General features: G+C 40.9%; 50 protein-coding genes (2 of these 50 running past the window's edge). 26 read left to right on the forward strand and 24 right to left on the reverse strand.

Annotated elements, in window-relative coordinates:
• The 6 genes from BM378_RS10395 to BM378_RS10420 form a co-directional block, all read left to right on the forward strand.
• Positions 1–698, forward strand: partial view of a type 1 glutamine amidotransferase family protein gene (locus BM378_RS10395; protein ID WP_074989140.1) — the final stretch only. 973 nt of this gene lie to the left of the window's left edge; the window shows 698 of its 1,671 coding nt (coding positions 974–1,671); its start codon lies beyond the left edge, outside the window; the stop codon is at positions 696–698.
• A 264-nt stretch (positions 699–962) separates the two neighbouring features.
• Positions 963–2,054, forward strand: coding sequence for a 6-phosphofructokinase (locus BM378_RS10400; protein WP_083422908.1), 1,092 nt, complete (start codon positions 963–965; stop codon positions 2,052–2,054).
• A 187-nt stretch (positions 2,055–2,241) separates the two neighbouring features.
• Positions 2,242–3,405 carry an efflux RND transporter periplasmic adaptor subunit gene (locus BM378_RS10405; RefSeq protein WP_036972769.1) on the forward strand — a complete coding sequence of 388 codons (1,164 nt, stop codon included), beginning with the start codon at positions 2,242–2,244 and terminating at the stop codon, positions 3,403–3,405.
• Positions 3,406–3,417: 12 nt separating this feature from the next.
• Positions 3,418–6,549, forward strand: coding sequence for an efflux RND transporter permease subunit (locus BM378_RS10410; protein WP_074989141.1), 3,132 nt, complete (start codon positions 3,418–3,420; stop codon positions 6,547–6,549).
• On the forward strand, positions 6,549–7,952 hold the full coding sequence (locus tag BM378_RS10415) for an efflux transporter outer membrane subunit (RefSeq protein WP_065979144.1): 1,404 nt from the start codon (positions 6,549–6,551) through the stop codon (positions 7,950–7,952). Before BM378_RS10410 ends, BM378_RS10415 begins: the two co-directional genes overlap by 1 nt.
• Before the next feature lie 129 nt (positions 7,953–8,081).
• On the forward strand, positions 8,082–8,699 hold the full coding sequence (locus BM378_RS10420) for a TetR/AcrR family transcriptional regulator (protein WP_036972763.1): 618 nt from the start codon (positions 8,082–8,084) through the stop codon (positions 8,697–8,699).
• 25 nt (positions 8,700–8,724) lie between these two features.
• On the opposite strand, the gene BM378_RS10425 is transcribed toward BM378_RS10420, so the two are convergent.
• The 6 genes from BM378_RS10425 to BM378_RS10450 all read right to left on the reverse strand — a co-directional run bounded on the left by BM378_RS10425 (position 8,725) and on the right by BM378_RS10450 (position 14,341).
• Positions 8,725–9,822: a HupE/UreJ family protein gene (locus tag BM378_RS10425; protein WP_074989142.1), complete on the reverse strand. Its 1,098-nt coding sequence runs from the start codon at positions 9,820–9,822 to the stop codon at positions 8,725–8,727.
• Positions 9,823–9,835: 13 nt separating this feature from the next.
• Positions 9,836–10,834: a tetratricopeptide repeat protein gene (locus BM378_RS10430; RefSeq protein ID WP_074989143.1), complete on the reverse strand. Its 999-nt coding sequence runs from the start codon at positions 10,832–10,834 to the stop codon at positions 9,836–9,838.
• A 43-nt stretch (positions 10,835–10,877) separates the two neighbouring features.
• Entirely contained in the window at positions 10,878–11,396 is a 519-nt protein-coding gene (locus BM378_RS10435; protein ID WP_065979148.1) for a cadherin-like domain-containing protein, read from the reverse strand.
• Positions 11,397–11,407: 11 nt separating this feature from the next.
• The gene (locus BM378_RS10440) at positions 11,408–13,000 is read right to left on the reverse strand and encodes a DUF4331 domain-containing protein (RefSeq protein WP_065979149.1); all 1,593 of its coding nucleotides are present in this window, start codon (positions 12,998–13,000) and stop codon (positions 11,408–11,410) included.
• Positions 13,001–13,124: 124 nt separating this feature from the next.
• Positions 13,125–13,814 (reverse strand): anti-sigma factor, encoded by a 690-nt coding sequence (locus BM378_RS10445; RefSeq protein ID WP_074989144.1) that lies wholly within the window; start codon positions 13,812–13,814, stop codon positions 13,125–13,127.
• Positions 13,811–14,341 (reverse strand): sigma-70 family RNA polymerase sigma factor, encoded by a 531-nt coding sequence (locus tag BM378_RS10450; protein WP_036972749.1) that lies wholly within the window; start codon positions 14,339–14,341, stop codon positions 13,811–13,813. The genes BM378_RS10445 and BM378_RS10450 overlap by 4 nt, the downstream gene beginning before the upstream one ends.
• A 324-nt stretch (positions 14,342–14,665) precedes the next feature.
• On the opposite strand from BM378_RS10450, the gene BM378_RS10455 reads away from it, so the two are divergent.
• Positions 14,666–16,285 (forward strand): diacylglycerol kinase family protein, encoded by a 1,620-nt coding sequence (locus BM378_RS10455; protein WP_036972747.1) that lies wholly within the window; start codon positions 14,666–14,668, stop codon positions 16,283–16,285.
• On the opposite strand, the gene BM378_RS10460 is transcribed toward BM378_RS10455, so the two are convergent.
• Entirely contained in the window at positions 16,286–16,552 is a 267-nt protein-coding gene (locus BM378_RS10460; RefSeq protein WP_036972744.1) for a VF530 family protein, read from the reverse strand. It lies immediately after the preceding gene.
• 56 nt (positions 16,553–16,608) lie between these two features.
• Entirely contained in the window at positions 16,609–16,905 is a 297-nt protein-coding gene (locus BM378_RS10465) for a DUF1496 domain-containing protein (protein WP_051501899.1), read from the reverse strand.
• Positions 16,906–17,000: 95 nt separating this feature from the next.
• Here BM378_RS10465 and BM378_RS10470 point away from each other — a divergent pair, with 95 nt between their 5' ends.
• Positions 17,001–17,231 (forward strand): TIGR02647 family protein, encoded by a 231-nt coding sequence (locus BM378_RS10470; protein WP_036972742.1) that lies wholly within the window; start codon positions 17,001–17,003, stop codon positions 17,229–17,231.
• A gap of 152 nt (positions 17,232–17,383) precedes the next feature.
• Entirely contained in the window at positions 17,384–20,065 is a 2,682-nt protein-coding gene (locus BM378_RS10475) for a PKD domain-containing protein (protein WP_036972740.1), read from the forward strand.
• 40 nt (positions 20,066–20,105) lie between these two features.
• Here the strand turns inward: BM378_RS10475 and maiA are convergent, their stop codons facing one another.
• Both maiA and hmgA read right to left on the reverse strand, forming a co-directional pair.
• Positions 20,106–20,735 carry a maleylacetoacetate isomerase gene (gene maiA, locus BM378_RS10480; protein ID WP_036972738.1) on the reverse strand — a complete coding sequence of 210 codons (630 nt, stop codon included), beginning with the start codon at positions 20,733–20,735 and terminating at the stop codon, positions 20,106–20,108.
• On the reverse strand, positions 20,735–22,042 hold the full coding sequence (gene hmgA, locus BM378_RS10485; RefSeq protein ID WP_074989145.1) for a homogentisate 1,2-dioxygenase: 1,308 nt from the start codon (positions 22,040–22,042) through the stop codon (positions 20,735–20,737). Before hmgA ends, maiA begins: the two co-directional genes overlap by 1 nt.
• A 103-nt stretch (positions 22,043–22,145) precedes the next feature.
• Here hmgA and BM378_RS10490 point away from each other — a divergent pair, with 103 nt between their 5' ends.
• From BM378_RS10490 to BM378_RS10510, 5 genes are all read left to right on the forward strand, one after another.
• Positions 22,146–22,601, forward strand: a complete 456-nt coding sequence (locus BM378_RS10490) for a MarR family winged helix-turn-helix transcriptional regulator (protein ID WP_074989146.1) — start codon at positions 22,146–22,148, stop codon at positions 22,599–22,601.
• A 96-nt stretch (positions 22,602–22,697) separates the two neighbouring features.
• Positions 22,698–23,510: a hypothetical protein gene (locus BM378_RS10495; protein WP_036972731.1), complete on the forward strand. Its 813-nt coding sequence runs from the start codon at positions 22,698–22,700 to the stop codon at positions 23,508–23,510.
• Positions 23,510–24,550 (forward strand): extracellular solute-binding protein, encoded by a 1,041-nt coding sequence (locus BM378_RS10500; protein WP_074989147.1) that lies wholly within the window; start codon positions 23,510–23,512, stop codon positions 24,548–24,550. Before BM378_RS10495 ends, BM378_RS10500 begins: the two co-directional genes overlap by 1 nt.
• Positions 24,550–26,049 (forward strand): ABC transporter permease, encoded by a 1,500-nt coding sequence (locus tag BM378_RS10505; RefSeq protein WP_074989148.1) that lies wholly within the window; start codon positions 24,550–24,552, stop codon positions 26,047–26,049. Before BM378_RS10500 ends, BM378_RS10505 begins: the two co-directional genes overlap by 1 nt.
• Before the next feature lie 11 nt (positions 26,050–26,060).
• On the forward strand, positions 26,061–27,071 hold the full coding sequence (locus tag BM378_RS10510; RefSeq protein WP_036972724.1) for an ABC transporter ATP-binding protein: 1,011 nt from the start codon (positions 26,061–26,063) through the stop codon (positions 27,069–27,071).
• A 391-nt stretch (positions 27,072–27,462) separates the two neighbouring features.
• Here BM378_RS10510 and BM378_RS10515 read toward each other — a convergent pair whose 3' ends face one another.
• Positions 27,463–30,624, reverse strand: a complete 3,162-nt coding sequence (locus tag BM378_RS10515; RefSeq protein ID WP_074989149.1) for a TonB-dependent receptor — start codon at positions 30,622–30,624, stop codon at positions 27,463–27,465.
• A gap of 34 nt (positions 30,625–30,658) precedes the next feature.
• Positions 30,659–31,522 (reverse strand): S1/P1 nuclease, encoded by an 864-nt coding sequence (locus BM378_RS10520; protein WP_065979157.1) that lies wholly within the window; start codon positions 31,520–31,522, stop codon positions 30,659–30,661.
• Between the two features lie 217 nt (positions 31,523–31,739).
• Here BM378_RS10520 and BM378_RS10525 point away from each other — a divergent pair, with 217 nt between their 5' ends.
• Both BM378_RS10525 and BM378_RS10530 read left to right on the forward strand, forming a co-directional pair.
• Positions 31,740–32,645 (forward strand): type 2 periplasmic-binding domain-containing protein, encoded by a 906-nt coding sequence (locus tag BM378_RS10525; protein WP_036972989.1) that lies wholly within the window; start codon positions 31,740–31,742, stop codon positions 32,643–32,645.
• Positions 32,632–33,579, forward strand: coding sequence for a hypothetical protein (locus tag BM378_RS10530; RefSeq protein ID WP_074989150.1), 948 nt, complete (start codon positions 32,632–32,634; stop codon positions 33,577–33,579). Before BM378_RS10525 ends, BM378_RS10530 begins: the two co-directional genes overlap by 14 nt.
• Positions 33,580–33,656: 77 nt before the next feature.
• Here the strand turns inward: BM378_RS10530 and ushA are convergent, their stop codons facing one another.
• Together ushA and BM378_RS10540 are read right to left on the reverse strand one after the other, a co-directional pair.
• Positions 33,657–35,264: a bifunctional UDP-sugar hydrolase/5'-nucleotidase UshA gene (gene ushA / locus BM378_RS10535; protein WP_074989151.1), complete on the reverse strand. Its 1,608-nt coding sequence runs from the start codon at positions 35,262–35,264 to the stop codon at positions 33,657–33,659.
• A gap of 75 nt (positions 35,265–35,339) precedes the next feature.
• Entirely contained in the window at positions 35,340–35,537 is a 198-nt protein-coding gene (locus BM378_RS10540) for a hypothetical protein (protein ID WP_036972706.1), read from the reverse strand.
• 248 nt (positions 35,538–35,785) lie between these two features.
• Between BM378_RS10540 and BM378_RS10545 the strand changes: the two genes are divergently transcribed.
• Entirely contained in the window at positions 35,786–36,526 is a 741-nt protein-coding gene (locus tag BM378_RS10545; protein ID WP_036972704.1) for a peptidylprolyl isomerase, read from the forward strand.
• 47 nt (positions 36,527–36,573) lie between these two features.
• Here the strand turns inward: BM378_RS10545 and BM378_RS10550 are convergent, their stop codons facing one another.
• Positions 36,574–36,987, reverse strand: coding sequence for an MAPEG family protein (locus BM378_RS10550; protein ID WP_074989152.1), 414 nt, complete (start codon positions 36,985–36,987; stop codon positions 36,574–36,576).
• Between the two features lie 168 nt (positions 36,988–37,155).
• On the opposite strand from BM378_RS10550, the gene BM378_RS10555 reads away from it, so the two are divergent.
• Positions 37,156–40,035 (forward strand): insulinase family protein, encoded by a 2,880-nt coding sequence (locus tag BM378_RS10555; protein ID WP_074989153.1) that lies wholly within the window; start codon positions 37,156–37,158, stop codon positions 40,033–40,035.
• A gap of 53 nt (positions 40,036–40,088) precedes the next feature.
• Here BM378_RS10555 and BM378_RS10560 read toward each other — a convergent pair whose 3' ends face one another.
• On the reverse strand, positions 40,089–41,471 hold the full coding sequence (locus BM378_RS10560) for a Na+/H+ antiporter NhaC family protein (RefSeq protein ID WP_074989175.1): 1,383 nt from the start codon (positions 41,469–41,471) through the stop codon (positions 40,089–40,091).
• Positions 41,472–41,762: 291 nt separating this feature from the next.
• Between BM378_RS10560 and BM378_RS10565 the strand changes: the two genes are divergently transcribed.
• Together BM378_RS10565 and BM378_RS10570 are read left to right on the forward strand one after the other, a co-directional pair.
• Entirely contained in the window at positions 41,763–42,167 is a 405-nt protein-coding gene (locus tag BM378_RS10565; RefSeq protein ID WP_036972696.1) for an NUDIX hydrolase, read from the forward strand.
• A 10-nt stretch (positions 42,168–42,177) separates the two neighbouring features.
• Positions 42,178–42,669 (forward strand): GNAT family N-acetyltransferase, encoded by a 492-nt coding sequence (locus tag BM378_RS10570; protein ID WP_036972694.1) that lies wholly within the window; start codon positions 42,178–42,180, stop codon positions 42,667–42,669.
• Here BM378_RS10570 and BM378_RS10575 read toward each other — a convergent pair.
• The 3 genes from BM378_RS10575 to BM378_RS10585 are packed head-to-tail and all read right to left on the reverse strand — an operon-like array spanning position 42,652 to position 46,159.
• The gene (locus tag BM378_RS10575) at positions 42,652–43,269 is read right to left on the reverse strand and encodes a PqiC family protein (RefSeq protein ID WP_074989154.1); all 618 of its coding nucleotides are present in this window, start codon (positions 43,267–43,269) and stop codon (positions 42,652–42,654) included. The genes BM378_RS10570 and BM378_RS10575 overlap by 18 nt on opposite strands.
• Positions 43,269–44,924 carry an intermembrane transport protein PqiB gene (gene pqiB / locus BM378_RS10580; RefSeq protein WP_036972689.1) on the reverse strand — a complete coding sequence of 552 codons (1,656 nt, stop codon included), beginning with the start codon at positions 44,922–44,924 and terminating at the stop codon, positions 43,269–43,271. The genes BM378_RS10575 and pqiB overlap by 1 nt, the downstream gene beginning before the upstream one ends.
• Positions 44,921–46,159 carry a PqiA/YebS family transporter subunit gene (locus BM378_RS10585; RefSeq protein ID WP_074989155.1) on the reverse strand — a complete coding sequence of 413 codons (1,239 nt, stop codon included), beginning with the start codon at positions 46,157–46,159 and terminating at the stop codon, positions 44,921–44,923. The genes pqiB and BM378_RS10585 overlap by 4 nt, the downstream gene beginning before the upstream one ends.
• 139 nt (positions 46,160–46,298) lie before the next feature.
• Here BM378_RS10585 and BM378_RS10590 point away from each other — a divergent pair, with 139 nt between their 5' ends.
• Entirely contained in the window at positions 46,299–47,075 is a 777-nt protein-coding gene (locus BM378_RS10590) for a substrate-binding periplasmic protein (RefSeq protein WP_227006867.1), read from the forward strand.
• On the opposite strand, the gene BM378_RS10595 is transcribed toward BM378_RS10590, so the two are convergent.
• A complete protein-coding gene (locus tag BM378_RS10595) occupies positions 47,064–47,864 on the reverse strand; it encodes a thioesterase family protein (RefSeq protein WP_074989156.1) in 801 nt (266 codons plus the stop codon). The two genes, BM378_RS10590 and BM378_RS10595, sit on opposite strands and share 12 nt — an antisense overlap.
• Positions 47,865–48,103: 239 nt before the next feature.
• Here BM378_RS10595 and dnaK point away from each other — a divergent pair, with 239 nt between their 5' ends.
• Together dnaK and dnaJ are read left to right on the forward strand one after the other, a co-directional pair.
• Positions 48,104–50,023 (forward strand): molecular chaperone DnaK, encoded by a 1,920-nt coding sequence (gene dnaK, locus BM378_RS10600; RefSeq protein ID WP_065979170.1) that lies wholly within the window; start codon positions 48,104–48,106, stop codon positions 50,021–50,023.
• A 192-nt stretch (positions 50,024–50,215) separates the two neighbouring features.
• Positions 50,216–51,352, forward strand: a complete 1,137-nt coding sequence (dnaJ, locus tag BM378_RS10605) for a molecular chaperone DnaJ (RefSeq protein ID WP_036972987.1) — start codon at positions 50,216–50,218, stop codon at positions 51,350–51,352.
• Positions 51,353–51,411: 59 nt separating this feature from the next.
• Here dnaJ and BM378_RS10610 read toward each other — a convergent pair whose 3' ends face one another.
• Both BM378_RS10610 and BM378_RS10615 read right to left on the reverse strand, forming a co-directional pair.
• Complete coding sequence (locus BM378_RS10610; protein ID WP_074989157.1) at positions 51,412–52,542, reverse strand: HlyD family secretion protein; 1,131 nt, start codon at positions 52,540–52,542, stop codon at positions 51,412–51,414.
• A gap of 3 nt (positions 52,543–52,545) precedes the next feature.
• On the reverse strand, positions 52,546–52,890 hold the full coding sequence (locus BM378_RS10615; RefSeq protein WP_036972677.1) for a DUF3302 domain-containing protein: 345 nt from the start codon (positions 52,888–52,890) through the stop codon (positions 52,546–52,548).
• A gap of 480 nt (positions 52,891–53,370) precedes the next feature.
• On the opposite strand from BM378_RS10615, the gene ybaK reads away from it, so the two are divergent.
• From ybaK to BM378_RS10630, 3 genes are all read left to right on the forward strand, one after another.
• A complete protein-coding gene (gene ybaK, locus BM378_RS10620; protein ID WP_065979172.1) occupies positions 53,371–53,832 on the forward strand; it encodes a Cys-tRNA(Pro) deacylase in 462 nt (153 codons plus the stop codon).
• Between the two features lie 118 nt (positions 53,833–53,950).
• On the forward strand, positions 53,951–54,433 hold the full coding sequence (locus tag BM378_RS10625; RefSeq protein ID WP_065979173.1) for a DUF3015 domain-containing protein: 483 nt from the start codon (positions 53,951–53,953) through the stop codon (positions 54,431–54,433).
• A 45-nt stretch (positions 54,434–54,478) separates the two neighbouring features.
• Positions 54,479–56,302, forward strand: coding sequence for an Lnb N-terminal periplasmic domain-containing protein (locus BM378_RS10630; RefSeq protein WP_074989158.1), 1,824 nt, complete (start codon positions 54,479–54,481; stop codon positions 56,300–56,302).
• Here BM378_RS10630 and BM378_RS10635 read toward each other — a convergent pair.
• Positions 56,299–57,555: a Y-family DNA polymerase gene (locus BM378_RS10635; protein WP_036972668.1), complete on the reverse strand. Its 1,257-nt coding sequence runs from the start codon at positions 57,553–57,555 to the stop codon at positions 56,299–56,301. The genes BM378_RS10630 and BM378_RS10635 overlap by 4 nt on opposite strands.
• Positions 57,543–57,671, reverse strand: partial view of a LexA family protein gene (locus BM378_RS10640; RefSeq protein WP_036972666.1) — the final stretch only. It continues 285 nt past the right edge of the window; 129 of the gene's 414 nt are visible here — the last part of the coding sequence; the start codon falls outside the window, past its right edge — the gene reads right to left on this strand; its stop codon occupies positions 57,543–57,545. The genes BM378_RS10635 and BM378_RS10640 overlap by 13 nt, the downstream gene beginning before the upstream one ends.

The raw sequence follows: 57,671 nt of genomic DNA on the forward strand, positions 1-57,671 counted from the left end.
ACGGTGGAGTTTCTGCACAAGGGAAAAAATCGGTGATGGTTTTGCAAGGTGACAGTCTGTCTGCTCTTAGGCAAGGTGGTACGAACTATGACTGCATTGGTTGTGAAATGAAAGAAGCGAGTGACGTTTTAGTTTATTCAACTAAAAGTGGCCTTGCGACATTTGACTATGGCACTGTTGATAGCCATTTTAGTGAACGTAACAGAACAATGCGCTTGGCTAGATTACTTGCCGACACAGGACAAAAATATGGCTTTGGGATTGACGAAACAACGGCCTTAGTGTCGATTCGCTCAGCAGACACAGCCTTAATGACCGTCATAGGTAAAAATGGCGTTGTTCATATTGAGTCAGCGGGGAAGCTGAGCGGCAAACTCAGTTATTGGCCGGCAGGCGCAGTTATTGATGTCACTGACAAGGGCTTTAGTTTTGCTAAACGCAGTGTTGATAATGCCTTGCCAAGTATGACAATTCCTCCGTTACCACTGCAACGATTTGGCGGTATTTTCAGTGAAGCCAAACTCCGTTCATTACTGCAAGCCATGTGTTTAACACAAGAACAACAGGCGGTTGCTCAACAAGATGAGTTTTTACTTAACTTAGATGCTACAGAGCAAACTCATTACTATCGAATTAACAAAAGTCGCTCTGGTTGCGGCGTCGAAAACCTTTCATTTAAAGTTAAAACGTTTAATTAATCGCTAAAATGCACAGAAGCTTAGCCTATTTTCATGTTTAGAAAATGGGCTAAGTTCTAACTTTATGATTACAGAATTCAACATAATCAGTATGTTATTTTTTCTTACGTTTAACTAAGTCGCACAGCTATCTAGCACGTTTATTTAATTCTTCTACACATCGTTTTAAACACACTAAAGACATTCTCATTGATGTAAGTCATACGCGTAATGATTAAATTTAAGCTAACCTGTAATGAAAAGAGCTGAGTGGTTGATAATGCGATGAAAAAATTACTGTTATTAACGAGCGGGGGAGATTGTCCAGGACTCAATGGGGTGATCCGTGCCATTGTAAAAGCGGCTACACATGATGGAAATTGGCAAGTCTATGGCAGTCGACGCGCTTACTGTGGAGTGTTAGAGACACCGCACGATATTATTCATCTTTCTGATGACGTTGTTGCTGGCATACATGTTCGTGGCGGTACTATTTTAGAGACGGTTAATAAAGGCAACCCTATTGCATTCCCGACAGACATAAAGGGTAAGCGTGTGTTGGTCGACCGATCCAATGAATTAATCAACGTAATTAGCGAACTAGGCTTTGATGCGGTTATTAATATTGGCGGTGATGGGTCCCACAAAGTGTCTCAGCATTTATATGAACGCGGGTTAAACATAATTGGTGTACCAAAAACCATTGATAATGATTTGTTTGGCACTGATTACACCATCGGTTTTCAAACTGCGGTAGACACCGCAACTGAAGCTATCGATCGGTTAATTCCGACGGCTCAAAGTCATAATCGCGTTATTATTACAGAAGTCATGGGGCGAGATGCAGGCTGGATTTGCTTACATTCGGCAATCGCAGCAGGCGCAGAAGTTGCGCTTCTTCCCGAAATTCCTTATTGCATAGAGACGATTATTAACAAGCTACAGACTCGTTTCGATAACGGACATGGCTTCGCTAATATCGTAATTTCTGAGGGCGCAAAACCAATTGAAGGTGAAGTTGTGAGTCACCAGTCTACTGAATTTGGCTACGAAAACCCTGTATTAGGAGGCATTGCAGAGCAATTGGCAATGCGTATTAAAGCGCAACTCCCGATAGATGTTCGTGTGACTGTTTTGGGTCATATTCAACGAGGTGGTACCCCTAATGCATTTGATAGGGTGCTTGGTGCAGAATATGGAGTATTGGCTTTTGAGCTTGTTAAACAAGGTAAATTTGGTTTAATACCGGTTCATAAAAATGGTGAAATTAAACCAATCAGTTTAAAAGAAGCAACATCACAGTATCGGGCTATTCCTCTTGAGCATGTACTTATTAAAACAGCCAGAAGTATGGGCATATGTTTAGGTGATACCTAGGAAAATGGCGTGTTCATAAGCCGTGACTTATTTCACTAAATGCTGATTCTAAAATTGTTGTTTTAGCTTTGTTCAAAATTCATCCTACAAAGCAAGGGTTTTATTTAATGTAAATTAATTTAAAGAGGGTTGATCTGTGTCAATTTTAGTTTAGAATGATCGTTCATTCTAAACTAAGGGTATAAACATGCACCGCTCTCGCATTCCATTTTTTGCAGTGTCAGCACTGGCTGCCGCTGTGCTTTTATCAGGCTGTGGCCAATCAGAACCAGCTCAAGGGCAGATGCAGGCAGCTCAGGCTGTTCCTGTGGGTGTTATTGAGATGCAAAGTAAACCGCTTACGCTAACAAAAGAGTTACCGGGTCGCGTGTCTGCATCACGTATCGCAGAAATCCGTCCACAGGTGAATGGTATTATTCAATCACGCTTATTTGTTGAAGGGGCGGAGGTTGAAAAAGGTCAGGCACTTTATCAAATTGACCCCTCTACATTTGAAGCCCAAGTTGCAACCAGTAAAGCGGCTATTACTAAAGCTGAGGCGAGTATTTCAAACGCAAAAGCGAAGTCTGAACGTTATAAAGAGCTACTCAGTATTAAAGCCGTTAGTCAACAAGACTTTGATGAAGCCGATGCTGCTTACAAAGGAGCAAAAGCCGACTTACTAACAGCACAAGCACAATTAAAAACGGCTCAAATTAATTTAAATTACAGCAAAGTTTTAGCGCCTATAAGTGGTCAAATTGGTAAATCAAATGTCACCGCAGGTGCGCTTGTCAGTGCAAACCAAGCAACTGCTTTAGCGACGATTACGCAACTTGATCCGATTTTTGTTGATTTAACACAATCAAGCAGTGAACTTACTCGTCTTAAAAAAGCGATTGCTGCAGGTGAGCTTGATAAAGATGCCGCACTGCACTCTAACGTTGAGCTAAAAATGGAAGACGGAAGTACCTATCAACACAAAGGGGTGCTTAAATTTTCTGAAGTAACCGTTGACCCAAGCACGGGGTCAGTGACCTTGCGTGCAGAATTTCCTAACCCAGAAAAGCTTTTACTCCCAGGTATGTATGTTCGCGCGGTTGTTGTTGAAGGCGTTAAAAGCGATGCAATCTTAGCACCTCAACGAGGTGTTAGCCGCAATACAAAAGGTGAGCCGACAGCGATGGTGGTGAGTAAAGATAACACTGTAGAAGCTCGCGTGCTTAAAACAGACCGCACGGTCGGTTCAAACTGGTTAGTGACTGAGGGACTAAATAACGGCGATAAGCTCATTGTGGAAGGCTTACAAAAAATTCGCCCAGGTGCACCAGTCAATCCAATGCCTGCTGAAACAACAGCAAACAGCCAGTAACGGAGAATCTACATGTCACGATTTTTTATTGATCGGCCTATTTTTGCATGGGTACTTGCCATCGTTGTGATGCTGGCAGGTATTCTTGCAATAAAAAGTTTGCCGGTTGCGCAGTATCCATCAATAGCGCCACCTGCCATTAGCATTCAAGCCAATTACCCAGGTGCGTCTGCCCGTACATTAGAAGATACGGTTACCCAGGTTATAGAACAAAAGATGAAAGGGCTTGATGGCTTGTTGTATATGTCATCAACATCGGAGTCTAATGGTTCAGCAACACTTACATTGACTTTTAGCGCTGATACAGACCCTGATATCGCCCAAGTACAAGTACAAAACAAACTGTCACTTGCAACGCCACTGTTACCTGAAGAAGTTCAGCGCCAAGGTGTGTCTGTTGCGAAATCAGCACGTAACTTCTTAATGGTTGTCGGTTTTGTTTCTGAAGACGGCAGTATGAATAATATCGACATTGGGGATTATGTTTCATCAAATGTGCTCGACATTATCTCGCGTGTTAATGGCGTGGGTGAGGTTCAGTTATTTGGTTCTCAATATGCAATGCGCATTTGGCTTGACCCATCAAAACTACAAAAATATGCATTAACACCGGTAGATATCAGTGCAGCCATTAGTGCTCAAAACGCACAAGTATCTGCGGGTCAGCTTGGGGCATTACCTGCAGTTGATGGCCAGCAATTAAATGCGACCGTAACGGCACAAAGCCGCCTTCAAACGCCAGAGCAATTTAGAGATATATTCGTTAAAACGAATCCTGATGGTTCAGTTGTGCGCCTAAGCGATGTAGCAAAGGTTGAATTAGGCGGTGAAAACTATGGTGTGGTTGCGCGTTTTAACGGTAAACCAGCATCGGGTTTAGGGGTAAAGCTAGCCAGTGGTGCAAACGCACTTGATACTGCTGATGGTGTTAAAGCGGCACTTGCTGAGCTTGAACCTTTCTTTCCTGAGGGGTTAACGACAGTTGTACCGTATGACACAACGCCTTTTGTCTCTTTATCAATCGAAAAAGTGGTTAGTACGCTAATTGAAGCCGTGGTGTTGGTGTTCTTAGTTATGTATTTATTCTTACAGAACTTTAGAGCGACACTTATTCCAACAATCGCTGTACCGGTTGTATTACTGGGTACCTTTGCGATTTTACAAGTATTTGGTTATTCAATTAATACCTTAACCATGTTCGCGATGGTGTTAGCGATAGGCTTACTTGTTGATGATGCTATCGTTGTCGTTGAAAACGTGGAACGTGTAATGACAGAAGAAAACCTGTCACCGCTTGAAGCAACACGTAAATCAATGGATGAAATTAAAGGGGCCTTGGTGGGGATTGCCATGGTGCTTTCTGCGGTATTCGTTCCTATGGCTTTCTTTGCAGGATCGACGGGCGTTATTTATCGTCAATTCTCAATTACGCTTGTAACAGCAATGAGCTTGTCGGTATTAGTGGCACTTATTCTTACACCAGCACTGTGTGCAACAATGCTAAAGCCAAGCCATGTACACAATGATAAATCACTATTTGGTCGTTTCTTTTTAGGCTTCAACCGAGGTTTCGATAAAACCAATGCGGGTGCGCAAGGGTTTGTTGCACGCATGATTAAGCACAGTAAACGTTACTTACTTTGCTATGGTTTAATTGTCGGCGGCATGGTGTATATTTTCTCGCAATTACCGTCTGCTTTCTTACCAGATGAAGACCAAGGTATATTGTTTAACCAAGTAAGCTTGCCAGCAGGCTCAACCACGGAACAAACGTTAAAAGTGGTTGAAAAAATGGAGCATCACTTCTTGGAAGATCAATCTGAAGCAGTGAAATCTATCTTTACAGTCACAGGTTTTAGCTTTGCGGGATCTGGTCAAAATGCAGCGATTGGCTTTGTTGGTTTAAAACACTGGGATGAACGTCAACGTCCTGATTTATCAGTGGGCGCTGTTGCGGGTAAAGCGATGGGATACTTCTCAACAATTAAAGAAGCGTTTGTGTTCGCATTTCCACCTCCTGCAGTTGTAGAACTTGGTACAGCAAACGGCTTTACCTTATTTTTACAAGACCGCGTAGGGCTTGGCCATGATAAGTTACTTGAAGCACGCAATATGTTTTTAGGCATGGCGGCTAAAAACCCGGTGCTTTCAGGTGTTCGCCCTAATGGCCAAGAAGATAAACCAGAACTTGAACTGGATATTGATTTAGCTAAAGCAGAAGCGCTTGGCTTAACACAAACTGACATTAACAACACGTTATCAACGGCGTGGGGTAGTCGCTATGTAAATGACTTTATTGACCGTGGTCGTGTGAAAAAAGTGTATTTGCAAGGGACTCCAGAATCACGCATGGTGCCCGAAGACCTCGATAAATGGTATGTGCGCAATGCAAACGGCGATATGGTGCCATTCACTGCATTTGCCCATTCATATTGGACTTATGGCTCACCACGCTTAGAGCGCTATAACGGCTTCTCGGCGATGGAAATTCAAGGTGCTGCTGCGCCAGGTTACAGTACAGGGCAGGCAATGGTTGAGGTTGAAAAAATAGTGAAACAGCTTCCGCCAGGTGTGGCATTTGAGTGGACCGGTATATCGTATGAAGAGCGTTTAAGTGGGGGTCAGGCACCGTTACTTTATGCATTGTCATTGCTGGTTGTATTTTTATGTCTTGCGGCATTATATGAAAGTTGGTCTGTGCCGGCTGCGGTGATGCTAATTGTTCCACTGGGTGTCTTTGGTGCGGGTGTGGCGTCATTTGTGTTTAATTTATCGAACGACATTTACTTGCAAGTTGGCTTATTAACAACCATAGGTTTAGCCTCTAAGAATGCGATTTTAATTGTTGAATTTGCGATTCATAAAATGGACGAAGGTATGAAGCTTGTTGATGCTGCAATTGCTGCTATTCGCTTACGTTTACGCCCAATCTTTATGACGTCAATGGCGTTCGTATGCGGTGTTTTACCGCTTGCGATAGCATCAAGTGCAGGCTCGGGAGCTCAAAATGCACTCGGTATTGCAGTGATTGGGGGCACGCTTGCTTCATCAACAATCGTGGTGTTATTCGTTCCGTTATTCTTTGTGTTAGTTCGTCGCGTATTTCCCGGCAAACAAAAAGTGAATAGTGAGGAGCAAGCATAATGAAACTTAAACTGGTCTCTATTTCAGTCGCTACGTTAGTGCTTTCGGCCTGTAATATGGCTCCTGACCTTGAACAGCGTGAATTACCTGTTGCACCACACTATGCAGATGAAACCAATGCGGGAAATATTAATGACCTGCATTGGCAAGCATTCTTTAGTAACGCGCAATTACAACAGTTAATTGAATTAACGCTCGAACATAACAAAGACATAAAAACGGCTGCACTTAATGTGCAGCAGGTGAGAGCGATGTATCAAATTGAGGATTCAAATCTGTATCCAAGTATCGATTTGAATGCATCGGGTACACGTCAACGTTTACCCGGGAGCCTAACGGGCACCGGTGAGGCAGCTATCAGTGAGAACTATTCTGCTACCGTGGGGTTAACCGCGTATGAGCTCGATCTTTGGGGAAAGGTTCGTAATCAATCTGAACAAGCTTTGCAAAATCTTTATTCTGCTGAGTATAGTTTATCCAGTGTTCGTATCAGCTTAATTTCTGAGCTGGTTAATGCATGGCTAAATTACGCAACGGATAAAGCACTGTTAGAGCTTGCTAATGACACATTAAAGTCGCAGCAAGAGTCACTAGCGCTTACGCGTAAAACATTTGCGCTTGGTGCAGCATCACAACTTACGTTATCGCAGCTAGAAAGTACGGTTGCGAGAGCGAAAGTAGATATAGCGAATTACCAGCGTTTACTTAAGCGTGATAAAAATGCGTTAGATTTTTTGGTCGGCCAATCAGTCAATGTCGATTTATTGCCTAAGCAAAGTATCGATACTGTACTTAGTATGCCTGAGGTGCCGGTTGGTTTACCGTCGGAGTTGTTAACGCAACGTCCTGACATTAAAGCTGCTGAACATGATTTACGTGCTGCAAATGCGAATATTGGTGTTGCTAAAGCGGCTTTTTACCCAAGTATTAGCTTAACAGCCAATGCGGGGACGGCATCAGCAGATTTAAACAATTTATTTGATGCAGGCTCGGGCACGTGGAGCTTTGTGCCTTCTATTAATTTGCCTATCTTTAATATGGGTCGTAACCAAGCAAATTTAGAGGTGGCTGAAACGCAGCAAAAAGTGGCCTTAACGCGTTATGAGCAAACAATTCAACAGGCATTTAAAGAAGTGTCTGACGCATTAGCAGACCGTCAAGGTTATAAGCAACAATTAGCAGCGCTAAATGACCTTTACCAAAGCAATGAGCTGTCTTTTACCTTATCGGATGCACGCTTTCAAAAAGGGGCTGATAGCTATTTGCAGGTACTCGATGCGCAGCGCAATTGGTACAGTGCGGGCCAGCAGTTAATTATGGGTAAGCAAGCGTATCTTGCAAGCCAAATTAATTTGTATAAGGCCCTTGGCGGTGGTTGGAATGCACAAGGTGCTGTTCAATAAGCCAGCAATTACATTGTTTATTCAAGGATTTACACGATCTTAGTTGTTTTGCTTTAGCGCTATGATTAAGATCATGTAAACCTTGTTTAAATTATAGTTAACTATACGGGCGAATAGTGTGGAGAAAACATGACGCAAAAAACCAAAAGACACAGCGATCCTGCACTCGCAGAAGCTAGACGTAATCAAGTTCTTTGTGCTGCGGCAGATTGTTTTCGTCGCAAAGGTTATCATGGCGCTGGTATGGCTGAAATATCGAAAACAGCCGGTATGAGTGCAGGCCATATTTATAACTATTTTGCCAGTAAAGAAGCCATCATTGAGTCTATTGTCGAACGTGACATGGAAGAAATGTTCTCAATCTTTAGAGAGTTTGCAGACAAGCCAGGAGACCGTGTTTCAGTGTTATTGGATGGCCTTAATAGAGGAGTAGAGCGACACACAGATTTAAATCAAGGCGCCCTTGATTTAGAAATGCTCGCTGAAGCTGCACGCAACGAGAAAATTGCCAACCTTTTAAGAGAATCTGATGCTCATGCGCGTGATTCAATGCGCGAATTATTAATTGGTGAACGAGGTCCTTTACAAGGCGCTGCACTGGATGAAATAAACGCACGCATCGAAGTCATGTTTTCAGTGATGGGCGGGTTGTTATTACGCAAAATGCTTAACCCTTCATTAGATACCGAGCAGTTAATAAAAGCATTAAGGCCTACCATGCAGACCTTATTATTGCCTTTCGAATAAAGGCATTTAGCCTTTATTCTGGTTTTTAAAAACGCTCAATTGACCACTGTAAGGCTATAACAGCAATGGTTAATGAGCCCGCGGGCATCAGCCATTTACGATACCAATCACGATTCCTTAGACTGATTAATACCGGTAAACAGATAGCAAGTATCACAAGCTGACCTACTTCAACGCCTAAATTGAATGCCAGTATGCTCATTAATTGATAATCGCTTGATAAACCCAGTTCCCCTAAGACACTGGCAAAGCCCATTCCATGTAATAAACCAAATGCAAAAGTCACCCAGCCTAATCGAACGATTAATGGCCATATATTGTTTAACGCTGCAAAGAGAACAGAGAGCGCAATACCTAATTCAACCCAACGACTATTGGGTGATACTAATTCAAGGGCCGTGGCTGTCAAAGTAATGGAATGAGCAAGCGTAAAGGCGGTGACTATCCAGGCTGTGTCGACGGCAATTTTTTTCTTTGATTGGATCCCTTGCCACGTATTTTTGTCTCTCACAAGTACGCAGGTTAAAAGCAACGCCACTAAAAATAAAATATGATCAACACCCATCCAAATATGCAAAATACCTTGATACACATATTCAACAAATGTTTGACCATAACTTGTTTGAGAAAAATTAAGCGTTTGTTGCTGGTTATTCCGACTAAACACTCGACTTGTGTTATTGATTGCTGCGATGGCTTTGTGATTAGCATCAATCTGCATTATTGCATTGTAGCTGAGCGTCAGTGCTGATTGTTCAGGACAGTTAATTTGTAACGGAACATCGATATATGCTTGGTTAAAGTGGTTATCAAGTTTAAGTGACCCCTCAGCGCTTACCGTACAGGTGGCACCTGCTTGCTGAGCTGAAATATGATTAAGTAAGTACGACGCTATTGCAGCCTGTTTTGCGCTAATTTCCTGCCAAATAATCACGTTATCTTGGTTTAAATCAAAGGGAATAGCTTGCTCTATGTCTGCAACTGCAACTTGCCATGAGCCTGATAAAGACACGGTGTCGTTGCTGTCGCTTTGTAAGTTAATGTACGCTGTGCTTAGTTGATGAGCAGACACATTAAAACTAGTAACAACGATTAAGAATGCAATTAAAATTATGTTTTTCATCGTAGTTATGTTCCTAATCGATATCGTTTGCTAATTTGAGTAACTGCTTATCGCTGTCCATTTTCGCGTGTTTCCAGTTAATATTTGCCCAATAGCGTGCTTTAGATTGATTTTCTTCAATTGTTAAATAGTACCAAGCAAGATCGCTGGCATGAAATAGATCTTGGCGTAATTCCCTTAAAACAATGCGCTCTTTTAATTTTAATCGCCATTTATTCGATTGATTATCGACCTTATATTTTTCTGCCTGTGCAAGACGCAGCAAAATGGCATCTTCAAGGTTGGCGCTATCGTCTAATAATGCACTCAGAGTCGATAATACGGTATCTAGATTATTCATTGCCAAGTGTGCATCAGCCCATAACACCACCAAACTCACTGGTGAGTTTTTTAAATTCACAGTCTCAAGATAATCAATTGTTTGCTCAGGCTTATTTAATCTAAAAGCCATCTCGGCAAGTACATGGCGGGTATTTAGACTCATCGTCTCTTTGCGAGCGATCTTTTTTAATGCCTGAAAACTTTCTTCAAGCTTACCCGTTTGACTTTGTGCATCTAAACTACATGTGGTCACAGTTTCAATACTTGCATGGCCAATTAAGTTTAAGCACTCAGACTTTGCGTCGTCGAACTTACCTTGCACCATTAATATGTTTGCTGTTAATAATGCGGCATTCACATGATGAGGACTTAGCTCTTTTACTCTGGCTAAAAAGGCTAAAGCCTCGTCAAATTGATGCTCGCGTTGTAGTACACGCGCGTAATAATAAAGAATTTCGGGATCGTGGCTTGTATTGACTTGCTGTTCTAAGTAGCGTTTTAAAAGCCCTTGCTTACTTTCTGTTTGGCCCGCGTATTGTGTTTGTTCAAATAACGTTGCAAGCTCTTGAAGTGTCAGGGTAGCAGCAAGAGGGGTGCTTGATGTGGCAATAACGTCGTTATCGTTTGGAATGTAAGGTTCTGCGTGAGCGAATGTGTTTACAAAAATAAACGACCAGATTAAATATTTCATTGTTGCTCCTTATAAAAGCCATCCATGGCCAAATTTCTAAACCTTAGTTTCCAGTAACTAAATCATCGAAGTTTGCTTCAGCACCGGTGTTTAAGAACACACGACCATTGAGGCGTAATGGTTCGTCAGAAGCAGCTTGATTAAATGCAGCACGGCCAATAGCAGCAAAATCAACCTGTAATGCTTCAATGGTAATACTGACAGTGGCAGTTACTTGGCTGTTTACACCGTCACTGACAGCAAATTCGAAGCTATCAGCGCCGGTGGTCTCGGCATTAGGGGTATAGGTATAGCTGCCATCACTTTGCACAACCACACTGCCTAATGTGGGCTCTGATACAAGACTGTAAGTAAGAGCATCACCTTCAGGGTCAGAGCCCTCTAGCATGTCTTCGATAACAACCTCTGTTTGCGTTGTTACCATTGCATCAGTTGCACTGGGTGCCTTGTTAACAGGAACAGGCTTCATATCATCTTTGTCATCATTATCACTGTCATTACAGCCTGCAAGAACACCAGCCATAATCATCAGTGTGATTGTAGAGCGTTTTAAATTACGCATCGTAGCTCTCCTTATTTAGAACCAGCAATTGGAGTCGCAAGGTATGGGAAGCTCGCATCCATCATGGTTGCATCTAAAGGGGCACCATCTGTGAACGGTACATTACCTACACTCGCATCGTCTGATGTACATAAGCCTAAGTCGGTGTCAGTGCCATTTACTGGGATTGGGTAACACAAGCGGCCCATTACGACACGCAGTGCAATATCAACCACGTCATCACCTGGACGGCGACCATTAGGGAAACCTGCAAGGTCATCGCCCGCAACACCAAATGCTGATTGTTCAGTTTGCGGTGTTGCCGCAATCGCTGTATTTAGACGCAGCATTTCAGACGGTGTGACTGTGGCTAGTTGGTTTACACCTGGGAAGCCAGTTAAAAATGCAGTGACTAAATCATTACGAGGGAAATTAGTCGGCGCGAGTGTTTCAATATTTGTGCCTAAGGTACTGTTCACGGCATCTTTAAATAAGATGTTAAGCAGCTCAGGCAGTGATGGATGCGTTACATAATCAGCAAATTGACCATCGTCAGCAGGTGCAGAGGTAGAGAAGGTGTCTTTGTCTTTTAAGCCAATAACAAGTTCATTAACCAGTGGACTACCCAAACGTGATACTTGAGTTAATGCACCACCGTTAACCGCTGTTTTAGCAAATGACGCATTTGGATTTAAAATACGCGCTTGCGGAAGACTTGCTGTTGTCCAGCTACCAATCGTGCCATTACCTTCACCTGTCACACAGGCTTTAGGTACTTCAACAGCAATGGCTGTCACATTTTTCATTGCTAGGTCGTCATTATCAGCTGATTGTGTGATGCCACCAGGAAAACCACCGCCATCACCAGCACCCGGAGCACTATCACCTTCGACAGGGACATAATTTACAAGGTCAAAAGTTTTACCTAGGTTAACAACAAATGGGTCTTTACGTTGACCTACAAACACTTTACCCATACCGTCGCAGCCTGGGATTGCCACGCTGTAAATGTACTGGTCAGCGTATTCTTTGTAAGCACTCATTGAAGAGAATGTTTTGTTACCAATGTAATCAAGCGGTTTGTAAAATTCATTACTGCTATTCATTGAATTTGTTAGCATTGTTTTAGAGCCAGTACGTTGTGGGCCTTTTACAATGCTCACTGTATATGACTCGCTAAAGTTAACCGCTGCATTATTACCGGCCGCTACACCGCCGACATTCTTTAATGGCACTGCAACCGTGCGTTGATTGCCTTCTGGGCCGACTGTTAAAGCAACACCCATGTTGTCATTAGGTAACATGCTTTTGAAATTAAAAGCAAAGGTCATATCTTCTACAGCATCGCCGTCATTATCGATATGAATGCTGTAGGTTGCATCTGGGTCCATCGCAAAATAATTTGGACCGCCGTAAGCATCTTGAAGTGGAATATAGTTTGCGATGAACGTGACATAATCGCCACGGCCTTCTTCGTAACTATTAAACGCGTAAAAGTCTGTTGAGTCTAATGTTGGGAAGCGTGTAATGTTCGGTGCTTCTCGGTGACTAGATGCCTCTGTAGGCAAGCTGAACAGGGTACTACATACTACAATAGCAATTAGAGATGGAGTTACGTTCTTCATGACTTTTTCCTTAGTTTTTAAATTAAGTCATAGTGAAATACGGGCGAAGAATTTAATTGGATGCAATAATTTGAAAATTTTTTAACAAAAATGCAAAAAGCCGTGCAATGCACGGCTTTTAGATTTAAAGAATAACCAATTCGGTGGTGTATAAGACCTCGGTTGGGGAGCCATTAGGCGATCCTCCCAAGGGTTCTAAGCTAACAGCCAGGAGTGCAATGTCATTCGCATTAAATTGGGTATTTTTAGGTAGCTCAATTCGGCCTGACTTGGGCAGTAGACCTAAGGATATGGGCGCTTCTTGCCCTTTTAAAATCATCCATAACTCATAATCTTTGTCTGTGCGTGGTATAAGTGCTGTCGATGCTTTAATTGCAAGGCTATCGTCTTGGACATCAATAAACCAAAGTGCAGATTCGGCTTGATTCTTAAAAAGTGCAATTTGTTGCGCTTGCGATGTAACCGACTCATGAGGCTGCCAAATAATAAGCGCAAGGACAATGCTCGCAGCGGTGGCAATAAGTGACCATGCTTGTAGTATCGTTGAGCGTGGCTTTTTGGTTTTTAATTGCAAAGGGACAACGTTGGGGTCGATACGACTGGCAATTTTTTCCCATACGGCTTCATCGGGTGGCACAGACTCAATTGAACTTGCTAAGTTATTGAGATGTTGCTCCCACATCCATGTTGCTTCTCTTGCACGGGTAGAGGTTAACATTAAACGAGCAAAACGGTCGCGAGCGGGGCCTCTTAATGTCCCAAGAACATACTCGGCTGCTAACATATCAATAAGTGTTTGGTTTTCATAATTCATAACGTTAGGCACCTTTGTAGTTGTTGTAACCCACGTCTGATCCAGCTTTTAACTGTACCAAGAGGGGATGCAATGTGATCAACAAGCTCGTGATGAGTCAACCCTTTATAATAAGCCAAGTGAATTACTTGTCTTTGCTGTGGATCAAGTTGTTCGATACAGTCGACCAACTTTGAATCATCTTCGTAAGCAACTTGAATAGACGTTAAATCTTCTTGTTCTTGCTCATCAGTTAAGCTCTGTTCTTTACGCACTTTGTGGTGGCGTAATAAATCGAGGCAACGGTATCTGACTATGCTTATCATCCATGACATAACTGCCCCTTTTGATACTTGATAGTCACTGGCATTGTGCCAAATTTTTACAAAGGCATCTTGCAATACTTCTTCAGCCTGAGCCCGATTACCCAGCATTTTTAAGCTAATGGCAAATAACTTAGCGCTAGTTGATTTGTACAAACTTGCGAAGGCATTTTTGTCACCTTTCGCTGTTGCACTCAGTAACGCTAATAGTTGATCGTTGTCCATAAAGTTCCTGTTTTTCTTGTTGTATAGAAGTAACGGTTTACTCACCGGTTTAGATGCACGAAACATTATTTTTAGAAAAAAGGATGTGAAATCAATGTTAACCCACCTCTTTTCTATTAATTAGGTTAGCAGGGATGTGCTTATTGGCAAATTTATAGGTTTCAAGTTATTCATATGTTATTGAAAAAATGTCCTAAACTTATTTATATATAAATAGTAAATCTGCTAAGTTATTGATTTAAGGTATATCAAAAGGCGTGGTGTACTTTAAACTCTGGAGTGAAACTTGCTATGTATAAATAATTACAATAACAAGGAGTGATTATGTGGGCAGCATCAACCTATTTAGTTTTAGCCGTAGCGTTTATTATTGCTGCGTTGCGTGTAGATACGGTGTACTTTGCGCTATTTTTTTATTGGACAGCGCTTTCATTATTATTAGTGAGCGCGGCTTATTTTTTTGATATCGCGCGAATATTCCGTAAACGTGAAAATGGCATTATTCCCATGTATATACGGTGGGCGTTTATTCCATTTTTACTTGGCGCACAACTTTATAACGCGTGGTCTAGAAAACACGATAAAGTGCCGCCACTTCAACAAATAAACGAGCATTTGTTTTTGGCTTGTCGATTATTTCCATCTGACATAGACAGTATGAAAGAAATGGGGATCACAGCCGTTTTAGATGTAACCTGTGAGTTTGATGGCTTAGAATGGTCGTCTACTCAAGAAAATATCCGTTATCTAAATATTCCAGTACTTGATCACAGCGTGCCAACCCGCGCACAATTAAATCAAGCCATTAATTGGATACATCATCAGATTAAAGAAGACAGACGCGTTGTAGTGCATTGTGCATTAGGACGTGGTCGTTCCGTATTTGTTATGGCTGCTTATTTATTGAGTCAAAACAAAGATGCAGATGTGCACACGATACTTGAGCAAATTAAAGAAACACGTGAGACTGCAAATCTTAATAAACGTCAATTACGTCATTTAATAAGACGTCATAAAGCCGGTGATTTATTAATTAAAAATAAAGCTGTACTTATTGCTAACCCTGTATCGGGCACGAAATTATGGGAATCTAAAAATAAACAAATTACCGCCCGATTATCACAGTACTACGATTTAACAGTACACACGACAACGGCCGAAATTAGTGGCATTGATTTAGCAAAAGAGGCCATTAAATCACAGCCCGATGTAATCATTGCATGTGGGGGAGATGGCACTGTGACAGAGGTTGCAAGTGTGTTGGTTGATACCCCCTGTAAATTAGGGATCATTCCATTAGGTACAGCAAATGCGTTAGCGCATGTTTTAATGGGCATTCGGTCAAAAATAATTCCTGTCGAACAAGCCTGTGAGCTCATTATTGAAGGGCAGGCGAGTCGTATTGATACTGCACTGTGTAATGGCGAACGTATGCTATTGCTTGTAGGGATAGGTTTTGAGCAAAAGATGATAGAAAAAGCGCATCGTGATGCAAAAAATGAATCGGGGCAATTGGCCTATTTACAAGGTTTTTGGCACGCGCTCGGCGAGCATGAAGCTCAAGATTACACCGTAAAACTTGATAACAATGAACCGCAGTCAATTCATACCACAAGCCTGATTATCGCCAACGCAGCACCGTTCACCACCCTGCTAGCGCAATCAGCAGGGCAGCCCGACCATAAAGATGGGTTACTAGATGTTAATTGGCTTACCCCAAGTGCAGACTCGAAAGCCAGTACCTTGAGTATTGCTGAGTTGGTTTTTTCAAGCATTACTCAGACAAGTTTTGCAATTAACAGCCATCACACAAATGCTAAGCGTGTCTGTGTTACGGCAGAAAATGAATTAAGCTATGTAATTGATGGCGAGGTGAAAACAGCTGAGGAAATCGTTGTAGAAATATCACCGAAATCGCTTTCGGTGATAATGGCAGAAGAATAATTATTTTTTAATGCTTTTCCACTGGAAAGTTGCCATATCGTCCTCTTGGGTATTGAAAAACGTATCGACATAAAGTTGCTCTACTTTTTCACGTGCCCAAGGCGTTTTACGTAAAAATTTTAAACTTGATTTTACACTGGGATCATTTTGAAAGCAGCGAACATCGACATGCGCAGCGAGGCCTTCCCAGCCAAATTTTTCTTGTAGCTTAGTGACGATATCGGCAAGTTTTACGCCATGCAAAGGATTATTAGGTTGATTATCCATACTAAATCTTAGGTTACTTATTACCGCGCAATAGTAACCTATCTCGTCACTAGATGCTAATTGACACGAATTGTTTTCGCCTGCTTAGGGTAAATAATATCGCCGTTTTCATTCAATCGATACCACATGAGATCACTATTAGACAGATGGTCTGTTTTTGTAGCGCATATAAGCATGCTGTTCGCTACAGCAATAATCGCACCCTCGGTATAGCGTTTATTTTCATACCAGCATACCTTTGCGTTGGTTAATGCACTGTCGCCATCTAGCACCACTAACGGAGTGTCTTTCGCTGTTGCTATATGAGAAAACACTAAAAAAAATAATAAAAAGATTGAGATACGTGTAAGCAAATTTCACCCCGCAGTAGCAGTTTTTAATATCTTCACTAAGCTTAAGTCTATATGCTATAAAAACACAATGATGGAAATAATAAAAAGGTGAACATATGCAATTTGATAAAAATATGATTGACGAATTAACACTCCTCGCTAAATTCCCGCGAAATTCAAAAATGCAAGGTATTAAGATTCATTCTGATGCAGATTCTTCACTGATTGATGCAGCGAAGCGCTTATACGATAAAGGAATTACTGATAGCAGCGATGGAGGCTACCTAACCGATTTAGGTCTTGATTTAATAGAACATGTTACATTGATCCACTCGGCTTTAAAATAGCCACAACTGATTAGATAAGCCTAAATCCCGCCCACATTTAGCCAGTTTATTATTAGTTTTTTGCTAATAGTCAACTGGCAAATTCACTAAACCATACTATCATTCAGTTTTCATTCATTTAAATTCATTTTATTTAAATAAAGGGACTCGTGATGAAAACGAATAAACTCAAACTTGCACTTCTAAGCAGTACAATTACTTTATTATTAGCTGGCTGTGGTTCGGACAATGATGAAAATGAACCTGAAGTCGTCGACACTCCCCCCGTCATTCAACTTGATAGCACTGCGAGTGTAAAAGAGGGTGAAAGCACAGAATTATCAGCAACGGTTACCGATGATAACGCGAGTATTAGCTACAACTGGGTACAAGATTCAGGCCCGAATATTACGCTAACGGGAGCAGACACAAACTCTATCAGCTTTATTGCGCCAGCACTTGATAACGACACAGAAGCTATGTTTACGCTTACGGCTACGGACTCAGCAGGCCAAGCTACATCAAAATCAATTACGGTGAGTTTGTTGAATAATGTTGCCCCTAAGGTCTCTGCAGACTTTGGCTCTGCACAAGAAAAGTCGATGGCGACACTCTCAGTAAATGCGACTGATGACGATGGCAGTATTAGCAGTTATAACTGGGAGCAAACAGCAGGGCCCACAGTTACGTTGAGCAGTGCGACTGAACAACAAGTGTCATTTACTTTACCGAGTGTTGCCGAAGATACCGAGCTTAAATTCAAAGTAACAGTTACAGATGATTCAGGCGATAGTACTGAATTAGAACAAAGTTTCACTATAGCGAGTATCGATAACACGTATACCTTAGCGGGTTCAATTACGGGTGATAAGTTTAGTAATGCGACCGTTAATGCAACTTTACTCGGTACTAATTACACACAAATGAGTGATGCTAACGGTGATTTTACGTTTACGTTTACTGTTGACGATGATGAAACGAATCTGTTTAGTCGTATTAATGCTATATCTGCGACTAATTCGAGTCTTGAATACAGTGCATTTGTTTCCGATTTAACTGCCAATGCCCAAGTACAAGCAGCACCCAAAATTAAGGCTAATTTTGCCCATGGTGATGAAGGCGCTAATACGGTAAGTTTAAGCGCTGTTTCTACGGCGTTAGTTGCGCTTATTACAGCGGCAAATGAGGGGATACCACCGGCTGACCTTGAAAGCTTTTCATTGGTAGAAAAAGGGGTTGATCCAGATGTGTTGATTGAAGCTGCAGCCGTCGTGAAATATGCGACCGAAAATGAAGTGACCCTTCCAGAAGGAACGGAAAATTTAATTGATCTTATTGAAAACCCAGACGCTTATAACGAGTTTGTCGCCGCTGTTGAGCAATCAAACCCAGGCGCAATCGAAAATGAAGTTGCAAAAATAATAGCAGATCCAGAACTAACCCCACCTGTCGATGAATCATCTCTACCTGCTTACTATGTAAGAACATACCCTACAGCAAAAGGGTTCCTTTCACGTGGTGGCCAGCAATACACATTTGAAGAAAACGGTATGGGCAAATATGTTCATAGTAGTGGCGCTGTTAATTACAATTGGGCACTTACTGAAGGTGTGATCACACTTGATTTTACTAGTGGTCAGGGCATTATCGGGTTCCTTTCTGTTGATGTCGGCGTTGCAGGGCTTTCTCAGCAACAAGTTGATGATCTTTTCAATGCAGGGATTTATCAAGTTGAAGTCACCTACTCACCTCAAACAGCGACGCTTAAAAGGATTGTCGAAGGTGAGAGCATTGATAGTTATCGCTTAACAATGTCACAAACGGCTCAAATGACACCTATTTACTTGGGCGAAAATGTGATTGAAACACCTGAATTTAACGTTTCAAATGAATCAGATGTCTCAATGAGAAAGCCATATTCAGGCTCTGACCTTGCGTTTAAAGCTGAAGATATGGGAGGCACTTGGGCAATACAACATTATCAAAGTGATAGTGATGATGGGGTTGTCGGATTTGTTTTAGACCCATACGTTTTTTCTGCTGATAATACGGGTAAATTACAAGATGCAGAGACAGCACTTCAGTGGCAAATCGAAGAAGGTGTGCTTAAAGTTACTTTCCCTGATCAGCGATATCAAGAAAGCCGAATTATTGACCAGTTAAATGGTGATTTACAATTACTGAATGTTGCATACTCCGCAGAGGGCGCTGTTATCGCAACTGAAGTTATGTATGGCTTTAAGGTTGACGAAACGAGTGCAGCCGCCGTTGATGTAACAAATGAGCCCGGCAATTTCTGGCAGACTATGATAAATCAGTGGACAAAAGCAAACTGGAAAGATGGCAAGCTAGAGTTTTATTATGAAGGTAACAGCGATAATGGCTTTAATATGTTTGGCTTTCAGTTAACAAAAACGGATAGTCGCCGTTTAAATCTAGTCAATGGCACCGAGCAAGATTATACCTTAGATGGCGTAAATGTAGGTTGGATGCAAGAATCTAGAGACGTCACGATTAACTATTTTGGTAATTTTTCATGCAGTGATGATATGTCTAAACCATGTCGCAAACGTGAATGGGAGATATTAAAATCTCAACCGGGTGTTGCCGGTGAACGATTATATGTAAAAGAAAAAGACTATTATTTGTTAGATGAAAATGGTTGGTACAATAGCCAAGGTGCGCCTTCTTTAGTGATTGCTCCACGGATTAATATCTATGAAACAATTCCTGAAAATTATTGGATGCCAGAGACGATGAAGTCGAGTGGATCACCTAGCTTGTTTAATACAACCAGCAGTTCAACAAACTATACGATACTTTCACCTAATAAAGATAAATCATCCGTTAACTAATCCTTGCAGCAAAAGGCCCGATTAAATCGGGCCTTTTAATTTATATTGAATCGGGTTGATTCTGCGGGGCTGCATCAATAAATGCATCAAGTGTATTACAGTGTTCATACACAGCGGCGATTTTTGGATATTTTTTCATATCAACGTTAAAACGCAGTGCATTAAATACTTGAGGCACTAAACAGACATCAGCTAAGGTTGGCTCATTCCCTACACAAAAACGATTACCCTCATCTAACATTTTTTCTATGCTGTCGAATCCGACCTCAACCCAATGCTTATACCAGGTGTTCTTAGCCTCATCATCGACACCAAGATCATTGGCTAAGTATTTTAAAACGCGTAAGTTATCAATTGGATGAATATCACAGGCTACGGCGTAACAAAGGTTACGGATCTGTGCTTTTTGCCATGCATCACCCGTCAGTAAAGGGACCTCTGTATGGGTTTCTTCAAGCCATTCTAAAATAGCTAATGATTGCGCTAAAACCCCGTACTCGGTTTCTAACGCTGGCAAAAGGCCTTGTGGGTTTTTTGCCAAATAGGCATCGCTTTGCTGTTCCGATTTTAATAGATTTACGGTTACAAGTTCATGATCAATGTTTTTTAAATTAAGGGCGATACGAACGCGGTACGCCGCAGATGAACGAAAATAGCTATAAAGTTTCATTATACGTCCTGTTTACCTGTAAAGTGTTTTTTAATAGTTCGCCAACAATCTGTGTAGTTTGCTTGACGCTCTTTACCTTCAAGGGCATATTTTGTTGGTGAAATAACGTAACGTGATTCAAACATAAATGCGAGTGTATTTTCATAGCGTTGTGGCTGTAAATCTGCATTCGACGCTTTTTCAAATACATCAGCTTCAGGTCCATGTGGTGACATACAATTATGTAGACTTGAGCCGCCCGGTACAAAACCGTGCTCTTTGGCATCGTAAACACCTTCAATTAAGCCCATAAATTCACTCATAATATTGCGATGATAATAGGGTGGGCGGAAAGTGTTTTCTGCTACCATCCATCGTGGAGGGAAAATAGCAAAATCTATATTTGCGACACCCTCAGTACCTGAAGGTGACGTAAGGACAGTAAAAATTGATGGATCTGGGTGATCATAGCTTACGGTGTTCATGACATTGAAACGCGCTAAATCATATTTATAGGGTGCACTATTACCCGTCCATGCGACCACATCGAGTGGTGAATGACCAATATCACAACGGAACATGTTACCGTTAAATTTCGCAACTAATTCAAAGTGACCTTCAATATCTTCAAATGCAGCAACAGGGTAGTGAAAGTCACGGTCATTAGCGTAACCGTTTGCACCAACTGGACCACGCTCAGGCAATATGTACGCATGGCCATAGTTTTCACAAATATAACCCCGTGCAGTCTCCGTTAATAAATCAACTGCAAACTTAATGCCTCGTGGAATAACGGCAATCTCACCGGCACGTACTGTTAACTTGCCGCACTCAGTTCTAAGCAGTAGTTCGCCTTGTTGAGGAACAAACAACATCTCGCCATCTGCATTGTAAAAGTAACGGTTATCCATAGACTTATTAGCGACATAAATATGAATACCAATACCTGTTTGTGCGTTTGCGCTACCATTTGCTGCCATCGTGACGAGACCGTCGATAAAGTCAGTCGGTTCTGTTGGGAAATCAATCGGATCCCAACGTAGCATCGTCGGTGGTGTTGGTACTTCGGTGATTGGTGCTGTACGAATTAAACCATTATCAATTGCTGTGTAGTCGCCTTGAATAACCGAAGGACGAATACGATAAAACCATGTTCTGCGATTATCTGCACGCGGTGCTGTAAAAGCCGTTGTGCTAAATTGCTCAGCGTATAAATCGTAGTTTACTTTTTGTGGGCTGAACTGACCAATTGGTAATGCACCCGGCAGTGCTTCGGTTTCAAATTCATTACCAAAGCCTGTCATATATTGTAATTCGTTGTTATTCATCACTAGACTCCTGAAAGGTTTTAGGTAAGATACTCTCATGTGAGAGTAAATTCAAATAGGATAGAATTTAACTCTGTAAATATTTTTTGACAGTAAAAAAGCCATGACAAAAGAGATGAAAGCGACATTTGATTTAAACAGTTTTCTGCCCTACACACTCAACAATATTGCAACGCAAATGAGTGAACAATTTAGTGAGCTATATCAAAGCCAATTTGACTTAACTGTGCCACAATGGCGCATTATTGCCAATCTAGCCCAATACGGTCAGCTAAGTGCAAAATCGTTATGTGATTTGGCACACATGGATAAGTCTACGGTATCAAGAGCGGTTAAACGCTTATTAGAAAGAGACATTATAAGCGCCCAATCTGATCCACTCGATAAAAGAGCAACCTTACTGTCATTAACACGTGATGGCAGCGATATGGTCGAAAAAATTAGTCCGGTGGCATTAGATTGGCAAGCAGAGATGCTAAAAGACATAGATGAACATGAATATGAAAACTTTATCTCAACGCTGAATAAAGTTTACAATAGCCTCAATAAAAATGTTTAATTCTGTAATCTTAGTGCTGCTACATATTGATTTAGTGAATCGATACGGATATGATAATCGATATCATTTACAATTAGAAATTTGGATGCTCTCCCTATGAAATTAGCGTTAAACACAATGAAGACTTTTGGCCTTAGCCTTGTATTAGCATCAGCATTTATTACGCAACCAGTATTGGCAAATGGCCCAATTGGCGAGCACGTTAATCACCTTAAAGCAAACTTAAAAGATTATTCTGATGATGTTGAGTGGATGATAGCAAAAGTGGATGCTTTAGTGACAGAGTATGAAAAAAATGGCGCTAAGGCTGTTAAAAGCGATGATTTAATTGAGTATTGGGAATCAGTAAAGTTTCACAGTGCCATCGAAACTAATTACGTTCCAGTTTATGCATCTATTTGGCAAAGCATTTATGGTATTAAAATGGCCATCGATGATAAAAAACCTGCAAGCGAAGTACGTCAACACCAGCAGGCACTAGATGCGGCTCTATGGCAGGGGCTAGGGGCTGTTAAATTAGCCGCTGATTTTCAACAAAAAGGCTTATTGAAAGCGGTAAAAGCGACGGCCTCTGAAAACATGACGCAAAGCGCCACTATTGATGAAATTAAACATAAGTTAGACCGCGTTGTGGCAAAATATGCTGAGCGTTTAAGCGACGAAGCGACTCAAATTGTACACGATACTTACCTTCACTTATTTGAAGGCGTAGAAGGTACTCTAATTGAAAAAGACGCAAAACTTGTGGAAGTACTTGAAAAAGATTTTAACGTCACACTTCCAAAAGCCATTTCAGACAAAAAAGACGTTGACCAAGTTAGAAATGTGGTTATTGATATGCAAGAAAAACTTGATCGCGCTAAAGTGCTATTAGAAGAAGCTGAAAAGTCACGTAAGGATGTATTTTAGTGAAACGCAGAATCTTTATTCAAGGGCTGGCTGCGTTAGGGGTAGTGGGCAGCATGCCATTACCTCTTTCTCGTGCTTTTGCCGCAAGCCCAGTAAGCCCAATTTCAGTGAATGACCTACCAGCCCTAGAGGGCGATCTGACCTTATACCTAGGCCGTGGTGAAGGTGGTTTATACGAAAACGTATTGAAATCAATCGAAAAGAAAAACCCAAAACTTAACCTATCGATTCGTCGCGGGCCGACAGCAGCGCTTGGAAATATGATTGTTGCTGAAGCAAAAGCAGGCGTGAAACGGGCTGATTTATTTTGGGCTGTGGACTCAGGTGCAATTGGTTTAATTACTGATGCAGGACTCGCCAAACCGTTACCAGGCGATTTAGAATCGCAATTACAGCCGCAATTTCGCTACCCAGGTTGGGCACCCGTGACAGGGCGTATCCGTACCTTACCCTATAACACGAAGCGCCTCACCAAAGAGCAAATTCCAGATAGCATTATGGCGATAGCCGATAGCGATTTATCAATTGGCTGGGCACCCGCCTATGCATCATTCCAGTCATTTGTAACTGCAATGCGCATTCTTGAAGGCGATGATAAAACCGCTAAGTGGCTTAAAAAAGTCCAGAAACGTTCTAAAACGTATGCCGGTGAATTAGGTGTGGTGATGGCTGTTGAGCGTGGTGAGGTTGATATTGGTTTTGCTAATCACTATTACACACTTAGATTAAAGTCGGGCAAACCTGATGCAAATCTCGATCTTGCCTTCACAAATCAAGACGCGGGTTGCTTAGTTAATGCCTCGGGTGTACTTTCATTAACTGATAACCCGAATGCAATGAACTTTATGCGCTATTTATTAAGTGCAGAAGTACAAAGCTACCTTGCTCGCGAGGCCTATGAAATTCCGCTTATTCAAGGGATTGAACAGCCTTCTGGCTTACCTGCTTTATCAGCAATATCACCACCCAAAGTTGATTTAACACAATTGGCAGATTTAAGGCCAACACTTGACCTTATGCGAAGTAGCGGTGTTCTATAATGCGCATACCTGCTTCATATCCTATGGCGCTGCTTGCAGCGCTTTTGGCGTTAGCGCCTGTTTATATTCTGATCACCTTAGCCAGTGATGCAACAGCTATTTTTGATAGTCATAATTTAAAAATTCTTGGTAACACCTTATCCCTCATGGTGTTAACCGTTATAGGTTCAATTTTAATTGGGGTTCCTCTGGCATTTATTAGTGCCTATGTGCAGCTTCCTTTTAAGAAGCTTTGGCTGGTGTTGTTTGCAGCGCCGCTTGCAATACCAAGCTACATCGGTGCATTTACGCTCTACGCAGCGTTTGGTCCAGGTGGTGAGATAAACCAGCTATTAGGGTTTGAAACCCCACCTATGTATGGATTAACAGGTGCAGCGATTGTGATGACGCTGTATACCTTTCCATTTGTAATGCTGACTACACGTTCATCATTGCTCAGTCTTGATGCAAGCATGGTTAACGCTGCACGCACCTTGGGTATGTCGATGACAATGAGTGTGTTTAGAGTCATATTACCGCGAGTAGTTAATGGGATTGCGGCCGGCTCTTTACTGGTGGCTCTGTATACGTTGTCGGACTTTGGTACGCCAGCTATGATGCGACTTGATACGTTTACCCGTGTGATTTATGTCGAATATAACGCGTTTGGTTTAAGTCGCGCGGCAATGTTATCACTGCAACTAATGGTAATTGTCGGCTTTTTATTGTTTATGGAGTCGCAAATAAAAACGGCCTCAGAGCGTCATGGTCGGCCATTAATGTTATTTCCAACGAATGGTCAAAAGTGCATGATGCTATTAACTTTTGCACCCATTTTGATTTTGGCGATTTGCTTACCGCTCGGTATTTTTTGCGTGTGGTTAGCGCGTGATGGCTTTGCTAATTTTGACTTTAGTATTGCATGGAACTCAGCGTACGCCTCGGGCCTAGCTGCCATTGTTGCTGTAATAGTTGCTGTGCCCGTAGCACATGCCGCACTGACCGGTAAAGCGGGACGTATTATGGAGCGCGTGACTTATTTTGGTTTTGGTATACCGGGTATCGTAATGGGAACTGCGCTGGTGTATGGTGGATTGCAATTACCAATGTTGTATCAAACTCTTGCTTTATTAGTCATTGCGTATGTATTACGTTTTTTACCGCTAGCAGTTGGTTCTGTACGCACCAGTACTGAGCACTTAGATTCAAGCTTGGTTAAGTCTGCAAGGGTGTTAGGAGCAAGTCCTCGTGAAGCATTTTTACGCATTACGTTGCCTTTAACCTTACGTGGTATTATTGCCGGGGCTGCGCTTGTTTTCTTAGAATCGATGCGTGAGCTTGAGGCTACTTTGTTACTTGGCCCAACAGGGTTTGAAACCTTATCTACGTATTTATGGCGTGTTTATGAAGCGGGCTATTTTGGTCGCGCAGCGATTCCAGGTTTGCTTCTTGTCGTGATATCAGCATGTGGTTTAGCTATAATGCTGTCCGGTGAAAAACGCAGTCAATTAGAACATTAAGGATCAGTTTAATGCTATCAGTTAGTAAGCTGTCTATCGATTATGGTAGCAATCGAGTGGTAAGTGATCTTAACTTGTCACTAGGCAAAAGTGAGATCCTCATGCTAGTTGGACCAACTGGCTGTGGTAAAAGTACAATATTACAAGCACTCGCAGGGCTTATCCCTATCAGCGAGGGTGAAATTAACTTAGGTTCGTGGCGTGCAACGCCAAAACAAAAAGTTCCGCCTGAAAAGCGTAAAGTGGGTATGGTGTTTCAAGACTTTGCGTTATTTCCGCATTTAACAGTGCAAGAAAATATTTGTTTTAGACTGACAGATTCAGCTAAAGGAGATCATTGGATTGCATTATTGGGTCTTGAAAAGTTTCGCAACAAGAAACCGGCCACGTTATCAGGTGGTCAGAAGCAACGTGTTGCACTGGCACGTACACTTGCGCATGAACCTGATTTTGTTTTATTGGATGAACCCTTATCAAACCTTGACGCGGCATTAAAAGATACGTTGCGATGGGATATTCGCAATGCATTGAAAAAAGCGGGTGTTCCCGCTATTTGGGTTACGCATGATCAAGAAGAAGCATTATCTATTGGTGATAGAGTTGGTGTATTGAAAGAAGGGGTTATTCAACAACTCGACACACCAGAACGTTGTTTTAGTTTACCTAGTAATCGTTTTGTTGCTCGTTTTCTTGGTGAGGCAAGTTTTATTTCTGGAAAGTCGTTAGGTGATATCGCAACAACTGACCTAGGGAATGCACCTATTATTAAAATAGATCACGATTCAGCCGATGTTGATGTACTTTTGCGCCCTGATGATGTTCATCTTATTCAAAATGCCAGTTCAACCAATGGCAAGGTGACATGGGTGCGCTATGAAGGTGGCAGCCGTTTGTGTGCAGTGAAACTTGCATGTGATACGGTTGTGACGAGTCGCGTAAGCCACGAAGTGATTGTCCGCCCAGATGATGAAGTTCATGTGTCAATCAACACCACTCATCCCCTTGCAGTCTATGCAGTTTAAATAAATCATTTATGCAGGTCTTTAAGGCCTGCAACTTCTCTTTTCTATTCTATTTAATACTCATTCGCACCCATACTTAATCATTTTGATGGGTTAAACCGGTTGCTACTTAGGTAAAGATTTGTGATTTACGACTGCATGGATGCAGGAGGCAGTGCAATGCAGGAGCAATTGCCGAGAACACCTAAATAACGAAACTTTTGCCTTGTTATCATCGAGGCTTGTTGCCTCAGAATAGCTCATTTAATTAAGCGCAATGGTATAAGCTAATTGCTCTAACTTTCTTTTACGCTCTCAAATTTATAAATTAGCAACTAACAAGAATAACGTTTAAAACGTAAAAAGCCCGCCAGTAGGGGCGGGCTTTGTTTTATAACAGACTAACTTGTTATTAGAATGTGTAACGAACGCCTAACTTGATTCTATAAGTTGAATCTTCTGCTTCGAATGAATAACCATCTTCAACAGGTGAACCGAAAATGTATTTACCTGTAGTAGGGTCAATGTCCATTTGAATCACTTCACTCGTGTTATTTGTTTGCGTGTAAACTTTACCTTTTGACGAATCAATCAGGTTTAATAAATTATCAATTACGAAATAAACTTCACCGCGGTGATCTTTTGTAAAGCCAGGCACTTCTTGAGAAACATATAAATCCATTGTTGTAACCCAAGGTGATTTAGCATTGTTTTTGTTTACAACACTTCCAGCTGAACCAGATAAACCTAGCTGTTCAAAGTATTCAAGCACTTGAGCTTCAGTTACACCATCTGAATACATTACATTAGGATCATTAGCTGTTGGTACGTAAACAGGGTAGTTACCACCGTAAGCATCAAATCCAGAAGGCTGTATCAAGTCTTGATTAAAGTTTCCACCACCTGGTAGTGAAACTAAGTCTACAATTTGGCTATAGGCACTTCCAGAGCGTCTTTCAAAGAATAGATTAAAGTTAGTTTTGTAGTTTGCGATAAACTCTGCTGTATAACCCAGGTTTAAAACAAATCTATGTTCTGTTTCATATGGTGATGTACCAATTTGAGTTTGTTGGTGATCGCCAAAATGACCAAATCGATAGTTACTTGCTGCTGTAGAAGAAGCTCCTGGATTACCATCAGTAATATCTTGGTGCGTATAAGATGCATCGAAGCTGAAGCCATTATCCCAAGTTTTTGAAATACCCGTGCTTAAAATTATAGAGCGACCTTCTTTATCTGCATTTGTAAGCATAATGTTAAGCTCTGAGGTATCATAAAAAGGGAGCGCGCCATCACTTGTGCTACCAACAACATCACCTTCTTGTAGTAATGAAGCGTTTATCCACTCTGGAGAATTTTCCTTCTTCGTGTATATTGCTGTTGACGTCCAAGCAAAGCCATCACCTAAATATGGGATATCAAGCTCAACATCTGCATTTAGCATGTAAGTCCATTGAGATGGCATTTCAAAATCTGGATCAATCAGATTTGCAACAGAACCATCTGTTCCAACGTTGACTGCATCAATGGCATCTTGTGTAGGATTGTTCAAGATGGTATTTGGTGCAGTAAAATCTTTGTTTTCATATATCTGCTTACTGATACCATCATTTGAGTATGAGTTAGAAATCCACACATTTGGGTTACCACCAGAATAACGACCTACACTTCCTCGTAATGTAACATCGTCATTTAGGTAATAAGTAAAACCTGCTCGAGGTAAGAAAATATCCAAGCCATCTAAGTTTGTTGTATTATCATAACCTGTTGTGTCTTCAAGTTTTGCATTGTAGATAGGCTTATCATCAGAGCCTAGTCTCTCATAACGTAAACCAGCAGATAATTTCAGGTTATCACTATAGTCCCATGTATCATTAATGTATAAAGCGATATCTTTTCTTGAGAACTTAGCAGTTACTTTACTTGGATCATTGCCAGTGCCGTTAAGATACTTATAACGCGAAACAACTCTATTCTCGAAATCTTCTATGCTATCAAAAGTTATAACCCCTTTTGATGCTGGTAAGAACTGATTCTCAATATCAAGTACATCATATTTTAAACCAAAATCGATACTATGTTCTTCGTACAGATAAGTACCGTCAAATTTAACAGTAAATAAATCGTTACTTAAAGAGTTAGAATGACGATATTCATCAGAGCCAAATGCAATGCTTCCTGTTTTTCCGTCACCATCTACATCTAGGTTTCTTATAGTAATATCACCTAAACCTAAATCTTCATTTAATGAAGCTTGAGATGTTTCAACTGACTTCTTAGTTAAACTAAACTGTGTTGAAAAGTCGTCTGACCAATCTGAATATAGAGTCGTACTGTAGTTATCAAGTTCTTCGGCTTTATTATACCAATGTGTACTTAGTCGTAATTCACGACTACTACTTGTCATATTGTTAGTGTTATTACCTTCATTGTGCATGTAAATAAAATTAGCACGATGATAATCATTGATATTCCAATCAACTTTTGCGATGTATTTTTCATCTTCTAGTTGAGGTTGAACATCAGTTGTACCAATAAAATCAACTCCATACACATCATTGGCAATTTTTTGAACTGCTTCTAAATCAGCTAAGGTAGCTGTAGTTTTATTTGAACCGATAGATGAAGCGCCAGGACCAAATTCTAACTGTTGAGGTGATTCAAACTTCTCATAGGCACCAAAGAAGAATAATGTATCCTTAATTAATGGAGCACCAAATGACGCACCGTAATTCTTCTCTTCAAAATCAAGTTCAATATCTTGACCATTGTCTTTTGGTGTACCTGCCCAGTCACTGCTTAGTTTCTCGTAAAAAACGCTGCCATGAACTTCATTTGTACCCGATTTAAATACGGCGTCAACATTACCACCCGTAAAACCGCTTGATTTTGCGTTTACTGGTGCGACAGAAACTGATACTTGGTCTAATGCATCTAAAGGGAATGGGTTACGTTGAGTAGGATAACCATTACCATTAAGGCCAAAGTCATCATTTAATGGGATACCATCTACCGTTATAGAGTTAGTACGTGGATTAGAACCCGCAATTGACATTGAGCTTGAACTACCAGGTTGAACAACCACTAGAGGATTGTTACGAACAATATCTTTTATATCACGACCAATACTAGGTGTGTTTTTAATCGTTTCAGAGCCATAATATGAATCATTCGCTGAAGAATTAAAAAATACAGGTGAACCAGTTACAACAATTGATTCCATATTTGTTGTTGATAAAGCTTGATCTAAACGTCGAGTTTCGCCTAAAGATAAGTATATATTATCAAGCTCTACATCTTGATAAACATCAGAGTCAATAGTTATTTTGTAAGGACCCCCAACACGTAAACCTGTCGCGTTAAATGTACCAGACTCATTAGTTGATACAACTCTTTTTGTACCCGTTGGCTCATGAATAATCACAAGTTTAGTATTAGCAGCTGGATTACCGCTAGGGCCTGATATTTGTCCTTTAATTGATGACGATGTGTCATTTGCTAACGCTGCACCACTTACACCAACACATGCTGCAATAGCAAGTGACAGGGCTGTTTTGCGGAGTTGGATTTTCATTATGTTATTTCCCGTGTTAAAGGTTATGTTTCATTTATAGTTTGCTGTCAGTTGGCATCTTTAGTGCCTTTACTAACGGTTTTGCTGATTTATCAAACAACGAATTTAATAAACCGGCTAATCTGATCCCACCTTGTTGTAGGCGAGTTTTTATAACTGGTACATTTTTATAGATGTAACTATAACTTATGTTTGTTTCATTTTCTTTATAGATAGATTTTGCAATATTATGAGATTCTATTAACCAATCGCTTGGAGAGCTTGAGAGGTAATCTGCTATAAGTTCTTCATTTTTTGTGTCTATAAATTGCGCAAATTCACTATAGGACAAGTTTTCGTTTTCAATTAACTTTGTGTCCCATAAGCTATGTAAATTGGTATTCTGACCGAAGAATGTGACAGAAATATTATTTCCGCCGCGGTCTTCGCCTCTACCTGCATGAAAAGGTTGGTGACTATCGCCGACTAAATGAACTAAAAAGCGCAAAGCGAACTGCTTTTCAGCAATAGATGCATTGTCATTTTTTAATACTGTAATTGAGTATTCAATGCCCTCTAAAATATCTGTAACAGAGTCTTTATTATGGTGTGCGTGCTTATCGTACTTTGGCTTTGCATCGCCTTCATCAAAGTTTATGTAATGCCAGCGTGATGATTTCTTTTGCCAAAATGTCTCAGGTGCTGAGCGCATTTCGTCGGCCCAGGTAGCAATTTGAGGTAATGATTCACCGTCTAATAGGGGAGTTAAAGCCTGGCGAGTGGTGTCGGTAATATGGTTTGCAGCTACTTCACCTACAATACGGTGGCCGTTTTGCCCCCATGCGTGAGAAGGTGAGCTCATTGACATAGATAAAATGCCAGTTGATATGAGCAACATTGTTTTTGTTTTTTGTAACATTGAGTCAGTGTCCGAATAAATGCGTTATTAAGCACGATTCCATAATGTCAATTCTCCTGAATTTCAGCTGAAATAGAAAGGACTCAATAAGATTCATAATTTCTTGTTCATAAATTCATAAAATCAATAGGTTACAATGTTTAAGTAAAGTTACCTATTGCAATGAGTAAGAATAATTGTTCAAATAGAGACAACAGTGCGTTGTTGGCTATTAAAATTGAATTTGAAAACAATACTAATAAAAAAATCATCGATTGTTACATTTTTGTTTCTGTCTCTTATTTTGTTTTTTTGCATCGGAACGATGCAGAGTAAAGCACCGATTTCTGATATTGACGCTTTCATAGAAACTTCGTATCAATGTGCAACAAAGTCAGATGTTAATCTTAATGAACTTGTTGTTTATTCATCAGGTAAAGTGCTTGCTGAGGACGTTGCGAAAGTACTGTGTAGTGATGACACTATTAGTAAGCAATATGGAACGGTTACTTCTTACTGGGGCTATAAAACCTCAGACACAATCGAGTTTTTAGGTAAAGGAATTGCTGACCTTATTCTCGCTAAAGAGAATCTTATAAATGCGTTTATGGCAGAATCGACCTATAACTACCAAGCTGTAGTGGGGTTTCCAAATTACACCGCTTATTTAATTTCAAGTACTGAAAAACCACGTGTAGAAAAAAGTTACTTTCTTGATAAACGTATTGGCCTGTTAGATTATCCGACAAGTCGTTCTGGTCATATACTACCGAAGCAATTATTCAAAAAGTTAGATATTAACCTTGAGAATTTAAACATTGTTTATGCCAGCTCTCATTCTGAACTGAGAGAATTACTTGCCAGTGGTCAGGTCGATTTGATTTCTTCATATTGGCAAGATTCGGATCAAGCAAAGTTTTCCGCAAATTATATTACCCCGATTAGCGATAATATTAGTGGTAGTCGCTGGTACTTAAAAATGGAAAATGAAAATACTGATCTACTTTGCGCTGTGCAATTACGCTTAACAGAATTAGCGCGCAGCCAGAATTCACACTACTTTAATCATGTAGAATCATTTTGGGAATGTGATGCTGAAAAGCAAATAAAACGCAGTACAGGGGAAAACAATGCTGCCAACTAGAGTAAAGTTTGCTTATGCAGTGGTTTTCTGTGTCGCAAGTATTATGATGTTTGCGAGTTATATTTCTGCAAAATATAGTGATAACCGTGCGAATAATGCGTTAACAATCGTTAAAATAGAAAATCGGATTGCACTTGACCTGAACTACTTAAATTTACCCGATGACTTTCTTAAACATTCGGGTAGTAAAGACATGGTGCTTAATTATATTGAACAGTTAAATAGCCAGTTATCTGCCTCTGATGTGTTTGTTTACTCTATTGAGGGAATTTCAGAATACCCTGCGCGTGCAGATTTGATTGTGAAACAATTGCATACACCACAAAAATCTCTCAGTGTTAGTTTTGTCGTAGACTCCTCAATATTTGAAAAAAATGACATTGTTGTATTGATTTTAGTTTTTGGATTTGCAGGATTGTTTACCTATTTACTCTTTTTGAGTGAGCGCACTAAGATAAAAATTGCGAAACATACCCCTGATGTTGAAAAACATACTCAATTGCAACCAAAACTGATTGTTGACCTTAAAAGTAAAACATTGTCAGCAAATTGCGACAAAGAAAAAACCGTTGCTTTAGCGAATAAGCCGCTGTGTTTTTATTTGGCCCTAGTTGAGTTTTGTGTTGAAAACCCAGACGTCATACTTAATCAAAATAAAGATGTTCCCGAAGAGTTGTTAGCACTGGCTAATAAGTATTTTTACCGGTTAGTAGAACTTGGTCACACCATACGCAAACGACCAAATTTCACGAATAGTTTAGAAAAAACATTAAGTGAAATACGCGCGGCCCTTGATGAGGTTTGGCAGGAACTCCCAGAAATTAAAGACACCTATTATCCACCTAAAGCACATGGGGAAGGGTCTCGCTCTCGTCTACACCATTATGGTTTAAAGGGCATTACGCTAGATGACATTGAAGTCATTGGAAAATAACAACCACAAAGTAGCTTATAAGAAATAAAAAAGGGAAGTGCATGTTACTGACTTCCCTTGCTTTATTTACTTTGCCCCTAATTAGGCGCGTAATCAGCCGCTTTTAGAGGACTGTTCTGTTCGAAGTAACGTTTCAATGCCTGTGCATCGGTATCATCAGTACTAACGAATCCGGCTTTTTTGGTAAGCGTTGGATAACCATCACCGCCTGAGGCATTGTAGCTATTGATACTCATACGGTAGGTTTTAGTCATTTCAATTGGCGCACCATTAATTTTAACATCGGATAGCTGATTGTTTTCGCGTTTAAAACTAAGCTTATGATATTGTAAATACGCACCTGAGTCGGGCGGGAATGATGTCACAACGTCAAGGTAATCAAACAGGTCTTTACCTGTTATATCAATGTACGTAATTCTATTTTTAAACGGGTGTACTTTTAAAATATCTTTGTAGCTTACATCACCTGCGTGAATACTATCTCGGATACCACCGCCACTAATTATGCCAAAGTCAGCTCCGACAGATTGCATTTGTGCTGCAATAATCACGCGAGCTAGGTTTACTTGTTGATAACGCACTTTATTACGATCTCCTTCTAGCTTGCTATCAACTTCACCTATTTTCCCTGCAATTTGGGCTGCGCCTTTTTCTTGGTATACAGCAAGCATGTTTTTGAGTGACTTATCGGGCTCTATATAATCACCTGCTAGCTGTTTTTTACCCTCTTTATTTTCAACATATAAGTTAACAGGAATAAGTGAATAGTTAAGGAGAGTCAATTCGTCACCTTCTAGTTTAAACTCGGCTTTACCAACATATTTACCCCATTCATGGGCTTGCATAATCCATGTCCCATTTTGTTGGTCTGGTTTACAAGCCTTTCCTGGTGCAAAATTAACATCTGCGACATTCTCTTCTGACATACACACAGGCTCTTGAGAGTGGCCGCCTACGATAATATCAATCATACCCTTCGGTAAATTGCGCGCCATTGTCACGTCGCCGGGTGCATTAATACCATAGTTTGCATCGACATAATGGCCCATATGCGTAACAGCAATTGTAATATCGGGATTATATTGCGCCTCTATTTTAGGGGCTAAGCGGGTTGTCACAGTGACCGGATCTTGAAAATCTAGGCCGCCAATGTATTGCGGATTACCAATCTTTGCCGTATCCGTGGTTGTTAAACCAATGACGGCTATTTTAAGGCCATTTTTTTCGAATACTTCGTAAGCCTGATAGGCCGTTTTTCCGGTTTCTTTATCAAAAATATTGGCAGATAAGAATGGAAAGTTTGACCACTGTTGCTGTTTATCTAAAACAGCTAATGGGTTATCAAACTCATGGTTTCCAATTGCCATTGCATCATAACCAATTGCAGACATTCCTTTAAAATCTGGTTCAGCGTGCTGTAAGTCAGATTCAGGAATACCAGTATTAATATCGCCACCAGACAATAATAATACGGCGTGTCCATTGTTGACTGCTTCTGCTTTTAATCGATCAATAAGGGTCTTACGAGCAGCCATACCGTATTCACCTTGTTCATTGTGCCAAAAACGGCCATGGTTATCGTTCGTGTGGAGAAGTGTAAGGTATTGAACACTATCAGTATGATTTGAAGAGCTACTACATGCAGTGAGTGTGACAAGTAGTGAAGATAAAATAAAAAAGCGCATAATATGTTGCCTGATAAAAGCATGAGGTTAATTATGCGCTTAGTTTAAACGACTGAGGTTTAAATTAAATGACTTTTATACGTTTTTATTGCTCATTTGTGTATTTAATTGTCCCGTCGCCGCTAATTGTCTACGTTGTAACTCTTGTTCAGCATAATGGGATTTTTGGTGGTTATTACCAACCATCCAGTTAAGGAAGCTTGCTGGGAGCTTATTGTATGGCTCACCTTGGTGTAAGCCAAAATCGCAGATTGCGGTTTCTTCATTAGCCATAGTGGTGTTCCTATGTGTTCATTGTTGTCGTGTAGATACTAACAAACTCAGTGTATTTGATAAGACGATTTTGCTTTTAAAAGCAATTTTTATATAACTAAAATGAATACGCGATGTAAATAAGTGTAACTAAGTTGTGATTGATTTGATGTGTTTTGTGTAACTGTTTGGTCTGCTATTTTACGACAGCTGTTTTTTGTTTAGTCTCTTGGCAGTTTTATAATAAAAATTATCAGGAATGATTAATAATGAAAAAGCACTTGGTATCTTCATTGTTATTTGCTGCGTGTTTCCAAGCAAATGCAACGGTTGTAGAAATGCAAACCGATCACGGCACTATTACTATCAACTTATATGATCAACAAACACCGGTAACAGTTGAAAACTTCTTAAGCTACGTTGGCGATGGCGCGTATGATGGCAGTGTTATTCATCGCTCTGTAGATAACTTTGTTTTGCAAGGCGGTGGCTTTAGTTATGATACTGATTTTAAAGAGATTGAAACGAAGCCTGCAATAAAAAACGAACCTGAGTTATCAAATGTGAAAGGCACAATAGCGATGGCCAAACAAGGCGGCAATGCGAATAGTGCAACAAGCCAATGGTTTTTTAACTTAAAAGATAACAGCGCGAATTTAGACGTACAAAATGGTGGTTTTACTGTGTTCGGTGAAATTACAGCAGATAGCCAACAGGCAATTGATGCAATTACGTCTTTGGTCCATTGTGGTGAAATTCCCGTTGTAGGCCTTAATAAAGATCAGTGTCCAGATACGACATCGGGTTTTAATGCTGAGGACTTAGTGACGATTAACAGTGTTATTATCGTAAATGACGACCCTAACTCATCTGCATCGCTGCAACCCAAAGAAAACACCTTAATTGACAATGTTGATTCTGGGGATGGGACCAGTGGCGGAAGTTCAGGGAGCATGGCATGGCTACTATCTCTTCTTGCCTTTGCTGGCGTGAGTCGCTTTAAAAAATAAACACTTATTTCGGTAAGGCGTTTAATTCGCCTTACCGAGTATGGACGCTAAAAAACGCGAGTTAAAATGACCACCCACATAGATAGCATAACTAAACTGCTAATAACAAAACTGTAATAACGCACTTTTAACGTATTTGATGTTAAATGAATATAACTGTGCAAAACACGCAGCAAAACATAAACCCACGCTAATGCCACAAACATATAACCTACCGCATTTAACTGTAAGGCTGTTAAACAGGCAGTAAAGAACAACACAGGCATTTCGAATTGATTAATAAAATTTCGATCTGCGACACGCACATCTGAGCCGGCTTTTTCGAGCTCCATGGTAAGAAAATCTTTCATTTCAATTGTTTTTTGCTTTGCAGCACGAAAACGGCGTTTACCCATTATGAACATAATAATGAACGTAAGTAAGACCTGTGTGAACATTGCTACAATTAGCCACTTTTCCATAGTTCATCCTTTGTTATAGTTATAGTTGTAAAGTTTAAGTCGTTAGTCCTGCTTTTTTCACAATGTGTTACAAACTTTTAGGGTTGTTACGCTAAAAAGCATTGAATTGCGACCTATGAAAACTCATGATAAATAATAATTAATGTAATATCTAATGGATACAATAAAATGACAAAAATAATAGGGCTTAGTGCGATTGCATTTGCAGTATTAGCAGGCTGTTCTTCTACTTCTACACCACCGAGTGTTAATACCAGCCTGATCCCAGACTCGTTGGTTGTTAGCCCAAACGATAGCCGTGAATACAAAACACTTAAATTAGACAACGAAATAGATGTTATTTTAATTTCAGATCCCAGTGTTGAAAAATCAGCGGCAGCCTTAAGTGTGGGTGTTGGTCTTTTGCATGACCCTATGTCACAACAGGGGATGGCACATTATTTAGAGCACATGCTATTTTTAGGAACCGATCGTTACCCGGATACTAAAGGGTACAGTGACTTTATGACTAAAAACGGTGGGGCACATAATGCTTATACGTGGTTAGATATTACCAACTACATGTTTAAAGTGAATAATGATGCATACGATGAAGCATTAGATCGTTTTGCAGATTTCTTTAAATCACCCAAGCTATATCCTGAATACACCGATAAAGAAAAAAATGCAGTAAATGCGGAATGGTCAATGCGCCGCGAAATGGATTTTTTTGGGCAATTTAAGTTAGCGCGTAAAATGATGGGTTCACACCCAGCTAATCGTTTCTTAATCGGAAACCTTGAAACTTTAGGGGATAAAGAAGGCAGTAACTTACATCAGCAAACAGTTGAGTTTTATAATAAGTACTACTCATCTAACATCATGAAAGTTGCAATGATTTCTAATCGTCCGCTTGCTGAAATGGAAGCTAAAGCTAAGCAATATTTTGCAGACATTGAAAACAAAAATATAGAGAAACCCACTGTCACAGCTAAGTTAGACTTTGACCAAGCCGGTGGCAAACGCGTTTATTACTCGCCAAATGAAGATGTTAAGCAACTTCAGTTAGAGTTTACGATTGCTGATAACAGTAATCAGTTTGCCGTTAAGCCAAACCGTTTTGTTTCTTACCTGCTGAGTAATGAAATGCAAGGTAGCCCCGCTCAGATTCTACGAGATAAAGGTTGGGTTTCTCAATTAACAGCGTCTGCTGCTCCGACACAATATGGTAACTATGGCAGTCTAACTGTGAACGTTGAGCTGACAGATGCAGGCATGCAAAACCGCGAGGAAATTGTCGCTACCATCATGCAATACATTGCATTGATAAAAGAGCAGGGTGTTGATAGTAAATACTTTAATGAGATCCGCACTTCTTTAAACAATGAATTTCAGTTTTTAGAAAAAGGCGATGAGTTTGGTTATGTAAGTAATCTAACTGATAGCATGCAAAAGTTCCCTGTTAATAATGCAATTAATGCACCTTATTACTACGCTCAATTTGATGCTGAAGCCGTGCAGAATGTGCTGTCTCAACTCAATGAAGATACTTTGCGTATTTGGTATATATCTAAGCAAGAAGAAACAGACTCACAGTTACACTTCTATGATGGTAAATACCGTATTGAAGATATTAGTGAAGATGAAATTAAACGTTGGAGTCAACCAAGTGAATTTGCACTTGCCTTACCAACCGTCAATCGCTTATTACCCGAAAGTTTTGCTATTAAAACGGGTGAATTTAAGCAGCAAGATCATCCTAAACTCGTGTTTGATAAGCAAGGCGTAAAAGTATGGCGTCAAGCAAGTCAGCAATTTGCTGAGCAACCTAAAGGCTTAGTCGAAGTTTATATCAATACACCCGATGCATTAGTTGACGCAAAATCACAGGTTCTCTACTCAATTTGGGCTGATGTCTATAATTTACAACAAAGTAAACTAAGTACTGAAGCTGCTGTTGCGGGGATGAGTCTTGGCTTACAGCCAAGTAATGGATTGATTTTATCACTCAGTGGCTTTACCGATAAGCAAGACGTTTTACTCGCACAAGCGTTAGAAAATCTGCAATTAGACGTGTCTCAAGAAGGGTTTGCACAAGCGATTGACCGCTTTAAGCGCGATTTATTAAACCAGCAAAAGCAATTTCCGTTTTATCAAGCTTTTGGTGAGTATTCTAAATTAATTCGCAGTGGTAAGTTTGATACTGAGACATTAATTGCCGCAGCAGATGAACTCACTTTGGCTGACTTTGAAAGTATTAAACAATCAACCCTAGCAGCTAATGACTTACGTGTATTCTCATTCGGTAATTATAATCAAAAAGATGTTGAGTCAATTGCAAATAAACTGATAGCCATTTTACCAAAGGGTCATAAAACGACGGAGTTTGCGCGCAGCAAAGCGTGGTTACCACAAGAAGGTGAGCGCATAGTATTACAAAAAGACATTGATGTAGCTGATGTTGCGATCATCGATATGGTGGTTCATCCAACGCCGGGTTATAAACAAAAAGCACAAGCACAAGTGTTACAAAACCACTTCAGAACTGTTGCTTTTGATAAACTGCGCACCGAAGAGCAATTAGCTTATGCGGTGGGTGCATTGGCTCGACCTATTGAAGATTACTCTGCGCTTGGTTTGTACATTCAAACACCTGTTAAAGGGCCAAAAGAGATGCAAACGCGTTTTGATGAGTTTAAAAAACAATACGCGGTAGAGCTTGATAGCATGACAGAAGAGACATTTGCTCAGCTTAAAAATGCCACCCTCGTGTCGCTAAAAGAGCAACCAAAGAATCTCAGTGATGAAATGTCGCCACTTATTAACGATTGGTACCGTGAAAACTTTAACTTTGATTCGAAAGTGCAGTTAATTGCTGAAGTTGAAAAAGTGACGTTGGCTGACTTGAAAGACTATTACAAGCAAACCATGTTAAATGATAAGGCGCCGCGTTTAAGCGTGCAAATGCGTGGTAGTAAGTTTGCAGACAAACCATTCGCCGACTTCGAAAATCAAACTAAAGTGACTAATCTAGAAACCTATTACAAAGGAATTAAATTCCAAAAGTAAGTTATCTGGTGTGTCATTATAAAAGCCCAAGCATTTGCTTGGGCTTTGTAATTTTAGGCAACGAGTAAGAACCCGATAAAGGCTGCCGTTGCTGCTATAAGGGTATACGGTAATTGTGTGACAGCATGGCTGACTAAATCGCAACCCGAGCCTTGTGCTGCTAGTACAGTGGAGTCAGAGTAAAAACATGCTTGGCTGCCAAATGACGAAGCCGACAGTAATGCCCCAATCACCAATGGAATATTGGCGTCAATTGCGTATGCTAATGGCATAACTATAGGGATTGTCACTGCAAATATTCCCCAGCTAGATCCCGTGGCAAAGGCAAGTACAGCCATTGCTAAAAAGACCACCGCAGGTAGATATTGTGCTGTCATATAGGGGCTTAAAGTATTTATCACATACTGTGGAAGCATAAGCTGGTCACAAACATCTTTAAATATAAATGCCGCCACGACTGTGCCGATAGCTGGGATCATGCTTTTAAAACCATCAAGCATTCGCTCAATAAGCTCACCTAATGACATAAGTTTTTGCAACATATAAAACGGTAGTACCACAGCAAACGTTGCCAGTAACCCTTTGAATACATCGATATCAAAGTACACGGTAAAAGCAACTAGCAAGATGATAGGGACCAAGAAATTATACAATTTGCCGTTAGTAGCCGCTGTTTCGAAGTTTTCTTCAGCTGCCTTTACTGCGTATTCATCCGCAGTATGAACGTCGTTATATTGGTTGTTCGACACGGCTATTTCGTTGTGCATGGCACGACGTTGTGCTTTTTTCATTGGCCCAAATGCAGGGATCACATTTAAGCTAACGAGCAATACGACAATAACGGCAAACCAAGCGTAAAACATATACGGAATTGCTTGGATATACACGGCAATGCCTTGACCTTCAGCGGCCACATTGTTGTCGACTAGAAGCCCACCAAAAAACACGGCCCATGTTGATAATGGCACAAGTACGCAGATAGGGGCTGCTGTCGAGTCAACGACATACGCGAGCATTTCACGGCTGATTTTAAATTTATCAGTGATGCGTTTCATTGTCTCGCCAACAGTCAGCGCATTTAGGTAATCATCAATAAATATAATTACACCCAAAGCAAACGTCATAAGTAAAGAAGAGCGTTGCCCTCTTGCAAACTTAAGTGCTAACTCGGCAAAGGCAGTTGCCCCTCCGGTCCTGACTAACAAAGCGATTAATGCACCAAAGCCACCACAGACTAAAATAAGCCAAGCGATAGTTTCATCTTGCATCACCTTAAGAGAAATATCAGCAAAGTTTGCTAATATAGCGGTAGGTCCCAACATGGCTAAACCAAAGAGGGCACCAATAAGTAAAGATAAAATAGGGCGGCGTAAAAATACGGCCAAAACCACCACCAATATTGGCGGTAGTAAACTTAACGCAGAAGGTTCTTGCATTATAATTTTCACACAGTTAAGCAAAAGTCTTTTGCTTACATAAATCAAAAGTTGTTTTTTCAACTCATGTCACTGCTTTACGCGAACACACTTTAAGGCCGCTTTACGGTAAGTGCCTGCGTTGGCTGGCGCCAGACAGTATAGAGGATATACTGCTATTGTTTTGCCCAAAACATCGCGTGAAAAATAATCCTGAATTTTAATTTAGTCAATAAGAATTTTTATCTTATCTTAATTAATTTAAGCAGTGTATTCATGTTAGGCTTAAGTAAAATTTAACGAAGGGTTTTTATGGCTTTTTCAGATACATACAGGTTAAGTAGTCATGCTGTGATCACGAATGATCAGGGCCAAGTATTATTACTTAAAGCAGACTATGGGCAAAAAAGTTGGGGATTACCGGGCGGTGCCTTAGACCAAGGTGAAACAATACATCAGGCTTTAGTGCGTGAATGTAAAGAAGAGCTCAACTGCGACATTCAAATTGGCTATCTGAGTGGGGTTTATTACCACACTGCATTTAACTCTCACGCATTTATATTTCGTGCCTATTTACCTGAAAATGCGGAAATTATGCTCAGTAGTGAACACACAGAATATGATTATTTTGATATAGACGCCTTGTCGACCGTTCAGAAAGAGCGTGTTCTGGATTGTTTAAATTTTACATCAGATGTAGTCAGTAAAGTATTTTAAGGGAACTTAAATGTTTGATATCCATTTACGTGCTGGGCAACCGGGTGACGAGCAATTTATTCTCAGTCTTTTAAATCAACCCTCTTTTATCAAATACATCGGTGATAAGCAGATTAAAACGTTGGCACAAGCACAGCATTATATTCAACAGACCTTTATTAACAGCCACCAGCAGTTCGGTTTTGGCAGTTATGTTGTTTGTTTAGCGGATGGCACAGCGATAGGAATGGTGGGCTTGTTTCAGCGTGACGCACTGGCTATTCCAGATTTAGGGTTTGCTTTGTTAGCTGAGTATGAAGGGCAGGGAATTACCACCCGTGCGGCTGGTTTATTGTTAGCAAAAACGCACGTTAAGGCACTTGGAGTATTGGTGGCAATTACGTCACAAACAAATAGTGCATCGCAAAAGGTACTACAAAAACTCGGATTTGAGCAGGTGGGTGATGTCATTATTAATGACGATCACCAACCACTTACTTTACTTTTAAAGAGCAAGCTTTGAGAGTTCATCGCCTACTTGTTGATTCACTTTAAGCCACGTCGTCTCAAGTGTTGCAACGAGCCCTTCATAATCATTATCGTGTAAAGGTGTTAGCTCGTTAAAGTAGTTAACAGCCTTTATTTTTCGACCAGTCTCTGGTGTTGTGTAATATAAACGCCAAAGACCTGCGATATTTGCGTTACCTTTTTCGTCGCCATTAAAGTGATGAAGTTCGTATTCAAGCTCGTAGTAACGTTGTTGATCGACATCGGTAATAACCGGTAATCCTTTTATTACCATCCAGTTTGTCAGCTGTGTGTATAGTTGCAGATGCGCACTGGCTGTCAGCATTAAGTCAGGCGATTCACTCCACAGGTGATAATTTGCTGCGTTAACACGGTTATTATCGAGAACCATTGCAATACCGCGATTATTCAGTGCGCCTCGCAATTGAACAGTATTAACTCTTAGCTGAACGTGTGTATTGTCACTCGAACGCTTCATAGCCACGATTGGCTGCGAAAACTGATAATACTCGATGGTTGAGAATGACGTTTGGCTACAACCAACTAACAGTAATGCTGCGCCTAAACTAAATAAAGCGAGATGTTTATTGTTCATTATTGTTTCCTCGGAGTGGGATCAGCTGGGAGTTCTTTATCAAAAATCAGCATGTTAGGCTGTTGATTCAAACCTCGGGTAAGTGGCTGTAGCTCTTCACTTAAGCGCTTAAATTCTGACAAGGTTGTTTGTAATTGCTGGTGGAATGTTGAGCCTTGCTCATAACTTGCCATTGTTTTTTCGAATTGTTTCATGGTTTTATCAAATTGCTGCATGCTCTTGGTCATTTCAGCAAAGTTTCGATTAATATCACCGGGTAAATCTTGGGTATCTTGTTTATTAAGAAGATCCCGCATGTCATGAGCGAGCGCTTGGTATTCTGAAAAGGTCTCTTGCATTTGCGCTAAACTGTCTTCAATTTTTAAATTATTCACTTTATTAAGCACATCAGACACTTGGTCTGCAAGCACCGTGATACCACTCGATACACTCGGGAAAACAGTATACTCAGCAATCGTTGTGAGTTCTGCAGGCTTCGCGTTGTCGTAAATATCAAGATCAACGTACACCGCACCCGTTAGTAAGTTGCCTGGTTTTAAGGAGGCGCGCAGACCATTTTTAATCCAGCCGTTGAGGCTTGAATGCCAAAACTCTCGTGCCGCTGCACTGTCATGATAAAGCCGCCCGTATTCAATTTTTATGAGCGCAGGAACGGCTGTGTTATCGGTTCGAAAGTGGGCAGGTTTACCGTTTATGATGACACTGGCGGGTGCCTCAACCACACTGCCTATTCGCATTCCTCTGTATTCTACTGGAGCGCCGGCTCTAAGGCCTCGAATTGATTGCTCAAAGTCTATTAAGTAGTAATCAAAATCATAAAAACGCTCTTCTAAAGCTGCTTTATAGCTATCACTTAACGAGAAGCTATGCCCATTGCTGGCTACTTCACCGGGGGCTTGCTGCTCTGGTCTACCGACAGAGATACCGCCTTTCAGCAGTTTACTTAAAGAGCCTGTGTTAACATTTATACCATCGGCAGAAAGATCAATTTCAATGCCTGAGTTAACCCAAAAAATGGAGTTGAGTGTTATTAAGTTCTGGTACGGTTCGTTAATAAAAATACCGTATTTCATTGCCTGATTTTTCCAGTCAAATGTGGCTGTTTCTATTTGACCTATTTTATAATCTTTAAAATAGATGCCCGTACTCACATCAAGCACTTCAGCGTTGTAGCTCAGTAAAGTAAAACGTCCGCCTTTGACATCTTTGCCAATTAATGCCGGTTCTTCTTGTAACTCAAATTTTTCAGTGAGTTTTTTACTTTCGCCAGGAGAGAATTCTAAGTAAACGCCAGAAAGTAGCGTGCTCATGCCGCTGATACCTGTATCATCAATGCGCGGCTTTACAACCCAAATTTTGGCATCTTCGGTGAGTAAGTCTTCGTAATGTTTATCTATTTGAGCGCGAGCAATAACACTGTTTTGTTTGTCGGAGAGTCTAACATGATCGATTTGGCCTATTTTTACACTGCGAACTTTAATCTCTGTTTTACCAGCTACAATACCCTCCGCATGGGGCATTTTAATAAAGACGGTTGTCCCTTTATTTACTTGATATTGATATAACATCCATGCACCAATTAGCAAGGCAATAACGGGAATGATCCAAATTGCCGATATATTGGGCGCTGTTTTTATTTTAGCGGTTTCGCTCATACCAAGGTCTCTTGTTTCGCTGTTTTTAAGTTTTCAGGGTTATCCCACAATAGTCGTGGATCAAATGCATGGGCTGCTAACATTTGGCAGATCACCATGGTTGTAAAAAAGACGGTGCCGATACCGGGTGTCACTGACATTAAGTTTCCTAGTTGTACTAAGGCTACTAAAATAGCGACAACAAATACATCTATCATTGACCATTTACCAATAAACTCAGTTAATTGATAAATTCGAGTGTAACTTTTTGTTTGTCTATTCGCTGGCCGTGCCACCATAAAACATAAAAAACTCATTACCAATGCTTTAGCCAAAGGCACGACTACACTGGCTAAAAATATAATCATTGCAATAGGGTAGGAGCCACTGTTCCATAAAATCATCACACCGCCAATTAATGTCGACGGGGTTTCATCACCTAGGCTCGTTGTGTACATAATGGGAAAAATATTGGCAGGAATATAACACGCGATAGACGTTATTAACCAAGCTGCCGCTTTTTGAACACTATACGGGTTACGAGTGAAGGTTTTAGATTCACAACGCACGCAAATATCTGTGTCTCCTAACTGGCCACAAACATGGCATGCACGCAAGCCTTGATCGATGGCCCTGGTGTTAGGCTTTGTTTGTTCGATGTAAACTGGGGGTTTGATTTGTTGCCATAAAGCGTGCTTGTTGAGCTTTGCTATCGCGCTTACATAGCAGATAACAAAGGCGGCATACGAGTAAAAGCTGACACCAAATTCAATATCAGCCATCGACATTATTTTAACCATACTGACCATGACACCAATTAAGAAAATTTCAGACATGATCCAAGGTTCTAAAGCAAAGGTCATTTTTAACAGTCGTTTACCCCATAAATAGGGCAATGCCTTTAGTAACCCTAAGTGCAGAGGAATAATCAGTAAAAGTAAAAACATCGGTAAGCCGATGATGCTTACATCGATAAAGAGGCCTAGAAAGTCACTGTCGTAATTAAATAATATTCGCGCAGCATCAGGCAGCGTAATTGTTTGCGTTATGCCACTGCTGGTAAATGATAAGAATGGGTAAAACATACTGCTTAATAGCATCACAATGGCGCTTAAGCTCAGTGCAACAATGTGGCTATCTTGATTTGCTTGTGAAGATAACAGCTTTGTATTGCAATGCGGGCAGACTGCTAATTGTTTTGCTTTAAGGTCTGGGATCTCAATGACATGATCACAACTTGGGCATGCTGTTTGCAAACTAAGGGTCTCTTAAACAAGAACTTAATTAATTCTGCATCAATTAAGGCTTAAATACAAATGCAGAATTGTTTTAAATAAGTTAATATATGTACAGATCTTGAGTGTATTTTATGCAATATGTTGTTTAAGGTGAGCGGTGAAGCAATTACTTTTCTTTTTAATGCTGTGTATTAATTTTAAAGCTTACTGCTTATCTCCTCAATATACTGAGAAGGCGCTCGTGATTGCTGCAAGTGCCTATCTACCTCCTTATATGATGGAGCATACCAACAGCGGTATTCAATTAGAAATAGTCAAAGCGGCACTTAAATCACAGGGCATCACTCACCTTGATATTCACTACATGTCGAATAAGCGTATAGAGCAGCAGCTTATTCAAGGCAAAATAGACATCGCCCTAAATTTTCCTGCCACGGTACATGCTGACGTATATAAAAGTGAGGCATTGCTTTATTATCAAAATGTTGCGATTAGTCTAGCTGCCAGCGAGTTTACAATTAATAGCGTGTACGACCTTGCAGGTAAAAGTGTGTTGGCTTTTCAAAATGCGACAAACTTTATCGAACCGCCCTTTAAATCAATTACTCATATTTTACGCTCTTACGACGAAGTGATAAACCAAGAGGCACAGGTTGATCATTTAATGAAAGGCTGGGTCGATGTCATTATTCTAGAGCGTCGTGTGTTCTTATATTATCTAGAAAAATACAAGCAATCAGCCAAGCATCTTCCTTTTGTGGTCCACCCTATTTTCCAACGTGCGCCAAGACCCGCTTTTTTCAACAATAAGGCACTTAAAGAGACCTTTAATATTGGCCTTGGAAAAATAATTGATTCAGGCGAATATCAAGCGATTATTCGCCTTGATGGTACTGAGTACGCAAAGCTCAGCACCGATAAGTTAAGCAAATAAAGCGACAGTTTGGCGACTGAGTGCGATAAGCTTGCCATCTTCACGCCAAATGCAGCCATCTTCTAAGCCATAACCCCCTTTACTGTGATGGGTGATTGCTTCATACCCAACCCATGCATCAGGTGCAACTTCGGGCTCATCTAAAAATTCAATGTACCATGACATACTACTGGCAGGTGCAGGTTGCTTGAACATTTGTAATAATGTCGGCGGCCAGGCATCTGTTAGCGCAATAATATGTGCCTCAGCCATTTGCGAAGGCCCCTGTTTAAACTTCATCCAGCCACCAAGGTGTGAGGTATCGGCAGCAGAAAATGGCATATTACCATCTTGCAAACACAGCGATACGTGTTGGAAAAACGCAGGCATCATTCCTTCTTTATAAGGGAGGATGAATCGCTCATCTACCGGTTTGAGTTGCATTATTTTACTCACATCAACGCGTACCGCTGATTCTCGATTGGCTCCAAAGCAGGCTTGGGTTATCACGCATACGTCACCATTTTGAATGACTTTGGCAAGTACTTGTGCGCTGTTTTTACCTTCGCGCAATACCTCAACATCAATGGAAAAATCAGTATCAGCCAATAATGGCCCTACAAAGTTGGTGCTCAGTGATAATAAACGACGCGAGCCATCAATATGCTGACGCATAGCTTGATATAATAAAGCGGCCGATAACCCCCCAAACGCGGTACGACCCTGACACCAGTTTTCGGGGAATTGCATGACTTTGGTTTTATCTTTACCAAGCTCACTGGCTTTAGCGAGTAATTGTTCAAAATGCATAAATATCCTTAACATTTATTATTATGTCGTTGGTTATAGCACAGTAAAAGTCATCAGACCAGTTTGTTTGGCACGCCGTTTGGCTTAGAAACCGGCGGTTTTTGCGGAAAAAGTATGCATTTAGAAAATATTTCAAAAAAAAGTAAATTTTTTTCATTTTTATAGTTGAATTCAGTTTGCTGCACCCCTATTTACTAGTCATCGAACGTTTTAACGAATTTTGAAGTTGGAGAAGATTCATGGGTAGAATTATTGGAATCGATTTAGGTACTACTAACTCTTGTGTAGCAGTACTAGACGGTGATAAAGCACGCGTAATTGAAAACGCGGAAGGCGATCGCACAACACCATCGATCATTGCATACACGCAAGACGGTGAAACATTAGTTGGTCAACCTGCAAAACGCCAAGCAGTAACAAACCCAACTAACACATTATTTGCTATCAAGCGTCTAATTGGTCGTCGCTTTGAAGATGAAGAAGTGCAACGCGATATCGGCATCATGCCTTTTAAAATTGTAAAGGCTGATAACGGTGACGCATGGGTTGAAGCACGCGGTGAAAAACGTGCTGCACCACAAATCTCTGCTGAAGTACTGAAGAAAATGAAGAAAACAGCAGAAGACTTCTTAGGCGAAGCGGTTACTGAAGCGGTAATCACTGTACCTGCTTACTTCAATGACTCACAACGTCAAGCAACGAAAGATGCGGGTCGTATCGCAGGTCTTGAAGTAAAACGTATCATCAATGAGCCAACAGCCGCTGCACTTGCATACGGTATGGACAAAAACAAAGGTGAAAACGTTGTTGCAGTTTACGACTTAGGTGGCGGTACTTTCGATATCTCAATCATCGAGATTGACGAAGTTGAAGGCGAGCACACATTTGAAGTACTTGCGACTAATGGTGACACACACCTAGGTGGTGAAGACTTTGATAACCGTGTCATCAACTACTTGGTTGAAGAGTTCAAGAAAGATCAAGGCATTGACCTTAAAAATGATCCTCTTGCAATGCAACGTGTTAAAGAAGCAGCTGAAAAAGCGAAGATTGAACTTTCTTCTGCACAGCAAACAGAAGTTAACTTACCGTATGTGACTGCTGACGCATCAGGTCCTAAGCACATGAACGTGAAAGTAACACGTGCAAAACTTGAGTCACTGGTTGAAGACTTAGTTACTAAGTCAATCGAGCCACTTAAGCGTGCACTTGCTGATGCTGATTTATCAGTTAGCGACATTAATGACATCATTCTTGTTGGTGGTCAAACACGTATGCCACTAGTGCAAAAAACGGTTGCTGAGTTCTTTGGTAAAGAACCACGTAAAGACGTTAACCCAGATGAAGCGGTTGCAGTAGGTGCAGCGATTCAAGGTGGTGTACTTGCAGGTGACGTAAAAGACGTACTACTTCTTGACGTATCTCCGTTATCACTTGGTATCGAGACGATGGGCCAAGTAATGACGGCGTTAATTGAGAAAAACACGACGATTCCTACTAAGAAATCACAAGTGTTCTCAACAGCGGAAGATAATCAGTCTGCAGTAACGATTCACGTGTTACAAGGTGAGCGTAAGCGTGCTAGCGATAACAAATCACTAGGTCAATTTAACCTAGAAGGTATTCGTCCAGCGCAACGTGGTACACCACAAATCGAAGTTACTTTCGATGTTGATGCTGACGGTATCTTACACGTATCTGCGAAAGACAAAGATACAGGCAAAGAGCAGAAGATTACTATCCAAGCTTCTTCAGGTCTAAGCGATGAAGAAGTTGAAAAAATGGTACGTGATGCAGAAGCTCACGCTGAAGAAGACAAGAAATTCGAAGAGCTAGTCGCGACTCGTAACCAAGCTGATGCAATGGTTCACGGTACACGTAAGCAAATCGAAGAAGCAGGCGATGCATTACCTGCAGAAGATAAAGAAGCAATCGAAGCTGCAGTTTCAGAACTTGAAGCGGCGATTAAGAGTGACAAGAAAGAAGAGATCGAAGCGAAGACGCAAGCGCTTGCTGAAAAGTCACAAAAGCTTATGGAAATTGCACAAGCTAAAGCACAACAACAAGGTGGTGCTGACGCAGGTGCACAACAATCTTCTGCTAAGCAAGACGACGATGTTGTTGATGCAGAGTTCGAAGAAGTGAAAGACGACAAGTAATTGTTCGTACCGCTTCTGCCTAGCTTAAAAGAGGCTGCTTTATTAGGCCAATTAAGTTAGGATGAATGATTGAGGCGCGCCGGCGATTTCGCTTGACGCGCCTTTTGCATGTATATGGATGGTAAAGCGATACCCTTTATCGGTTTACTTTCATGCAGTGAAAACTGCAGTAAAAAGAGTAGTGTGATAGATATGTCAAAAAGCGATTATTATGAAGTTCTCGGCGTTAGCAAAGATGCCAGCGAACGAGACATCAAAAAAGCGTATAAGCGCTTAGCGATGAAATATCATCCAGACCGTACAGCAGGCGATAAAGAACTTGAAACGAAATTCAAGGAAGTAAAAGAAGCCTACGAAGTACTTACTGATGACCAAAAACGTCAAATGTATGACCAATATGGTCATGCTGCCTTTGAACAAGGTGGTGGCGGTCATGGCGGTGGCTTTGGTGGTGGTCACGGTGACTTTGGTGATATTTTTGGTGATGTGTTTGGTGATATTTTCGGTGGCGGTGGTCGTCGTCAATCTCGCCAACAGCGCGGTGCTGATTTACGTTACAACATGGACTTAAGCCTTGAAGAAGCTGTTCGTGGTAAAGATGTAGAAATTAAAGTACCGACATGGGTAAGTTGTAAACCGTGTGATGGTAGTGGCGCAAAAGCCGGCTCTAAACCAAAAACATGTACAACGTGTCATGGTGCAGGCCAAGTGCAAATGCGCCAAGGGTTTTTTGCTGTGCAGCAAACATGTCCTACCTGTCAGGGTACTGGTCAGATTATTTCTGATCCCTGTGATAGCTGTCATGGTCAAGGCCGCGTCGAAAAGACTAAAACACTATCAGTTAAAATCCCTGCGGGTGTAGATACGGGTGACCGTATTCGTCTTTCAGGTGAAGGTGAAGCGGGGATGCATGGTGCCCCTGCGGGTGATCTATATGTTCAAGTCTCTGTTCGTGAACACCCAATTTTCCAACGTGATGGCAATAACCTGTATTGTGAAGTACCAATTGGTTTCACAACGGCAGCATTAGGTGGCGAAATTGAAGTGCCGACATTAGACGGTCGTGCCAAACTGAAGATCCCAGCAGAAAGCCAAACGGGTAAAATGTTCCGTATGCGTGGTAAAGGCGTTAAGTCTGTACGCAGTGGTGCTCAAGGTGACTTAATCTGTAAAGTCGTGATAGAAACGCCTGTTAATCTTAATGAACGTCAGCGTGAACTGCTTGAAGAACTTGAGCAAAGCATGGGTAAAGATGGTTCTAAAAATCGCCCAAAAGAAAAAGGTTTCTTTGACGGTGTGAAGAAATTCTTCGATGATTTAACTAAGTAATTTTAGTTAGCTGAATATAAAAATGGCGCTTATTTTTAAGCGCCTTTTTTATGCTTGTTTTAGTGATCTAAGAACAAATAGTTTTGCCAGCTTTTCATTCTGATTAACACTTTTCGCATAACAGAAACATGCTCAAAATGTTCTGAATACACGGCCACTTCGGTACTTGTGCCTTGTGGGAGATGATATTCACTCATATCGTCGGTAATTTTCAGTGTCACGATTGCCCGCCCTTCACGTGCAAAAAACTCACTGCCCATTAGTGTACCTTGTGCTTGAACTTGTCCTTCACCTATTGCTGGTAGTACATCAACGACTTCACCTGCAAAGGTTTTGCCGGGAATGGCTTTAAAAATAAAATCAGCTTTATAGCCAGGCTCTAATCTAAGTAATGAATTTTGTCTAAATGCGGCCACGTAACGAGTGTCTTCTTTGTGTACAAAGGTCATCACCGGGCGCAATGGCATAGGGACGGCAATCATCCCTGGGCGAAGAGTTAATTGGGTAACGTAACCGTCTGTCGGTGCATAAACACGAGTGCTATCAAGGTTAAACTGTGCTTGTTCTAAATGGGCCCTGGCTGCGGCTATTTTGGTTTGTTCACCATTAATTTCTGATTCGTACGCAAGCTTCTGACGTAACTCTTGTGCTTGTGACGCTTCGTAGTTTGCTTTCGCTGCGAGGTAGACTCCTAGTTTATTATCAACTTGGCCTTTTGAATAGGCACCGCTTTTTGCCCCTTTTTCATAGCGTTCGTATTCTTTTTTACTTCGCTCGAATTCTGCTTTACTCATAAGAGTACTTGCTTGTGCTGACTTATATGCGGCTTCTAACCCTAATACTGATTGCGTCGCATCTTGCAATCCAGCCATTGCCTCATTTAGTTTTGCTTTATATAAGGTATCATCTAAGCGAAAGAGTAAATCACCTTTTTTAACCGGCTGATTTGCATTTACCGCAACCTCTTCAACAGTGCCTCTAACATTTGGAACAATGGGGGTGGTTACATAGACACTGCTTGCCATGTTCGAGTGTGGATGATTGTAATTCATCAATAAAATGAGTGTGCCAATTAAAATGACACCGCCGAGTACAGCGGTTGGCACTGTCCATTTATTTAGGGGGATCTTGAATACTTTAAATATGCCAATACATAGTGCGGTATAAGATAGTATTAATAGTAAATCCATATTTTACTTCTCTTTATTATTCGATTGGGCGTTTATTTGTGCCTGTAATGCAGCGACAGTCGCTGACAAGCTAGCTACTTTTTCGGCAAGTTCTTCTTGTTCTTTTTGAATTTGGTTAAACCCCCAGCCTCTGTCGTCGCGCCATAAGGTTGCCCACACCCACAGCAAAGGCCATAACACATGTAGTGTAAACAAGCTGACCCAGCCAGCATAATGAATGGCATCTTGATGAGGGTGATTACGTTTTTTGGCAATCTCGTAGGGAATATCGTGGATGGCTATTACGCCATAAAATATTACTACAGTAACAAACACCAGCATAACTAGTGCAAAGTAGTCTAAAAACATGTACTTTCCTTCGTTCTTTCGTTAGTAGAATTTTATAATACGTTAAATTTTATTTTTTCCTAGTTTCTATTTTTATACAAAACATTAGTTTAGCACCACATAGTAGTCTGTATCGGCAAGACACCGACACAGAGTCACATCCTCTGAGAATGCAGTTTTTTGAATTTTTCCTTTATCAAGCCCTAGGGTATGACACTTATTTTGACAGGCAATATACGCATTCCAAGCTGTGTATTCGTTGCAGATAAAGTTTATGGTGCTTAGTAATGTAACGATAACTATGCACTGCTTTATAAGATAGAAGCAGGTGTGTTTCGACATGATACTGACCTTGCTTGGTGCTCATACCTTTAGTGTAGCGTATGCAGGAATTTTTATTGGTCATTAAAGAACGGTTTTTAATGTGTTTGCTTCTTTCTCTATAACAAACAGTTATGATACTTTTTAATGAAACAGCATTGGTTTTTTAAGGATTAATAGATGACACCTGCAATTAACTTACTCAAAAAAAAGGGAATTAAGTTTAATGTTCTTAGCTACGACCATGACCCCAATAACACACAATACGGTCTTGAAGCGGTTGAAAAGTTAGGCTTACCGGCAGAGCAAGTATTTAAAACGTTGGTACTTGAAGATAACGACAATCATCTGCTTGTTGCGGTGTTGCCAGTTATGCAGCAAGTAAACCTTAAAATGTTAGCCAAAGCGGCCGGTGTAAAAAGGGTGCAGATGGCTGCTCAGCAAAAAGTTGAAAATAGTACAGGTTATATTTTTGGAGGAGTAAGCCCGCTTGGTCAGAAAAAGCGACTTGCTACGTTTATCCACCATTGTGCATCAAACTGTGAGCTTATGTACGTGTCTGCAGGAAAACGTGGTTTAGAGGTTTCGATTTCTGTTCACGACCTCAGTCGCTTAACAGGGGCTAAGTTGGTTGATTTTTGAACATGTCTGTTGTTTTTTCTCTATTTTAGGTATTTTTTATTTGATATAGAGTGCATTCTGTATAAGCTTAATTTGCCTTATTAATGTTAATAACGGTTTATCTAAAAGGATTCAGGATATGAAAAAATTAATTGCTATTTCTGCACTTTCACTACTTCCACTTTCAACTGCAATGGCCGACCAAGATATTGGTTGTGGTTTCGGTTCAATGTTATTTGCAGGTAAAGACGGTAAAGTTGTTAAAGTACTTGGTGCAACAACAAATGGTATTTCTGGTAACCAAACATTCGGTATTACATTTGGTACGCTAGGCTGTGATGGCACAGGCACAGTAACTGCATCAACGAAAGTTGCAACGTTTATTGATGGCAATATGGAACAACTTGCACGTGATATGTCTCGCGGTGAAGGCGAAGCACTTGAAACACTTGCTGAAGTTTGGGGCGTAGAAAGCCAAGATAAAGCGGCATTCAATAAATTAGTGCAAACACAGTTTTCGCATGTTTTCACATCAGAAAATGTGACATCTCAAATTGTGCTTGAAAATCTAAATACACTTGTAGCAAATGATGCACAACTTGCATCTTACACTTTGTCTTAATTGACGTTTTTCTTTATAAAGCCCTTTACGGGCTTTTATTCTCTTATGCATAGACTTTTATTGCTCTGTTTAGTGCTCTTTAGCAGCGCTGTTTTTTCTAGTACGGTTACAAAAGATATCGCTTATAACCCTTACTGGCTTAAACTAGGACATTATAATCAGCAACGTTTTTCTTCGTATGAAAGTGAAGTAGACAGTAATGCATTTTTCTTTTCGCCTGTAGGTAAGAGCGATCCTCATGCTGAGCTTATTGCCACGATAAAAGCATTTGAGTTGGCTGATAATAATGAGGCTCAATGTCGTTTTCCTGCTCGCTATAGGTGGCTGAAGGATCATTTTTTTCCGCAGTGGCCTGAACTTTTGTGCCCTGAGATAGATGTTTGGCAACAGCTTATAAACCCTAAAGGTATAACCTTGGTGTTTCCAACTGCGTTTATGAATGATCCCTCATCTATGTTTGGTCATACGTTACTGCGCATAGACGCAAGGGATCAAACTCGCAGTCGTGAACTAATAGCTTTTGCGGTAAATTTCGCTGCTGAACCAGATGCAACAGATAATGCAGCGCTTTACGCTTTAAAAGGCGTTATTGGTCAATACCCCGGTAAGTTCACCTTAATGCCTTACTATAGAAAGGTGCGTGAATATAATGATCTCGAATCGCGTGATATTTGGGAGTATCCGCTTAACTTATCAGAGCCAGAAATTCAGCGTATCTTGCTTCATTTATGGGAGATGCAGTGGGCTACATTTGATTATTTTTTTATTGATGAGAATTGCTCATATCAGCTATTAGCCTTGTTACAGCTAGCGCGTGATGATTTGTTTTTAACCTCGGAGTTTTCTACACACGCAATTCCCTCAGATACGGTTGCTGCATTAAAGCAATATGGATTATTACAGCCCCCTAAATATCGCGCAGCGTCGGGCAGCAAGTTACTTAATTATGAAAGCCAGTTAACCGATGAACAACTTGTCATGGCACAAGCATTACGTGATGGAAAACCTTTGCATGATTTATCACTTTCGGCTAAAGATGCTGTGCCAGTACTCGAAATGGCCTATGAATGGCTTAATTATCAGTACTATGATCAAGGTCTTGCTCGCGACGAAATAGCCCCACGATTAACGCGACTTCTTCATCAACGAAGCCAATATCATGTTGTCTCACCCTTTGAGCCACCTCAAATACCGCGTGTTAGTCCCGAGCAGGGACATGGCTCTGCGCGTATTGGTGCTGTGGTTAGCCACTATGAAAATAGCGCCAACCGTGTTGGTTTAAGTTATCGTGTTGCTTATCACGATTTATTAGATAATGCAGGGGGCTTTATACCCGGCGCCCAAATCAGCTTTTTTGATGTAGAGGCGAGTATTGATAACAACGAGCGCCTTTTTTTAGAGCGTTTATATGTGATAGATGCCATGTCTTTAGCACCTGACAATCGACTTTTTGATTCTTGGTCTTGGAATGTCCGCGTTGGTTATGACCGCCAACCTACGTTAAAAAAGCGAGCTGGCCGTAGCTTTATTCAAGGTGGATACGGTAAATCTTTTGGTGATGCCAACCATTTTCAAAGCTATATTTTAGCGTCGTCTTTGTTGCAAACTGGTTCGTTAATTGATTCGCTTTCATTTGCTTTAGGCAGCGAGGCCGGTGCTATATGGCAAGTGACAGAGTCACAAAAGCTAGCTTTATCGGGCCAAGCATTATGGCTGTTCAATGAGCCCCGCAGTGACAAGCACATTGAGTTTTCTGCGCATTGGCAAATTGCTTTAGCGCAAAATTGGGGGTTCAGAAGCTCTTTTGTATATCAAGATTGGCAAGTATCAGAGCAGCAATTTAAATTACAGCTACTGCATTACTTTTAACAGTGTATTTTTGGCAAGTTATACCAGCGTGTTGTGTAATGGGGTGATAAATACTCTCGTTTCATATGCCAGTCAGCGCTAGACGTTTCACTGGCTATGGCTAATGTGCCGATGCCAAAGCGTGCATTTATTTTGTCTAAGCATTGCATTAACTTAGGGTTATCGATGGAGGCTTGAAATAAGTCGGGTTGTTGGAACATGTGGCTTGTAAGCTCTAGTGCGCCAACACCACATTTGTAAAAAAGCACATTGGGTTTGTATAACTGCTCGAATACCTCGCTAATTGCATTAGCAAATACACGGCTGTCGGCGGTGGCGATATTGAACTCATAAATATACGATTTCTTGTAGTAGCCTTGTTGGTGTGGTGAACTGGCGACAAATATCAGTAAACGTTGAGTTAGCGACCCTTGAGCGCGTAGTTTACGCGCTACAATAGCACTGTGGTTAATCAATGCGGTTTTTAGCGTTATGGGATCTGTTACGCGCTCACCAAAGCTACGTGTTGAAAAAATTTCTTTTTTATCTTGGCGTACATCATCCCAGCTCAAACAGCGTTTGCCACATAGTTCATTAACGGTACGCTCAAGTACTACACTAAATAAGCGTTTCATTTTTCGGGGGTCTTGCTGTGCAAGATCAAGTGCGGTGTTAATGTTCATTAACTTTAGCTTTTTAGCTAACCGTTTTCCCACGCCCCATACATCTTGTATATCCATGGCGCGTAAAATATTGACCCGTGAAGACTCAGAATCTATGACGGCAACACCATCAAACCCCGGTAGTTTTTTGGCCGCATGGTTTGCTGCCTTTGCAAGTGTTGCCGTAGGACCAAACCCTACGCCCACGGGCAGTTTTGTTTCACGCCAGACTGTACGTCGAATAGTATGCCCATAACGATACCAATCAGTTATGAGTGGATTAAAACCGTTAAAATTTAAAAAAGACTCATCAATCGAATAAATGTGTTGGTTATCACAAAAGCGACCTATCACATTCATCATACGCTCGCTTAAATCTGCGTAAAGCTCATAATTAGAAGAACGGATCACGACCTGATGATCAAAGAGGTATTGTTTAACTTGAAAATAAGGTTGAAACTTTGGGATAGCAAGCTTGCGAGCAATAGGGCACACAGCACAAATACAGCCATCGTTGTTAGTTAGAACCACAACGGGTTTACGACGAATCGACGGGTCAAAAACTTTTTCTGCACTGGCATAAAACGCCACTGCATCAACTAAGGCGTACATGATAGTAGTTCTTTGCTACTGCGGTGCATACGAATAGAGCGGGTAACAACACCTTCGAGTTGAAATTCATCAGAATCTCTTAACTGCACTGCGGGGTACTTGGCAGAGGCTGACAA

Source organism: Pseudoalteromonas lipolytica, from assembly GCF_900116435.1.
GTDB lineage: Bacteria > Pseudomonadota > Gammaproteobacteria > Enterobacterales > Alteromonadaceae > Pseudoalteromonas > Pseudoalteromonas lipolytica.

Excerpts from the sequence above, each read along its gene's own strand:
- maiA (WP_036972738.1), bottom strand. The coding sequence starts at position 20,735 with ATGAAACTTTATAGCTATTTTCGTTCATCTGCGGCGTACCGCGTTCGT.
- BM378_RS10460 (WP_036972744.1), bottom strand. The coding sequence starts at position 16,552 with ATGGATAATCAACCTAATAATCCTTTGCATGGCGTAAAACTTGCCGAT.
- BM378_RS10490 (WP_074989146.1), top strand. The coding sequence starts at position 22,146 with ATGACAAAAGAGATGAAAGCGACATTTGATTTAAACAGTTTTCTGCCC.
- BM378_RS10450 (WP_036972749.1), bottom strand. The coding sequence starts at position 14,341 with ATGGACAACGATCAACTATTAGCGTTACTGAGTGCAACAGCGAAAGGT.
- BM378_RS10630 (WP_074989158.1), top strand. The coding sequence starts at position 54,479 with ATGCATAGACTTTTATTGCTCTGTTTAGTGCTCTTTAGCAGCGCTGTT.
- BM378_RS10565 (WP_036972696.1), top strand. The coding sequence starts at position 41,763 with ATGGCTTTTTCAGATACATACAGGTTAAGTAGTCATGCTGTGATCACG.
- BM378_RS10555 (WP_074989153.1), top strand. The coding sequence starts at position 37,156 with ATGACAAAAATAATAGGGCTTAGTGCGATTGCATTTGCAGTATTAGCA.
- BM378_RS10425 (WP_074989142.1), bottom strand. The coding sequence starts at position 9,822 with ATGAAAAACATAATTTTAATTGCATTCTTAATCGTTGTTACTAGTTTT.
- BM378_RS10510 (WP_036972724.1), top strand. The coding sequence starts at position 26,061 with ATGCTATCAGTTAGTAAGCTGTCTATCGATTATGGTAGCAATCGAGTG.
- BM378_RS10440 (WP_065979149.1), bottom strand. The coding sequence starts at position 13,000 with ATGAAGAACGTAACTCCATCTCTAATTGCTATTGTAGTATGTAGTACC.
- BM378_RS10475 (WP_036972740.1), top strand. The coding sequence starts at position 17,384 with ATGAAAACGAATAAACTCAAACTTGCACTTCTAAGCAGTACAATTACT.
- BM378_RS10520 (WP_065979157.1), bottom strand. The coding sequence starts at position 31,522 with ATGTTACAAAAAACAAAAACAATGTTGCTCATATCAACTGGCATTTTA.
- BM378_RS10445 (WP_074989144.1), bottom strand. The coding sequence starts at position 13,814 with ATGAATTATGAAAACCAAACACTTATTGATATGTTAGCAGCCGAGTAT.
- BM378_RS10470 (WP_036972742.1), top strand. The coding sequence starts at position 17,001 with ATGCAATTTGATAAAAATATGATTGACGAATTAACACTCCTCGCTAAA.
- BM378_RS10625 (WP_065979173.1), top strand. The coding sequence starts at position 53,951 with ATGAAAAAATTAATTGCTATTTCTGCACTTTCACTACTTCCACTTTCA.
- BM378_RS10400 (WP_083422908.1), top strand. The coding sequence starts at position 963 with ATGAAAAAATTACTGTTATTAACGAGCGGGGGAGATTGTCCAGGACTC.
- BM378_RS10595 (WP_074989156.1), bottom strand. The coding sequence starts at position 47,864 with ATGCATTTTGAACAATTACTCGCTAAAGCCAGTGAGCTTGGTAAAGAT.
- BM378_RS10540 (WP_036972706.1), bottom strand. The coding sequence starts at position 35,537 with ATGGCTAATGAAGAAACCGCAATCTGCGATTTTGGCTTACACCAAGGT.
- dnaK (WP_065979170.1), top strand. The coding sequence starts at position 48,104 with ATGGGTAGAATTATTGGAATCGATTTAGGTACTACTAACTCTTGTGTA.
- BM378_RS10410 (WP_074989141.1), top strand. The coding sequence starts at position 3,418 with ATGTCACGATTTTTTATTGATCGGCCTATTTTTGCATGGGTACTTGCC.
- BM378_RS10415 (WP_065979144.1), top strand. The coding sequence starts at position 6,549 with ATGAAACTTAAACTGGTCTCTATTTCAGTCGCTACGTTAGTGCTTTCG.
- BM378_RS10635 (WP_036972668.1), bottom strand. The coding sequence starts at position 57,555 with ATGTACGCCTTAGTTGATGCAGTGGCGTTTTATGCCAGTGCAGAAAAA.
- BM378_RS10505 (WP_074989148.1), top strand. The coding sequence starts at position 24,550 with ATGCGCATACCTGCTTCATATCCTATGGCGCTGCTTGCAGCGCTTTTG.
- BM378_RS10550 (WP_074989152.1), bottom strand. The coding sequence starts at position 36,987 with ATGGAAAAGTGGCTAATTGTAGCAATGTTCACACAGGTCTTACTTACG.
- ybaK (WP_065979172.1), top strand. The coding sequence starts at position 53,371 with ATGACACCTGCAATTAACTTACTCAAAAAAAAGGGAATTAAGTTTAAT.
- BM378_RS10575 (WP_074989154.1), bottom strand. The coding sequence starts at position 43,269 with ATGAACAATAAACATCTCGCTTTATTTAGTTTAGGCGCAGCATTACTG.
- ushA (WP_074989151.1), bottom strand. The coding sequence starts at position 35,264 with ATGCGCTTTTTTATTTTATCTTCACTACTTGTCACACTCACTGCATGT.
- dnaJ (WP_036972987.1), top strand. The coding sequence starts at position 50,216 with ATGTCAAAAAGCGATTATTATGAAGTTCTCGGCGTTAGCAAAGATGCC.
- BM378_RS10455 (WP_036972747.1), top strand. The coding sequence starts at position 14,666 with ATGTGGGCAGCATCAACCTATTTAGTTTTAGCCGTAGCGTTTATTATT.
- BM378_RS10495 (WP_036972731.1), top strand. The coding sequence starts at position 22,698 with ATGAAATTAGCGTTAAACACAATGAAGACTTTTGGCCTTAGCCTTGTA.
- BM378_RS10435 (WP_065979148.1), bottom strand. The coding sequence starts at position 11,396 with ATGCGTAATTTAAAACGCTCTACAATCACACTGATGATTATGGCTGGT.
- BM378_RS10430 (WP_074989143.1), bottom strand. The coding sequence starts at position 10,834 with ATGAAATATTTAATCTGGTCGTTTATTTTTGTAAACACATTCGCTCAC.
- BM378_RS10405 (WP_036972769.1), top strand. The coding sequence starts at position 2,242 with ATGCACCGCTCTCGCATTCCATTTTTTGCAGTGTCAGCACTGGCTGCC.
- BM378_RS10615 (WP_036972677.1), bottom strand. The coding sequence starts at position 52,890 with ATGTTTTTAGACTACTTTGCACTAGTTATGCTGGTGTTTGTTACTGTA.
- BM378_RS10545 (WP_036972704.1), top strand. The coding sequence starts at position 35,786 with ATGAAAAAGCACTTGGTATCTTCATTGTTATTTGCTGCGTGTTTCCAA.
- hmgA (WP_074989145.1), bottom strand. The coding sequence starts at position 22,042 with ATGAATAACAACGAATTACAATATATGACAGGCTTTGGTAATGAATTT.
- pqiB (WP_036972689.1), bottom strand. The coding sequence starts at position 44,924 with ATGAGCGAAACCGCTAAAATAAAAACAGCGCCCAATATATCGGCAATT.
- BM378_RS10610 (WP_074989157.1), bottom strand. The coding sequence starts at position 52,542 with ATGGATTTACTATTAATACTATCTTATACCGCACTATGTATTGGCATA.
- BM378_RS10420 (WP_036972763.1), top strand. The coding sequence starts at position 8,082 with ATGACGCAAAAAACCAAAAGACACAGCGATCCTGCACTCGCAGAAGCT.
- BM378_RS10515 (WP_074989149.1), bottom strand. The coding sequence starts at position 30,624 with ATGAAAATCCAACTCCGCAAAACAGCCCTGTCACTTGCTATTGCAGCA.
- BM378_RS10560 (WP_074989175.1), bottom strand. The coding sequence starts at position 41,471 with ATGCAAGAACCTTCTGCGTTAAGTTTACTACCGCCAATATTGGTGGTG.
- BM378_RS10570 (WP_036972694.1), top strand. The coding sequence starts at position 42,178 with ATGTTTGATATCCATTTACGTGCTGGGCAACCGGGTGACGAGCAATTT.
- BM378_RS10530 (WP_074989150.1), top strand. The coding sequence starts at position 32,632 with ATGCTGCCAACTAGAGTAAAGTTTGCTTATGCAGTGGTTTTCTGTGTC.